This is a genomic window from Methylobacterium sp. EM32 (assembly GCF_040593685.1).
Classification (GTDB): Bacteria; Pseudomonadota; Alphaproteobacteria; order Rhizobiales; family Beijerinckiaceae; genus Methylobacterium.
Map to the genome: position 1 here is coordinate 1 of NZ_JBEXZS010000078.1, position 42,842 is coordinate 42,842.

General features: G+C 71.4%; 40 protein-coding genes. 25 read left to right on the forward strand and 15 right to left on the reverse strand.

Annotated elements, in window-relative coordinates:
• Positions 1–299: 299 nt before the first annotated feature.
• The 3 genes from ABZT49_RS11400 to ABZT49_RS11410 form a co-directional block, all read right to left on the reverse strand.
• Entirely contained in the window at positions 300–1,490 is a 1,191-nt protein-coding gene (locus ABZT49_RS11400; RefSeq protein WP_355286185.1) for an MFS transporter, read from the reverse strand.
• 329 nt (positions 1,491–1,819) lie between these two features.
• A complete protein-coding gene (locus tag ABZT49_RS11405; RefSeq protein WP_355286186.1) occupies positions 1,820–3,985 on the reverse strand; it encodes a protein-disulfide reductase DsbD domain-containing protein in 2,166 nt (721 codons plus the stop codon).
• A gap of 68 nt (positions 3,986–4,053) precedes the next feature.
• Complete coding sequence (locus ABZT49_RS11410) at positions 4,054–4,965, reverse strand: LysR family transcriptional regulator (RefSeq protein WP_355286187.1); 912 nt, start codon at positions 4,963–4,965, stop codon at positions 4,054–4,056.
• A 104-nt stretch (positions 4,966–5,069) separates the two neighbouring features.
• Here ABZT49_RS11410 and ABZT49_RS11415 point away from each other — a divergent pair, with 104 nt between their 5' ends.
• Complete coding sequence (locus ABZT49_RS11415) at positions 5,070–6,221, forward strand: DSD1 family PLP-dependent enzyme (RefSeq protein WP_355286188.1); 1,152 nt, start codon at positions 5,070–5,072, stop codon at positions 6,219–6,221.
• A gap of 9 nt (positions 6,222–6,230) precedes the next feature.
• Positions 6,231–6,623, forward strand: a complete 393-nt coding sequence (locus ABZT49_RS11420) for a RidA family protein (protein ID WP_355286189.1) — start codon at positions 6,231–6,233, stop codon at positions 6,621–6,623.
• A 243-nt stretch (positions 6,624–6,866) separates the two neighbouring features.
• On the opposite strand, the gene ABZT49_RS11425 is transcribed toward ABZT49_RS11420, so the two are convergent.
• Entirely contained in the window at positions 6,867–8,225 is a 1,359-nt protein-coding gene (locus ABZT49_RS11425; protein WP_355286190.1) for a Gfo/Idh/MocA family oxidoreductase, read from the reverse strand.
• A gap of 184 nt (positions 8,226–8,409) precedes the next feature.
• Positions 8,410–8,619 (reverse strand): hypothetical protein, encoded by a 210-nt coding sequence (locus ABZT49_RS11430; RefSeq protein WP_109972454.1) that lies wholly within the window; start codon positions 8,617–8,619, stop codon positions 8,410–8,412.
• Positions 8,620–8,771: 152 nt separating this feature from the next.
• On the opposite strand from ABZT49_RS11430, the gene ABZT49_RS11435 reads away from it, so the two are divergent.
• The 6 genes from ABZT49_RS11435 (at position 8,772) to ABZT49_RS11460 (ending at position 14,035) form a co-directional block, all read left to right on the forward strand.
• The gene (locus tag ABZT49_RS11435; protein ID WP_355286191.1) at positions 8,772–9,983 is read left to right on the forward strand and encodes a putative DNA modification/repair radical SAM protein; all 1,212 of its coding nucleotides are present in this window, start codon (positions 8,772–8,774) and stop codon (positions 9,981–9,983) included.
• On the forward strand, positions 9,984–11,429 hold the full coding sequence (locus ABZT49_RS11440; RefSeq protein ID WP_355286192.1) for a UdgX family uracil-DNA binding protein: 1,446 nt from the start codon (positions 9,984–9,986) through the stop codon (positions 11,427–11,429).
• A gap of 92 nt (positions 11,430–11,521) precedes the next feature.
• Complete coding sequence (locus tag ABZT49_RS11445; protein ID WP_109972452.1) at positions 11,522–11,908, forward strand: hypothetical protein; 387 nt, start codon at positions 11,522–11,524, stop codon at positions 11,906–11,908.
• A 207-nt stretch (positions 11,909–12,115) separates the two neighbouring features.
• Entirely contained in the window at positions 12,116–12,562 is a 447-nt protein-coding gene (locus ABZT49_RS11450; protein WP_407943489.1) for a hypothetical protein, read from the forward strand.
• Positions 12,563–13,113: 551 nt separating this feature from the next.
• Positions 13,114–13,509, forward strand: a complete 396-nt coding sequence (locus ABZT49_RS11455; protein ID WP_355286193.1) for a hypothetical protein — start codon at positions 13,114–13,116, stop codon at positions 13,507–13,509.
• A gap of 190 nt (positions 13,510–13,699) precedes the next feature.
• Positions 13,700–14,035, forward strand: a complete 336-nt coding sequence (locus tag ABZT49_RS11460) for a hypothetical protein (RefSeq protein WP_355286194.1) — start codon at positions 13,700–13,702, stop codon at positions 14,033–14,035.
• 4 nt (positions 14,036–14,039) lie between these two features.
• Here ABZT49_RS11460 and ABZT49_RS11465 read toward each other — a convergent pair whose 3' ends face one another.
• The 4 genes from ABZT49_RS11465 to ABZT49_RS11480 all read right to left on the reverse strand — a co-directional run bounded on the left by ABZT49_RS11465 (position 14,040) and on the right by ABZT49_RS11480 (position 18,807).
• Positions 14,040–15,695, reverse strand: coding sequence for a DEAD/DEAH box helicase (locus tag ABZT49_RS11465; protein WP_355286195.1), 1,656 nt, complete (start codon positions 15,693–15,695; stop codon positions 14,040–14,042).
• A gap of 190 nt (positions 15,696–15,885) precedes the next feature.
• A complete protein-coding gene (locus ABZT49_RS11470) occupies positions 15,886–16,734 on the reverse strand; it encodes a transglutaminase family protein (protein WP_355286196.1) in 849 nt (282 codons plus the stop codon).
• 150 nt (positions 16,735–16,884) lie between these two features.
• Positions 16,885–18,219, reverse strand: coding sequence for an Nramp family divalent metal transporter (locus ABZT49_RS11475; protein ID WP_355286197.1), 1,335 nt, complete (start codon positions 18,217–18,219; stop codon positions 16,885–16,887).
• A gap of 99 nt (positions 18,220–18,318) precedes the next feature.
• A complete protein-coding gene (locus ABZT49_RS11480) occupies positions 18,319–18,807 on the reverse strand; it encodes a nucleoside deaminase (RefSeq protein WP_355286198.1) in 489 nt (162 codons plus the stop codon).
• Positions 18,808–18,851: 44 nt separating this feature from the next.
• On the opposite strand from ABZT49_RS11480, the gene ABZT49_RS11485 reads away from it, so the two are divergent.
• The gene (locus ABZT49_RS11485; RefSeq protein ID WP_355286199.1) at positions 18,852–20,927 is read left to right on the forward strand and encodes a pseudouridine synthase; all 2,076 of its coding nucleotides are present in this window, start codon (positions 18,852–18,854) and stop codon (positions 20,925–20,927) included.
• A 9-nt stretch (positions 20,928–20,936) separates the two neighbouring features.
• The gene (gene rsmD / locus ABZT49_RS11490; RefSeq protein ID WP_355286200.1) at positions 20,937–21,494 is read left to right on the forward strand and encodes a 16S rRNA (guanine(966)-N(2))-methyltransferase RsmD; all 558 of its coding nucleotides are present in this window, start codon (positions 20,937–20,939) and stop codon (positions 21,492–21,494) included.
• On the opposite strand, the gene ABZT49_RS11495 is transcribed toward rsmD, so the two are convergent.
• On the reverse strand, positions 21,484–22,329 hold the full coding sequence (locus ABZT49_RS11495) for a trypsin-like serine protease (protein ID WP_355286201.1): 846 nt from the start codon (positions 22,327–22,329) through the stop codon (positions 21,484–21,486). The genes rsmD and ABZT49_RS11495 overlap by 11 nt on opposite strands.
• A 276-nt stretch (positions 22,330–22,605) precedes the next feature.
• On the opposite strand from ABZT49_RS11495, the gene ABZT49_RS11500 reads away from it, so the two are divergent.
• The 3 genes from ABZT49_RS11500 (at position 22,606) to ABZT49_RS11510 (ending at position 24,464) form a co-directional block, all read left to right on the forward strand.
• Positions 22,606–23,280 (forward strand): hypothetical protein, encoded by a 675-nt coding sequence (locus ABZT49_RS11500; RefSeq protein WP_355286202.1) that lies wholly within the window; start codon positions 22,606–22,608, stop codon positions 23,278–23,280.
• A gap of 210 nt (positions 23,281–23,490) precedes the next feature.
• Positions 23,491–23,895: a Rap1a/Tai family immunity protein gene (locus ABZT49_RS11505; protein ID WP_355286203.1), complete on the forward strand. Its 405-nt coding sequence runs from the start codon at positions 23,491–23,493 to the stop codon at positions 23,893–23,895.
• Between the two features lie 248 nt (positions 23,896–24,143).
• Complete coding sequence (locus tag ABZT49_RS11510; RefSeq protein ID WP_355286204.1) at positions 24,144–24,464, forward strand: hypothetical protein; 321 nt, start codon at positions 24,144–24,146, stop codon at positions 24,462–24,464.
• Positions 24,465–24,702: 238 nt separating this feature from the next.
• On the opposite strand, the gene flaF is transcribed toward ABZT49_RS11510, so the two are convergent.
• Complete coding sequence (flaF, locus tag ABZT49_RS11515) at positions 24,703–25,068, reverse strand: flagellar biosynthesis regulator FlaF (protein ID WP_109972441.1); 366 nt, start codon at positions 25,066–25,068, stop codon at positions 24,703–24,705.
• 166 nt (positions 25,069–25,234) lie between these two features.
• On the opposite strand from flaF, the gene ABZT49_RS11520 reads away from it, so the two are divergent.
• Positions 25,235–25,489: a hypothetical protein gene (locus ABZT49_RS11520; protein ID WP_355286205.1), complete on the forward strand. Its 255-nt coding sequence runs from the start codon at positions 25,235–25,237 to the stop codon at positions 25,487–25,489.
• A gap of 81 nt (positions 25,490–25,570) precedes the next feature.
• Here ABZT49_RS11520 and ABZT49_RS11525 read toward each other — a convergent pair whose 3' ends face one another.
• From ABZT49_RS11525 to ABZT49_RS11535, 3 genes are all read right to left on the reverse strand, one after another.
• Complete coding sequence (locus ABZT49_RS11525; RefSeq protein WP_177303226.1) at positions 25,571–25,714, reverse strand: hypothetical protein; 144 nt, start codon at positions 25,712–25,714, stop codon at positions 25,571–25,573.
• A gap of 96 nt (positions 25,715–25,810) precedes the next feature.
• On the reverse strand, positions 25,811–26,131 hold the full coding sequence (locus ABZT49_RS11530; protein ID WP_109972439.1) for a hypothetical protein: 321 nt from the start codon (positions 26,129–26,131) through the stop codon (positions 25,811–25,813).
• Between the two features lie 190 nt (positions 26,132–26,321).
• Positions 26,322–26,834, reverse strand: coding sequence for a metallophosphoesterase family protein (locus tag ABZT49_RS11535; RefSeq protein WP_355286206.1), 513 nt, complete (start codon positions 26,832–26,834; stop codon positions 26,322–26,324).
• A 158-nt stretch (positions 26,835–26,992) separates the two neighbouring features.
• On the opposite strand from ABZT49_RS11535, the gene ABZT49_RS11540 reads away from it, so the two are divergent.
• The 6 genes from ABZT49_RS11540 to ABZT49_RS11565 all read left to right on the forward strand — a co-directional run bounded on the left by ABZT49_RS11540 (position 26,993) and on the right by ABZT49_RS11565 (position 34,570).
• Positions 26,993–28,225 (forward strand): FAD-binding oxidoreductase, encoded by a 1,233-nt coding sequence (locus ABZT49_RS11540; protein WP_355286207.1) that lies wholly within the window; start codon positions 26,993–26,995, stop codon positions 28,223–28,225.
• A gap of 216 nt (positions 28,226–28,441) precedes the next feature.
• The gene (locus ABZT49_RS11545; RefSeq protein WP_355286208.1) at positions 28,442–29,860 is read left to right on the forward strand and encodes a phosphatase PAP2 family protein; all 1,419 of its coding nucleotides are present in this window, start codon (positions 28,442–28,444) and stop codon (positions 29,858–29,860) included.
• A 35-nt stretch (positions 29,861–29,895) separates the two neighbouring features.
• On the forward strand, positions 29,896–30,972 hold the full coding sequence (locus tag ABZT49_RS11550; RefSeq protein WP_355286209.1) for an alkene reductase: 1,077 nt from the start codon (positions 29,896–29,898) through the stop codon (positions 30,970–30,972).
• A 630-nt stretch (positions 30,973–31,602) separates the two neighbouring features.
• Positions 31,603–32,922 (forward strand): betaine/proline/choline family ABC transporter ATP-binding protein, encoded by a 1,320-nt coding sequence (locus ABZT49_RS11555; RefSeq protein WP_355286210.1) that lies wholly within the window; start codon positions 31,603–31,605, stop codon positions 32,920–32,922.
• Entirely contained in the window at positions 32,838–33,692 is an 855-nt protein-coding gene (locus ABZT49_RS11560) for a proline/glycine betaine ABC transporter permease (RefSeq protein ID WP_355286211.1), read from the forward strand. The genes ABZT49_RS11555 and ABZT49_RS11560 overlap by 85 nt, the downstream gene beginning before the upstream one ends.
• 41 nt (positions 33,693–33,733) lie before the next feature.
• Entirely contained in the window at positions 33,734–34,570 is an 837-nt protein-coding gene (locus ABZT49_RS11565; protein WP_355286212.1) for a glycine betaine ABC transporter substrate-binding protein, read from the forward strand.
• A gap of 206 nt (positions 34,571–34,776) precedes the next feature.
• Here ABZT49_RS11565 and ABZT49_RS11570 read toward each other — a convergent pair whose 3' ends face one another.
• The gene (locus tag ABZT49_RS11570; protein ID WP_355286213.1) at positions 34,777–35,766 is read right to left on the reverse strand and encodes a GlxA family transcriptional regulator; all 990 of its coding nucleotides are present in this window, start codon (positions 35,764–35,766) and stop codon (positions 34,777–34,779) included.
• A gap of 199 nt (positions 35,767–35,965) precedes the next feature.
• Between ABZT49_RS11570 and ABZT49_RS11575 the strand changes: the two genes are divergently transcribed.
• The 5 genes from ABZT49_RS11575 to ABZT49_RS11595 all read left to right on the forward strand — a co-directional run bounded on the left by ABZT49_RS11575 (position 35,966) and on the right by ABZT49_RS11595 (position 42,679).
• On the forward strand, positions 35,966–37,219 hold the full coding sequence (locus tag ABZT49_RS11575; protein WP_355286214.1) for a sarcosine oxidase subunit beta family protein: 1,254 nt from the start codon (positions 35,966–35,968) through the stop codon (positions 37,217–37,219).
• Between the two features lie 20 nt (positions 37,220–37,239).
• Positions 37,240–37,530: a sarcosine oxidase subunit delta gene (locus tag ABZT49_RS11580; RefSeq protein ID WP_355286215.1), complete on the forward strand. Its 291-nt coding sequence runs from the start codon at positions 37,240–37,242 to the stop codon at positions 37,528–37,530.
• Positions 37,530–40,514 carry a sarcosine oxidase subunit alpha family protein gene (locus tag ABZT49_RS11585; protein ID WP_355286216.1) on the forward strand — a complete coding sequence of 995 codons (2,985 nt, stop codon included), beginning with the start codon at positions 37,530–37,532 and terminating at the stop codon, positions 40,512–40,514. Before ABZT49_RS11580 ends, ABZT49_RS11585 begins: the two co-directional genes overlap by 1 nt.
• The gene (locus ABZT49_RS11590; RefSeq protein ID WP_355286217.1) at positions 40,507–41,076 is read left to right on the forward strand and encodes a sarcosine oxidase subunit gamma family protein; all 570 of its coding nucleotides are present in this window, start codon (positions 40,507–40,509) and stop codon (positions 41,074–41,076) included. Before ABZT49_RS11585 ends, ABZT49_RS11590 begins: the two co-directional genes overlap by 8 nt.
• A gap of 250 nt (positions 41,077–41,326) precedes the next feature.
• Complete coding sequence (locus ABZT49_RS11595; RefSeq protein ID WP_355286218.1) at positions 41,327–42,679, forward strand: L-serine ammonia-lyase; 1,353 nt, start codon at positions 41,327–41,329, stop codon at positions 42,677–42,679.
• Positions 42,680–42,842 lie beyond the last annotated feature (163 nt).

Here is a 42,842-nt window from a genome sequence, read left to right on the forward strand (position 1 = left end):
CTCGACCATGATCGGACCCTCCTGGGGGGACGGTCCGATCAAACCCGTTCGAGCACATCATCGCAATCCGAGATCTACTCGTATGCAATCGCCCTGCTCTGCGGGGGAGGGCGCCCCGCGGAGCGGGGCGGGAGAGGGGGCGACGCTTCCGGAGAGGTCGCGCGCTTGATGAAGGGCGAACCCTGGATCAGCGTCGCGCTGCCCCTCTCCCGGCTCACTGCGTTCGCCACCCTCCCCCGCAGAGGGGGGAGGGTTCCCGCGCGAGCCCTCGAACGGCTGAGCCGGCTTGGAATGTCAGTTCACCGATCGAGCCGGTGCGCCACCACGCCCACTCCGGCCACCGCGAGCGCCAGCCCCGCCCCGATCACCGGCAGCTGGCCGTAAGGAACGCCGACCGTGATCGCGACCCCGCCGAGCCAGGCGCCGAGCGCGTTGCCGAGGTTGAACGCGCCCTGGTTGACCGTCGAGGCGAGGTTGCGCGCGCCGTCGGCGGCCGTGAGCACCCGCAGCTGCAACGGCGCCACCAGCGCGAAGGCGAGAATGCCCCACAGGCCGATGAGCGCGGTGGCGGGCATCAGGGCGGCGCTCGCCGGGACCAGCGCCAGGAGCACGAGGGCGAGCGCGATCCCTAAGCCGATCACCGAGGGCATCTGCCGCCAGTCGCCGAGGCGGCCGCCGAGCACGTTGCCCAGCGTCAGCCCGACGCCGAACAGCAGCAGCACGCCGGTGATCGCCGAGGGGGTCGCGCCGGCGGTGGCGGCGAGCAGCGGCGCGACGTAGGTGAAGACGCTGAACAGGCTGGCCGAGGCGAGCACGCTGAGCAGCATCGCCAGCACCACCTGCGTCCGGCGCAGGACCCGCATCTCGGACAGGAGGCTGCCGGATTCGTGGGCGAGGTGCCGCGGCAGCCAGGCGAGGAGGGCCGCCGCCGCCACGAAGCCGATGCCGACCACGGCCCAGAACGTCGCCCGCCAGCCGAGAGCGTGGCCGAGCGCGGTGCCGAACGGCACGCCGAGCACGTTGGCGAGGGTGAGCCCGGTGAACATGATCGCGATGGCGCTGGCCTTGCGGTGCGCCGGTACGAGGTCGGCCGCCACCACCGAGCCGAGGCCGAAGAAGGCGCCGTGGCAGAGCGCCGTGACGATGCGGGCGAGCATCAGGAGGCGGTAATCGGGAGCGAGCGCGCAGAGCGCGTTGCCGAGGATGAACAGGCCGACCAGCACCAGGAGCGCCCGCCGCCGGTCGAGGCGCGACAGCGCCACCGCCACGAGCGGCGAACCGAAGGTGACGCTGAGCGCGTAGCCGGAGACCAGCAGGCCCGCCTTCGGGATGCTCACGCCGAGATCGGTCGCCATCTCGGGCAGGAGCCCCATGATGACGAATTCGGTGGTGCCGATGCCGAAGGAGGCCGCGGCGAGCGCCAGGAGGGCCAGGGCCGCGGACCGCCCGGTCGCGGCGGCGCCGGCCGTGTCGTGGAGAGTGTGCTGCATCGCCGTCCTCGTTGTTGCGTTGCAGCATAGGCCGGAAGGTTGGAGCGGCTTAAGCCCACTCGCCGCATGGCAGGTTTGCGGTGCCTCGGTTTTGCCGACGGCTCTCGCTGCGGCCGGGTCCATGCACGCGACGGAGACATCACCCTCGATGTCATCCCGGCGCTCGACGTAGTCGAGAACCCGGGATCCATAACCGCCGACGGTGGAGAACGAGGCGGGACGCGATCCGCTTCATCCTGGACCGTCGGCGGCTATGGATCCCGGGTTCCGCTGCGCGGCCCCGGGATGACCAAGAGGGTTTCAGTCTCGCTGATGGATCGACCCGATTCCTACGGCAGCGCGGCCCGCGGCCCGGTCCCCGTCGGCAGGGCCGCGAGCGCGTCGCGCATCGTCGCCTCGGTGAGGATCTGCGGCAGCACCGCGACGCCGCCGCGGCCGTCGTAGAGCAGGTAGAGCGGCACGCCCGAGCGGCCGTTCGCCTCCAGCACCCGGGTGATCTCCGGGTTCTGGTTGGTCCAGTCGCCCTTGAGCTGGGCGACGTCGTGGGCCTTGAAGGCCTCGCGCACGGCCGCCGCCCGCAAGGTCGCGCGGTCGTTGACCTGGCAGGTGATGCACCAGGCCGCCGTCATGTTGACGAAGACCGGGCGGCGCTCGGCGAGCAAAGCATCGAGCCGGGCCTGGGTGAACGGCTCGATCCCGCCGGCGCTCGCGACCGCCACCGGGCCGGCGCGGTCCCGGTCGAGGGCCACCAGCAGGCCGGCGAGGCCGAGGAGGCCGAGCGCCAGGGCCGCGAGGCCCGCCCGCCGGGCGAGGCCGTCCGCCGTCGCGGTGCGGGCGGAAAGCCAGGCGCAGAACGCCACCAGCACGAGGCCCGTGAGCCCGGCCATCAGCCCGACCGGCCCGACCTGCTGGCTCAGCACCCAGACGAGCCACGCCACCGTGAGGTAGAGCGGGAAGGCCAGCAATCCTTTGAGGGTCTCCATCCAGGCGCCGGGCCGCGGCAGGCGGCGCAAGGCGGCCGGCCAAGCCGCCAGCAGCGCGAAGGGGAGGGCGAGGCCGAGGCCGAGCGCCGCGAAGACCGTGAGCGCTACCGCCGCTCCCTGCGTCAGGCCGTAGCCGACCGCCGCGCCCATGAACGGAGCGGTGCAGGGCGTGGCGACCACCGTCGCCAGCACGCCGGTGAAGAACGAGCCCTCGAGCCCGGCGCGCCGGGTCAGGCCGTCGCCCAGAGCCGCCGCCCGGCCACCGAGATGCCAGACCCCCGACAGGGAGAGGCCCATGGCGAACAGCCCGTAGGCGAGGCCGGCCACCACCAGGGGCGATTGCAGCTGGAAGCCCCAGCCGATCTGCGCCCCGCCGGCCCGGAGCGCGATCAGCAGCCCGGCGAGGCCCAGGAAGGTCGTGAGCACGCCTACCGCGTAGGCGAGGCCGTGCAGCCGCACCCGGCCCGGGCTCTCGCCCGAATGGCGCACCAGGCTCAGCACCTTGATCGACAGGACCGGGAAGACGCAGGGCATCAGGTTGAGCAGGAGCCCGCCCAGGAAGGCGAGGAGGGCCGCCTGCCACAGGCCCTCGGCCTCGGCCGGCGCGGTGGCGGCGACCGGCGCGGCGGGGGCAGCGCTCGCCGGCGCCGGCGCGGGCGCGGGCGTCGCATCGCCGAGAGCGTAGGCGCGGCGGACCGGGCCGGATCCGGTCTCCTCGGTGAAGGTCAGTACCCCGTCGGCCCGGGGCGCCGGCGCGTCGGCGGCGGCTTGGCTGCTGCGCTGGAGCCGCAGGTGCAGGCCCGTGGCGTCGCTCGTCGCGACCTGCTCCGCGGCGTGCTCCAGGGCGGTCTCGGAATAGGGGAAGAACGCGACGTCGCGGGCCTCGAGACCCGGCGCGTCGACGGTCAGGACCGGCGTCGCGCCGTCCTGGACCATCCGAACCGGCCAGGGCGCCGGGACCGGCAGCCGCTCGCGCCCTTGCGCGAACAGGGCGGCGTGGCGGGGATCGGGCCGCGGGCTGGTCCCGGCGGGCGCCACCGGCAGGCTCGTCGAGAGCGTGGCCTCGCCCGGCACGCATTCGCGCTCGCAGACGAGATAGGAGACCTTGGCCCGGAGCGGGACCGGTCCGGGGCCGAGGGTCTCGGGCGCCGTCACCGGCACCGTCAGCAGCACCTCGCCCTCGTAGCCGAAATTCATCAGGTCGCCGACCGGGATCCGCTCCGGCGCCGGCCACGCGATCGCGCCCGCGGAGAAACCCGCCGGCAGCGTCCAGGCGATCTCCGGCGGCAGGCCGGAATCGCCGGGATTGCGCCAGTAGACGTGCCAGCCCGGCTTCATCGTCAGCCGCAGGCCGGCGGTGAGCGTGGCGCCCGGCGCGACGGCGCTTTCCTGCGTCACCAACTCGGCCCGGACGAGGTCGGCGTATTTCGACGGCCGCTGCCCCTGCGCCCCGGCGGCGGCGACCGTGAGGCAGGAGAGGAGAAGGGCGAGGAGGGGCGCGAGGCGGGGCATGCACCCGGGTTACCCGGACTCTGGGGCGCTGGCGAGGCCGGGCGGATCGCGTTCGCGTGAGGCGGCGCTCAGGTCCGCCAGGGCGGGGGATCGAGGGCGGCGGCGAGCGCGTCGAGGAAGCGCCGGGTGCGGGCGGCGCGGGCGCGCCGGGGCGCGCCGAGGAGCGCCGTCACGGGAGCGTCGGGCAGGACGTGGGCGGGCAGCAGCCGGACGAGGCGCCCCGCCCGCAGGTCGTCGGCGACGTCCCATTCCGAGCGCAGGATGATCCCGCGCCCGGCGAGCGCCCAGCCGCGCACCACCTCGCCGTCGTTGCTGGACAGGCGCGGCTCGATCCGGACCCGCGCCTCCGCACCGTCGCGGCGGAAGCGCCACAGGGTGACGTCCTCGTCGTTCTCGCGCAGAGCGATGCAGGCATGGGCGCGCAGGTCGGCCGGGCCGGCCGGCGTGCCGCTTGCGGCGAGATAAGCGGGCGCGGCACAGACGACGCGGTCGTTGGGGGCGAGGCGCCGGGCGATCAGTCCGGGCGCGGCTTGCGCGATCCCGCCGACATGGATCGCGAGGTCGAAGGTGCCGGCCGGCACGCCGCCGAGGCGGTCGGAGAGCGTCAGGTCGAGGGCGACTTCCGGGTGCGCCGCCTGAAAGGCCGCGGCGACCGGGGCGACGTGGCGGCGGCCGAAGCCGAGCGGCGCCACGATCCGCAGGTGGCCGACCACCTGCCCGCGCCGGGCGGCCAGGGCCTCGTCGAGCTCGGCCAGTGAGGCAAGAATCTCGCGGCCGCGCTCGGCGAGCAATTCGCCCTCGTCGGTCAGCGCGAGGTGGCGCCCGGCCCGGTCGACGAGATGCACGCCGAGCCGCTCCTCGAGGGCGCGCAGGCGCTGCGTGACCGCCGGCGGCGACACGTCGAGGGCCCGCGACGCGGCGGCGAGGGAGGGCGCCTCGGCCACGGCGAGGAAGAAGCGGACGTCGTCGGTCGCGAGCATTAAGCCGTAGCTTAATGCAGTAGGCAGGCGGCGTTAATGGCGTTGCCCACCGTTCCATGGTCTTCACGGGGAAACGACGCGATCACGGCGAGCGCAGAAGACCCATGCCCGAGACGAGCCGGACCCCCCTGGACTACCTGGAGACCCCCTGCCTCCTCCTCGACGAGGCGCGGCTGCGTGCCAACGTCGCGCGGATGCGTGCCCACCTCGACGGCCTCGGCGTCGCGCTCCGGCCACACCTGAAGACCGCCAAGTCCCTCGACGTCGCCCGCATCGCGATGGTCTCGGGCTCCGGCCCGGCGACGGTCTCCACCTTGCGCGAGGCGGAGTACTTCGCGGCCGGCGGCGTGCGCGACATGATCTACGCCGTCGGCATCACCCCGGCGAAGCTGCCGCGGGTCGCCGCGATCCGGGCCGGCGGCGCCGACCTCGCGATCATCCTCGACAGCGTCGAGCAGGCGCAAGCCGTGGCCGAGCACGCCCGCGCCAGCGGCGACGCCGTGCCGGCGCTGATCGAGGTCGATGCCGACGGCCACCGCTCCGGCGTCGCGCCGGGCGATTCTGACACCCTGGCGGCGATCGGCCGGCGGCTGACCGCCGGCGGCGCGGCCCTGCGCGGCGTCCTGCTGCATGCCGGCGACAGCTACGCCCTGAGCGATCCCGCCGCGCTCGCGGCGGCGGCGGAGGCCGAGCGGGTCGCGGCGGTGACGGCGGCCGGGGCGCTCCGGGCGGCCGGGCTGCCCTGCCCGGTGGTCAGCGTCGGCTCGACCCCGACCGCGCGCTTCGCCCGCGACCTCACCGGTATCACCGAGGTTCGCGCCGGCGTATTCATGCTCGGCGACCTGTTTCAGGCCGGCGTCGGCTCGGTCGCGGTCGAGGACATCGCCCTCTCGGTGCTCGCCACGGTGATCGGCCACCAGCGGGCGAAGGGCTGGATCGTCGTCGATGCCGGCTGGATGGCGCTTTCGCGCGATCGCGGCACGGCGCGTCAGGCGGTCGATCAGGGCTACGGCGTGGTCTGCGACGCGGCCGGGCGGCCCTATCCCGACCTGATCGTCCGCGACGCCAACCAGGAGCACGGCATCCTGGCGCTGCGGCCGGGCTCGGGCGCGGCGCTGCCGGATCTTCCGATCGGCGCGCAGGTCCGCATCCTGCCGAACCACGCCTGCGCGACGGGGGCGCAGCACGACCGCTACCACGTCCTCGACGGGGCGGGCCGCGTCGCGGCGGAATGGCCCCGCATCAACGGCTGGTAGGAGACACCCATGACCGAGTCGATCACCCGCATCGCCACCGCCGCCGCGCCGGCGCCGGCCGGGCATTACGCGCAAGGCACCGCCTGGCGCGACCTCGTCTTCGTCTCAGGGCAACTCGCCGCCCGGCCCGACGGCAGCCACACCGCCGACCAGCCGTTCGACGTGCAGGTGCGCCAGGCGCTGGCGAGCCTGCTCGCCATCCTGGCGGAGGCGGGCAGCGGGCCGGAGCATATCCTGCGGGTGACCGCCTACATCGTCGGCGTCGAGCACTGGCCGGACTTCAACCGGGTCTATGCCGAGATGCTGGGGGAGGCGCGGCCGGCCCGCACGGTGGTGCCGGTGCCGGAGCTGCACCACGGATATTTGGTAGAGGTCGAGGCGATCGCGGTCAGGGGCGGGTGAAACACCGGCTTCTCGGCTCACGCGTTCGGCTTCCCACCTCACAGGGTCATCCCGGGGCTCGGCGAAGCCGAGAACCCGGGATCCATAAACGCTGACGATGCCGGACAGGGTGACCGGCCTTCCGCCTCTTCTTGAGACGTCAGCGGTTATGGATCCCGGGTTCCGCTTCGCGGCCCCGGGATGACCCGGAGAGTGAAAGGACCGTAGCGGGAGCCGAACACTCCCGCGGGTCAGGCTGCCGCCTCAGCCGGCATCCTCCGGCTCCGGGCCGCGGGTCAGGTCGAGGGCCTTGCCCGATGAGTCCTTGGCCTGCCCTTCGCCCTTGCCGTCACCCTTGCCCACGATCCGCTCCGGCGGCTTCAGCGCCACGGTGGCGCCGGTGCGGGCGGCCTCGTAGATCGCCTCCATCAGGATCTGGTCCTGCAGGCCTTCCTCGCCGGGCGTGCGCGGCGTGCGGTTCTCGAGGAGGCAGGTCGCGAAATGATCGATCTCGAGGGCGAACTGGTTCTTCTCGCTCAGCACCCGCTCCTCCTTCGCCTCGGCCTTGCCCTCGCGGTGATTCAGGAACAGCCGCTGGCCCTGATACGCGAAGGCGTTCTGGAGCTGGATCGCGCCGCCCTCGGCCTGGACGGTGAGCGAGCGGGTCTCGTGCGCCCCGTAGCTGGTGGAGCAGAGCGCCAGCGCGCCGGAGGGGAAGCGCAGGGTGAAGGCCACCGTCTCCTCGACCTCGCGATAGAGCGGATCGTCCGAGGAGTGCACCTGCGCCTGGACCGAGACCGGCTCCTCGCCCATCAGCGCCCGCACGCCGTTGAGGCAGTAGAGCCCGATATCCGGCAGCGCGCCGCCGCCGGCGAGCGCCTTCTTCATCCGCCACTGCTCGGGCAGGCTCATGGTCTGCGTGTTGGTTGCCTCGATCAGCTTGACCTTGCCGTATTTGGCGCTCCGCACCAGCCGCACGACCTCGCGGTTGTAGGGCTCGTACTGGCAGCGATAGGCGATCATCAGCTTCACGTTAGCCTGGGCGCAGGCATCGATCATCGCCCGCGCCTCCGCGGCGGACGACGCCATCGGCTTCTCGCACAGCACGTGCTTGCCGGCGCCGGCCGCAGCGATGACCTGGTCGCGGTGGAGCGCGTTCGGGGTGACGATATAGACCGCCTTCACCTCCGGGTTGCGGGCGAGCGCGTCCCAGCCATCGTAGCCGTAGACCGCCTCGGGCCTGATCCCGTGCTGCGCCGCCACCGCCTTCGCCTTCTCGGGCGAGCCCGACATCAGGGCGACGAGCTTCGCCTTCCGACACTCGGCGAGCGCGGGAAGAATCTCCTCCAGCGACAGCCGGCCGAGGCCGACGACCGCGAAGCCGATCCGCTCGCCCGGCGGCAGCGGGGCCGGCGGCGGCGCCGAGGGCCGGTCGGACGGACCGCGCCAATTCGGGAACGTCACCTTGCCGTTCTCGACCTTGCCGGTATCAACCGGCCGCTCGGGACCGGGCACCCCCGACCCCGATGCCGCTTGCGCCGCCGCGCCGCCGAGCCCGACCAGGGTGGCGCCGCCGGCCATCATCAGGCTCCGGCGCGAGAGGGCGGTGACATCGTCCGGCATCGGGCAACCATCCGTTGAGGGCAGAGAGCCTGCGCAACGTGTCGGGGGTGGCGGGGTTCCGCTGCCGCTACGCCCGGCTGGACCGCGCGACAACGGCTCTGGCGATGCCTCTCGAGACCTCTGCCATGCAGAAAGGCCGGCCCTCCCGGACCGGCCTTCCCAAAAACTCAGATCGTCGAAGCGCTCACTCGCCCGCCATCATCTCCGGCGAAAAGTGCCCGCACCAATCCTGGGCCGAGACCACCGGCCACAGGCCGTGCCCTTGCGGCTCCGGCTGGCTCACCGGCGGGTTGAAGCGGCACAGGCCTTCCTCGCCCTGGGCGGCGGCGCCGTTCAGCTTGTGGTCGTCGAAGTAGCGGCAGCTGCGGCAGTTCGCGGACGGGTTCGTCGCCATGCGGCATCTCCTTGCGAATTAGAAAACTTCCAATCGAGCAGTCAACGACCGGTCCGGCGGCGGGTTCCCGGGCTAGCCGATGCGGCTTTCGACCACGGGGCATCCGCCGCTTCGGTCTTGAACAAATCAGGAACGAGAGCCAGGTTGCGGGCATGGACGATGCCCTGAAGAAGAAGCTCACAGTGCTCGCCGACGCGGCGAAGTACGATGCCTCCTGCGCCTCGTCGGGAGCGCGGAAGCGCAAGGCGGAGGCCGGCGGCCTCGGCTCCACCACGGGGGCCGGCATCTGCCACGCCTACACGCCGGACGGGCGCTGCGTCTCGCTCCTGAAGATCCTGCTCACCAATTACTGCCTCTTCGACTGCGCCTATTGCGTCAACCGCCGCTCCTCGAACGTCCGGCGGGCGAAGTTCTCGGTCGACGAGGTGGTGACGCTGACGGTCGAGTTCTACAAGCGCAACTACATCGAGGGGCTGTTTCTCTCCTCCGGGATCATCCGCTCGCCCGACCACACGATGGAGCAGCTGATCCGGGTGGCGAAGAGCTTACGCCAGCGGCACGGCTTTCGCGGCTACATCCACCTGAAGACCATTCCCGAGGCGAGCCCGTGGCTGATCGAGCAGGCCGGCCTCTACGCCGACCGGCTCTCGATCAACCTGGAGCTGCCGACCGAGGCGAGCCTGGAGCGGCTGGCGCCGGAGAAGGACGGCGCCGCGATCCAGACCGCGATGGGCCAGATGGGCGAGCGCATCCTGCAGGCGAAGGAGGAGAAGCGCCGCTTCGCCCCCGCCGGCCAGTCGACGCAGGTGATCGTCGGGGCCGATGCCAGCACCGACGAATCGCTGATCCGCACCAGCGCCCGCCTCTACGACCATTACGGCCTGAAGCGGATCTACTACTCGGCCTTCAGCCCGATCCCCGACGCCGCCTCGATCCTGCCGAGCAAATCCCCGCCGCTCCAGCGCGAGCACCGGCTCTACCAGGCCGACTGGCTGATGCGGTACTACGCCTTCTCGCCCGACGACGTGGCGGGGGCGACCGAGTCCGGCATGCTCGCCCTCGACGTCGATCCCAAGCTCGCCTGGGCCCTGAAGAACCGCGAGCGCTTCCCCGTCGACGTCAACCGGGCCGACCGGGAGATGCTCCTGCGGGTGCCGGGCCTCGGCGTGCGGGCGGTCGACAAGATCGTGGCGGCGCGCCGGCACGCGACCTTGCGCCTCGACGACGTCGCCCGCCTGACCTCCGGCCTGAAGCGCGCCCGGCCGTTCCTGGTCGCGGCCGATTACGCGCCGACCCGCCTCACCGACCGGCTCGACCTGCGCGCCCGTCTCGCCGAGCCCCCGCGCCAGCTGAGCCTGTTCTAGATGCGGCCCCGCACGATCCGCCTGGCGCCCGGCGCCGACCTCGACGGGTTTCGCGCGGCGATCCGGCACCTCGTCCCGGCGGGGGTGGCGCCGGAGGCGGTGACCTGGGTCGAGGGCGAAGCGGCCTCGCTGTTTCCCGAGGACGAGGCGGGCGCGCCCGGCCCGGCCCTCGCCCTGCCCCGGGCGGTGGCGGCCCTGGTGGCGCCGGTCGTCATGCACCGCGATCCCGAGCGCTACGGCCTGCTCCACCGGCTGATCTGGCGGGTGGCGGAAGGAGAGCGGCATCTCGCCGAGGTGGCGAGCGACCCGCTGGTCCATCGCCTGGCTCTCATGCGCAAGGCGGTGGCGCGCGACCTGCACAAGATGCACGCCTTCCTGCGCTTCCGCCGCGCCGGATCGGGGGAGGGCGGGCGCGAGCGCTTCGCCGCCTGGTTCGAGCCCGAGCACCACATCCTGGCGGAGGCAGCACCCTTCTTCTCCGCGCGCTTCCCCTCTTTCGACTGGTCGATCCTGACACCGGACGGCTCGGCCCACTGGGACGGCCGCGCCTTGCGCTTCGGGCCGCCGGGGCGGCGCGAGGACGTGCCGGATGAGGACGCGTTCGAAGCCGGCTGGACCGACTATTATTCCAGTACCTTCAACCCCGCCCGTACCAACCTGGCGGCGATGCGGGCCGAGATGCCGAAGAAGTACTGGCACAACATGCCCGAGACGGCGGCGATCCCCGGCCTGGTGCGGGAGGCCGGCCGGCGGGTCGGGGAGATGATCGCCCGGGCGCCCGAGGCGCCGGTCAAGCGCGTGCCGGCCCGGGCGCTCGCCGCGATGGCGGCGCAGGAACCCGCCTCCCTCGACGCGCTGAACGCGGTGATCCGCGCCTCGGCGCCGCTGGTGCCGGGCGCGACGCAGGCCGTGCTCGGCGAGGGACCGCTCGGGGCGGCGATCGCCTTCGTGGGCGAGCAGCCGGGCGACCAGGAGGACCTCCAGGGGCGGCCCTTCGTCGGACCGGCGGGCCAGCTCCTGGCGCGGGCGCTGATTGAAGCGGGGATCGACCGCGACCGGGCCTATCTCACCAATGCGGTCAAGCATTTCAAGTTCGAGCAGCGGGGCAAGCGGCGCATCCACCAGAAGCCGAGTGCCGGCGAAGTCGCGCATTACCGCTGGTGGCTCGACCGCGAGCTCGCCTTCGTGGCGCCGCGGCTGGTGGTGGCGCTCGGCGCCACCGCCGTGCTGGCGCTCACCGGCCGGCCGGTGCCGGTCACCCGCGCCCGCGGGCCCGCGACGTTCGGGGAAAAGCCCTATGCGGGCTTCGTCACCGTGCATCCCTCCTACCTGCTGCGGCTGCCCGACGAGGCGCGGGGGGAGGCCTATGCGGGCTTCGTCGCGGACCTGCGGCGGGCCTCCGCCCTCTCCGTAGACCCGGCGCCCTGCCTCGGTTTGCTCGGCTGACGCGCCGGGAACGATGCCGGGAAACGTTGCAGTGCGGCAACCAACCGCTTGCTGCCGAGTTTGTCGCCAGACCAAACCGGGAAACGAGGACCATGAGGCTGATCGTGTCCGCCCTCGCGGCGGGAGCTTGTCTGGCAGGCGCCGTGGCGCCGGCCATCGCCCGAACCAGCGCCAAGGCGCCGGACCGCTTCGACGGCACCTGGAGCGTCGAGGTCATCACCGAGAGCGGGGCTTGCGACCGGGCCTACCGCTACGGCGTCATCATCCAGAACGGCCAGGCCCGCTACGCCGGCGGCGGCGACTTCACCGTCTCGGGCCGCGTGCAGCCGAGCGGTGCCGTGCGGGCGACGATCAGCCGGGGCGACGCCGCCGCCCAGGTGGTCGGCCGGCTGGGCGGCGAAGGCGCCGGCAACGGCACCTGGACCACGTCCGGTTCCACCTCTTGCAAGGGCCGCTGGAACGCCGAGCGCCGGGGCTGATTGGGGAAGCGCCGCGGCTGATGAGAATATGCCGCGGCTGACCGAGAGGACGCCGCGGACGGGTGGGCAAGAACTGCCGCTCAGCTTCGCGGCAGCGAACGGCTTAGTCCGAAAACCTGCATTTCCTCCGGGTTCTGCCCAAGATCCGCCCATGATCGGCACGAGGCTTGCCGGGTGAGTGGCGGTTGATTCGGCCGAGGCCCGGATATGAGAGTTCTGTTGTACGGCGCGATCTGCACCCTGGCGGCGATGGAGATCGCCGCCGCGGCCCATCCGGCCGTGGCGGCCCCGAGCTCCCGCGCCGAACACCGGCGCGCGATGCTCGCCCCCCTCGAACAAGCCGCGACGGAGTGCTTCGCCGAGACCATCGGCAACAACCCGGCAGCTCTGGCCCATGCCCGGGCCGGGCGCTGGTACGAGGCGGCCGGCGTGATCGGCTTCCTGTGCCGGCCCGAGGTCGATGCGATGACCAAGGCCCGCGACCACCTCGAGGGCCGCGGTGCCGGCGGGCGCTACTTCACCGGGCAATATACCCGCCATCTCGGCCAGGAACTGGCGCGGCGCCTCGAGCCGCTGCTCACCACCAAGGCAGTCGCCACCGCCGAGCCGAGGGCCGACAGCGAGGCGCCGGCGGCGCCGGCCGAGGAGCCGTGAGGACGGCTGCCAAGCCTGTGAGCAGCGGCTAGGTACCCTCGGAGCACCGGTCACGAATGGGTCGTCGTCGCTTCATCGCTGAAGCCCAGGAGGGGCATCCGAATCCTCGTCTCACGTGAGCCGACGATCAGAGATGGTCAGTGCTCGTCACCGTGAGAGTCTGTTTGAGTCGTGAGGACGGATCTACCACAAATTTTCCATCCCACGTGCGCCCTCATCCTGAGGTGCGAGTGAAACGAGCCTCGAAGGAGGCCTCCAGAGATTTCGAGACTGCTGGAAGCTTCCTTCGAGGTCAGTCGATCTTCGATCGACTGACACCTCAGGATGAGGTTGTGGGTGGGATAAGGCCTACCAATCAGTCAAACAGGCTCTCAGAGAGTCATGGGGTTCCAGCGCGGTCTCCACTGACGCCGCACGAAACTCGCTACAATTGTCGAGACCGCCGAAACCGCACCTTAAGACAAGATTGACAGGCCCGGCCGGCGTTAAGATTGAGGTAGGGCCCATGACGGCTAGCTGATCGGGAACGGATCGCCCGAAAGGATTTCGCCGTGACCGAGACCAGCACCATCGCCGCGGCGCTTCCGCCGGCCGCGATCGAACCCGTCGTCCGGACCAGTCCCGCGCGTGCCCCCCAGCCCAGCCTCGATCCGCCGCTCGATCCCCCCCTCGACCCGGCGGTGACCCTCGACCTGAGCCCGGATGCCCGGCGGACCATCGCGCGCGACGCCGCATCGACCGACGATGCCCCCGAGAGCAAGCCCGAGCGGGCCCATTACCGGCGCGACCCCGACAGCAAGCAGATCGTGTTCCAGGTCGTCGGCTCGGACGGGTCGGTCGTCGAGCAGCTGCCCTCGGAAGCCGTGATGCGGGCGCGGACCTATGCGCGCGAGGCGGAGGCCGCCCGGTCGGCGGAGATCGGGACCTCGGTGGCGCGGTCGGCCTGAGGGCCGCGAGAACGGCTTCGATCCGCGCCGGGTCGGCTCCGGTCCGGCCCGGGCCCGATCCAGGATGGATCGGCACCGATCCGCGACAGATCGGCCCGATGGCCGAGCATCGCGACCGCTCCATATGGTGTAGCCTCGCGGCCCGAGAGCCGACGCGCCGGACGACGAGGCGCATTTGGAGCCGGACGCCATGGCGACGACGCCCCCCTCCCTCGACGCCGCGACCTATGCCGACCTGCGCCAGGCGGTCGGCGACCAGGCGATGCCGGTGCTGCTCGGGCGCTTCCAGGCCCAGCTGCGGGACTGGTCGGTGCGGGGCGAGCCGGCGGCGCTCGGCGCCGCGGCGCACGGGGTGATCGCCTCCTCGGGCCTGATCGGCTTCACCCGGCTGTCGCGGCTCTGTGCCGCGCTCGAGATCGCCTGCCAGGGCGACGATTTCGAGGCGATCCGCGCGCTCGCCGCCGACGTCGCCGCCGAGAAGGCCTTTGCCGAGGCCGAGGTCGCTCGGCTGATCGCGGCCGGCTGACGGATCACGCCACCCGCCGCGTATCGGTCCAGGTCGCCCCGTCGGCGAGGCGGTAATCGACGCTCTCCGAGAGCCGGCCGGTCGGCACCACCCGGACCGCCTCCGGCCGGGACAGCTCGTCGCACCGCGCCAATGCCTCGTCGATGTCGAGGGGAGGGGGCATCTCGCCGCCGAGGCGGCGCCACCACTGCACCGCCTTCTCGCGGGCGAACCCGGTGGCTTCGAGGTCGAGGCGCACGGTCATCGCGTCCTCGTCGCCCTCCAGCGCCACCGCCAGCACGTCGGGACCGCGGTGGCGCGCCTCGCGCCGGAAGCGCCAGCCGGCCACCGGCCACCAGTGCGCCTGGGCCTCGCGCACCACCGCGACGGTGCCGGCGGAGAGGATTGCGGTCTCGTCGTCGGCCACCGCCTCGTGCGGCATCTCGGCCTCGTCCTCTTCCTCGGGCTCGACCCAGCAGCCCTCGCAGGTGCTGGCATTGAGCGCGATCAGCGCGCCGCAGCCCGGGCAGGGCTTGGCCCGGGGCGCGCCGGTCTCGCCCATGAGCCGCGCCCGGGCGACGGCATTGGCCGAGAGCACGTCGATCGGCCCGTGGCGGCGCACCAGGCCGGCATAGTCGAGGACCAGGGCGTCGGTCTTGCCGGGCGCCCGGCGCAAGGCCCGGCCGACCTGCTGCACGTAGAGGCCGGTGCTCTGGGTCGGGCGCAGAAGGGCGATCAGGTCGACCTCCGGCACGTTGAAGCCGGTCGCCAGCACGCCGACCGAGGTGAGGCAGCGCAGGCGCCCGGCCCGGAAGTCGCGCACGATGCGGTCGCGTTCGCGCTTCGGGGTCTCCCCCGAGATCGATTCGCACGAGAACCCCTCGGCCCGGATCGCGTCGCGCACCGCGTCGGCGTGCTTCACCCCGGCGCAGAAGGCGAGCCAGGCCCGGCGCTCGGCGCCGTACGCGACCATCTCGGCGACGGCCGCCTTGGTGATGACGTCGCGGTTCACCGCCGCCTCCAGCGCGCCGGGCACGTAGTCGCCGGCGCGCAGTGGTACGCCGCTGACGTCGAGGATCGTGGCGGTGGCCTTCGAGACCAGGAGCGCGAGGTAGCCCTCTCGGATCAGGTCGCCGACCTGCGCTTCGTAGACGATCGCATCGAAGACGCGGCCCTGGCCCTCGTCGAGGCGGCCGCTGTCGAGGCGGTAGGGGGTGGCGGTGAGGCCGACGAGGCGCATCTCGGGCGAGCGCGCCCGCACCGCGTCGAGGAAGCGGCCGTAGCGGGTCTCGGCATCGCGGGGAATCAGGTGGGCCTCGTCGACGATCACCAGGTCGAAGCCGCCGGTCGCCTCGACCCGGTTCCACACCGACTGGATGCCGCAGAACAGGATCGCCTTCGTCTCCTCGCGCCGCCCGAGCCCGGCCGAGACGATGCCGGCCGGCGCCTCGGGCCAGAGGGCGAGGAGCTCGGCGTGGTTCTGGGCGATCAGCTCGCGGGTATGGGTGACGACGGCGATGCGGGCGCCCGGATCCCGGGCCATGGTCTCGCGCACCAGGGTGGCGATGACGAGGCTCTTGCCGGCCCCGGTCGGCAGCACGATCAGGCCGTTGCGGCCACCGCGCGCCCAATCGGCCTGGAGCGCGTCGAGGCTCGCGCGCTGGTAGGGACGAAGCAGCATCGCGCCGCCATAGCCGGAGAATGGCGGCGCATCCAGGCTTGACAGCGGGGGGAGGTGGGTGGGCCGGTTCTCAGGGCTGCCGGCGAATCAAAGAGCTATAGAGTAGACTGAATGGCGCGGGATCCCCTCTCCCACTCGGGAGAGGGAGACGCGCTCGATCTTTGACCAATCGAGCCAAGCGGACGGCGTCTTACTCCGCGGCCTGCAACCACTCCGCCTGCCGCGGCTCCTCGCCCACCACCTCGTCGGTATGGACCTCGAACTTGGCGAGCCAGGCCGGACCGAAGCTCGTCGAGATCGCCACGTCGGTGGCGTCGCGGCCGCGCGCCATCACGATGCGGCCGATCCGCGGCGTGTTGTGGCGTGCGTCGAACGTGTACCAGCGCCCGCCCAAGTAGACCTCGAACCAGGCGGAAAAGTCCATCGGGTCCGGCACCGCCGGCACGCCGATGTCGCCGAGATAGCCGGTGCAGTAGCGCGCCGGAATGTTCATGCAGCGGCAGAAGGTGACGGCGAGGTGCGCGAAGTCGCGGCAGACGCCCTCGCGCTGGTTGAAGCCGTCCAGCGCCGAGCGGGTCGAATCGGCGCGCTGGTAGTCGAAGCGGATGTGGTTGTGGACGTAAGTCACGATGGCCTGGACGCGAGCCCATCCCTCGGGCGTGTTCCCGAACAGCTGCCAGGCGGTATTCGACAATTTGTCGGTGTCGCAGTAGCGGCTGGCGAGCAGGAAGGGCAGCACGTCGTCGGGCAGATCCTGCACCGGGTGCTGCACCGCGTCCGGCGCGTAATCGTCGACCTCACCGCTGTCCTGGACCAGGAAATCGGCCGAGAACGTGATGCGGCCGCCCGGTGCGGTGACGCGGGTGCAGAGATTGCCGAAGGAATCGACGAACTGATGCGCGGGGACCGGCGGGTCGATGGTCATGGTGTCGGGCGTGATCAGGTCGCCGGCCCGGTCGGGATGCACGTTGAGCATCAGGACCATCGGGGTCGGGCCGGGCGTGTCGAAGGCGATCGAGTAGCCGGTGCGGATCTTCATCGTGGGTCCACGCAAGTCGAAAAACGTGGTGCATAAAGTCCGAATCCGCGCCGTTGTTCCGAGTTCTCGCCCAGTTCGCCCCGCAGGTTTCGCCCAAATGTTGTGCAGGCGTCACAGCTCTGCGCTTGCGTCTGCTTCTCGACTCTCGCGTCAACCGCCCGTGAGAGTGCTGGCGAGGAGCTTCAGGTTCAGGACCACGATCACGGCGGCGATGGTCCAGGACAGGATTTTGAGCCAGGCCGGGATGACGAAGACCCCCATCTTGTTCTTGTCGGAGACGAAGCGGACCAGCGGGATCACCGCGAAGGGCAGCTGCATCGACAGGACGACCTGGCTCAAGACCAGCAACCGGGCGGTGCCCTCGTCGCCGTAGAGCCCGGTGACGATCACCACCGGCACGATGGCGATGCCGCGGGTGATGAGGCGGCGCGCCCAGTCGGGCAGGCGCAGCCGCAGGAAACCCTCCATCACGATCTGGCCGGCGAGGGTCGCGGTGACGGTGGAATTGAGGCCGGAGGCCAGGAGGGCGAGGGCGAACAGGGTCGAGGCGAGGCCGACGCCGAGGAGCGGCGAGAGCAGGGCGTGCGCCTCCTCGATCTCCTGCACGCCGGTATGGCCGGAGCCGTGGAAGACCTTGGCCGCCATGATCAGGATCGCCGCGTTGACGAAGAGCGCGAGGGTGAGCGCGATCGTCGAATCGGCGACCGCGAAGCGCAGCGCGCTGCGCCGGCCGGCCTCGTCGCGCGGATAGGCGCGGGTCTGCACGATCGAGGAGTGCAGGTAGAGGTTGTGCGGCATCACCGTGGCGCCGAGGATGCCGATGGCGAGGTAGAGCGCCGCCGGATCGGTGACGATCGTGGTGGACGGTACGAAGCCGCCGAGCACCTCGCGCACGGGCGGCGCCGCCATGGCGATCTGGATCGCGAAACAGGCGAAGATGATCGTCAAGAGCGCGATCACGAAGGCTTCGAGCGCGCGGAAGCCCCGGCGCATCAGGAGCAGGATCAGGAGGACGTCGAGGCCGGTCAGGATCGCGCCGGCGAGGAGCGGCAGGCCGAACAGCAGTTTCAGGGCGATGGCGGTGCCGATCACCTCGGCGAGGTCGCAGGCGATGATCGCCGCCTCGCAGGCGAGCCAGAGCGCGATGCCGACGGGACGCGAATAGGCATCGCGGCAGGCCTGCGCCAGGTCGCGGCCGGTGGCGATGCCGAGCCGCGCGGCGAGCGCCTGGAGCACCACCGCCATCAGGTTCGAGAGCAGGATGACGGCGAGCAGCGTGTAGCCGAACTGCGCCCCGCCGGCGATGTCGGTGGCCCAGTTGCCCGGGTCCATGTAACCGACCGACACCATGTAGCCGGGGCCGAGGAAGGCGAGCAGCCGCCGCGGCCAGGAGCCGGTGGTCCGCACCGGCACGCTCGCATTCATCGCCCCGAGGCTCGGCTCCGCCGCCTCAGCTCCGGCGCGCCACGCCCATCCGTCCCGCATCGACCCAGCTCTCCATCGCTCCAGCCACGCTCATATAGCCACTGCTATATTGATTTGAGAAGGCTGAATTCGAGGGGGCGATCGGGTCCGATCGCCGCGTCAGGGCCTCCGATCGCGAAAGAAGTCGCGCAGGAGCGCGGCGGCCTCGGTCTCGCGCAAGCCGCCATAGACCTCCGGGGCGTGATGGCAGGTCGGCTGATTGAAGAAGCGCGGGCCGTTCTCGACGGCGCCGCCCTTCGGGTCGGCGGCGGCGAAGTAGAGCCGGCGGATGCGCGCGAAGCTGATGGCGCCGGCGCACATCGCGCAGGGCTCCAGCGTGACGTAGAGGTCGCAGCCGGTCAGCCGCTCGTCGTCGAGCGCGGCGCAGGCGGCGCGGATCGCCAGGATCTCCGCATGCGCGGTCGGGTCGCGGTCGGCCCGGGGGCAGTTGCCGGCGACCGACAGGACGATGCCGTCCCGCATCACGACGGCGCCCACCGGCACCTCGCCGCGAGAGGCCGCCTCGCGGGCGGCGTCGAAGGCGAGGCCGAGGGGATCGGTGCGTGAAGCCCCGCTTGCGGACAGGTCCCCCCTTGCAAAATCGCGCATCGGTTCCACTCGCGTCGACAGACCCCGTCTGGTATCAGGCGCGCATGAACGACATCAACGACGACGAGACCGGGGCGCCGCAGCGGCGTCGCGGACGGGACGAGGCATCCGCGGGCTCCCCGGAGGGGCAGGCTTCCAACAAGCGTGGGACGGCCAAGGATGCGGCCCAAGGGGCTGCCAAGGCCGCGGCGCCGGCCGAGCCGGAGCCGGAGCGCATCGCCAAGGCGATCGCCCGGGCCGGCGTGGCCTCGCGCCGCGACGCGGAGGCGATGATCGCCGAGGGCCGCGTGACGCTGAACGGCGTCCGCCTCGACTCGCCGGCCGTGAACGTGACCCCGAGCGACCGCATCACGGTCGACGGCGAGCCGCTGCCGACCCGCGAGCGCACCCGGCTGTGGCTGTTCCACAAGCCCCGCGGCGTCGTCACCACCGCCCGCGACCCGGAAGGGCGCCAGACGGTGTTCGACGCGCTGCCCGAGGACATGCCCCGGGTGGTCGCCATCGGCCGGCTCGACATCAACACCGAGGGGCTCCTGCTCCTCACCAACGACGGCGGGCTCGCCAAGGTCATCGCCCATCCGGAGACCGGCTGGCTGCGCCGCTACCGCGTGCGCGCCTTCGGCGACGTCGATCAGGCGATGCTGGACGGCCTGCGTAAGGGCGTGACCATCGACGGGATGGAGTACGGCCCGGTCGAGGCGACCATCGACCGCGCGCAGGGCGACAACGTCTGGCTGACGCTCGGCCTGCGCGAGGGCAAGAACCGCGAGGTCAAGCGCATCCTCGAGCATCTCGGCCTGTCGGTGAACCGGCTGATCCGGCTCTCCTTCGGGCCGTTCCAGCTCGGCGAGCTCGAGGTCGGGCTGGTGGAGGAGATCCGCACCCGGGTGCTGAAGGACCAGCTCGGCACCACGCTCGCCGAGCAGGCCGGCGTCGACTTCACGAGTCCGGTGCGCGAGCCGATCGCGCCGTTCGGCTCGCCGAAGGCCGCCGCCCGGGCGGCGCAGGAGGGCGCGTCCCGCGGGCGCGACCCGGCCCGGCCGCAATTCGGCAAGCCCCCGGCCGCGCCGGCCGGCCGCCGGGCGCCGGTGCGGACAGTCTGGCGCGACCAGGAGGCCGAGGCCGCCGGCGACCTGCCGAATCGCGGCCGGGTGCACCGGCGCGGCGACAGCCCGCAGGAGATCCGCGCCGCCACCGCGGACGCGCCGCGCAAGCGCGTCGGCGCCATCGCCTCCGGCGACCGCCGGGTGCTGGTCGAGCGCCTGGTGGCCCAGCCGCAGGAGGAGGCGGCGCCGCATCGCCGCACCCGGTTCCGCGACGACGCCCCCAACCGCGGCCCGGGCGGCGACGACCGTCCGATGCGCCGCGACCGCGACGGCGGTTTTTCGCGAGGCGGCGCCAAGGCCGGCCTCGCCGATGACGGCGGCCGCGGGCGCGGCTTCGGCCGATCCGGCGGACGCCCGGACGGGGCCGAGGGCCGCGGCTTCGGAGCGAAGAGCTTCGGGGGCCGTGGCGGCGAAGGCCGGTCGTTCGAGGGCCGCTCCGGCGGCGAGGGCCGCGGCCACGGTGGCGGCGGGCGCTCGTTCGAGGGGCGTTCGGGCGAAGGTCGTCCTGGCGAAGGTCGTCCTGGCGGTGAAGGCCGGTCGTTCGGCGGCGGGAATCGCGGCTTCGGCGGCAAGGGCGAGGGCCGTCCCGGTGGCGGTGGCCGGTCCTTCGAGGGTCGTTCGGGCGGTGGCGAAGGCCGCGGCTTCGGCGGTGGCGGCCGGTCGTTCGATGGTCGTGCCGGTGGCGAGGGCCGCGGCCCCGGCGGCGGGCGCTCGTTCGAAGGGCGTTCCGGCGGCGAGGGGCGTTCCTTCGGCGGAAAGCCCGGCGGCGGCAAATCCTTCGGGGCTAAGCCGGGCGGAGGGAAGTCGTTCGGGGCTAAGCCCGGAGCCGGCAAGTCCTTCGGGGGCAAGTCCTTCGCCGGCAAGGGCGAGGGCCGTCCCGGCGGCGGCGGCCGGCCGGGGGGTAAGCCGTTCGGGGCCAAGCCCGGCGGCGGCTTCCGTTCCGGCGGCGGCGGCGGTGGCGGAAAGCCCGGCGGGCGCGGCGCGCGTCCCGGCGGCCGGCCGCCGCGCGGCTGAGCCTGACCGATGCGGATCGTCGGAGGAGACCTGCGCGGCCGCGGCCTCGCCGGGCCGCGCAGCGACGCGATCCGGCCGACCTCGGACCGCTTGCGCGAGGCGGTGTTCAACGTGCTCGCCCACGCCTACGACGATCCGGTCCCGGGCGCCCGCGTCCTCGACCTGTTCGCCGGGACCGGGGCGCTCGCCTGCGAGGCGATCTCCCGCGGCGCGGCCTTCGCGCTCCTCGTCGATGACGGGGCGGAGGCCCGCGGCGTGATCCGCCACAACCTCGACACCCTCGGACTCGGCGGCAGGACGCGGCTGTTTCGCCGCGACGCCACCCGCCTCGGCGCGGCCCCGCCCGGCGAGCCGTTCGGCCTCGTCTTCTGCGACCCGCCCTACGGGCGCGACCTTGCCCCGAAGGCCTTGGGCGCGGCCCGCGAGGGCGGCTGGCTCGGCAGCGACGCCCTCGCGGTGGTGGAGGAGGCGGCCTCTGCCGCCCTCGCCGTCCCTGAGGGTTTTTCGGAGCTGGAACGGCGGACCTACGGCGACACGCAGGTGGCGTTCTGGCGCCTCACGGCTTGACCATCTCGTCGAGCGCGGCCGCGAAGCTGCCGGCAGCGACACCGACGCCGCTCGCCGAGCGGTAGGCGCTCCCGACGCGGGTTCCTCCCGTCACCGCGGTGTGGATCCCGACCAGGGCCGCGCCGCCATCCGCGTCGAGCAGCAGCACCGGCGCGCCGGATTCCCCTGACATCGACTCGCACAGGTCGCTCAACAGGCCGGCGGCCGGGGCGTCGATCCGGACCGCGCAGCCGCGATGGATCACCGGCAGGAAGGGCCGGTCGGCGGCGTAGCCGGCGAGCGCCACCACCGCGCCGGGCCGGCTTCCCGGCAGGTCGGCATTCGGCAGCACGCGCCACGGCACGGGCTTCACGCCGAGGGGCTGGCACAGGGTGAGGATCACCCAGTCCCGCCCGATCATCTCCGGAGCGATCGATCCGTGAGCCGGCCGCGCCGCCGCCCGCAGGTCGATGCCAGGCGCGAGCCGGAACGCCTCGACCTCGGCGGTGCCGGCATTCAGGTCGCGGGCTTGGCCCGCGACGAAGTGGACCTGGTGCGGCTTGACCCAGCCGTCGAGGCGGACGTCGAACAAGCAATGGGCGGCGGTCAGCACGTGGCGCGGCCCGACGAGGGTGCCGGTGCAGTGACTGCGATGGGCCGGCCCCTGTACCACGTTCACCCGCCCGATCGCCGTGAACGGCCAGGCCGTGGGCTCCATCGGCACGCGCTTGTCCGGGGGAGGGGCGGGGACCTGCGCGGCGGCCGGGGCGGCGCATCCGAGCGCCAGGGCGAGGACGAGAGCCGGACGCACCCGACGTCCATGCGCCGGCCTCATCGTCGATGTCCAGAGCGTCATCGATTCTCCGTGCCTCGCACCGGTTCGAAGTCAGTGTTCGAGAGTCGCCATCCAAGATGAGAGCCGGAGATGGCGACGTGTAGAGCGTCCGCCCGGCCGCGGCCCCCGCTCGCGCGGCCCCCGCCTCATCCGATCGGGGAGGGGACCGGGCGATGCGATCATAAATTGTTCATCTTTGGCTGAAAGCCCGGAACTGTCAGGCTGCCGTCGAGGTTAATCCGCCGGGTACCAGTACAGATTTCTCAAGTCCGCCGCCACACTCACTGGAGGGGCTCGATGCCGCTGCACCAGACCATGCCGGCTGCCCGGCTGCGCGCCCTGCTCCTGGCGATGACGTCGGGTTGCCTGCTGATCGCCTCGAGCGCCGGGGCCCGGGCCGAGAATGACGGCATGGATTTCCTCCGTCAGATCTTCGGTGGCCCGTCCGCCGCCCCGGCGCCGGTGGCACAGCCCTACGTGGTCCAGCCCTACGACGCGCCGATCCGCCAGCGGGCGAGCCGGCGCAACCGCCTCGCGGTTCAGGCCAAGGCGTTGCGCGGCCGCACCCGCTACGTCGCCCTGCCGAAGGCCGAGGTGAAGCCGCAGAAAGAGGTGAAGCCGCTGCAGATCGCGGTGTCGCCGCTCAAGTCGCTCGATGCCCGCACTGCACTGATGCGCGACCCGACCCTGCGCCCGGGCGACATCGTCATCATGCCCGAGGGCCCGCGGGTGTTCCACGGCGATCCCGATTCCGACAAGCACAAGATGAGCGACTTCCAGGACGTGAACCGTCCCGGCGTGGTGGCGGCCAAGACCCGCAAGGAGTTGCTGGCGATGACGGCGCCGATCGGCGCGCTGCCGGCCGACGCCGCCCGCAGGATGATGGCGCAGTACCAGAAGGCCTCCGCCCCTGCTGTATCGACACCGCGCGTCGAGGCCGCGCTCGCCCGGGTGGTCTACCCGGCGCGCTGACCCTCCTGGCTTGCTCCCGCAGGGCCTGCGGCAACGAGGGTGTGACTCGGCGCGCGCGGCGCGGGGCGGAAGCCGGCCGCGCTTGCTAGGATGCGGCTGGCCGCAGGCAGGCGGCCTCCCGCGTCGAGTTGTGTCCGCATGTCGATTCCGAGCAGGGTTCCGAGCCGTCCGGCCAGGTTCCCGAACCGCGCGCCGTCTTCCGGTAAGATCTTGCGGCTTCCCGACCTCCTTCGTTCCCTGGCTCTGGCGGCTTCGCTGGCGGCCGGGGCGTTCTCCGTGCCGGCGCACGCCGCCGAGGGTTCGGTGCTGGTGGCGCAGTGCAAGAGCCTGCTGCGCGGCGCCAAGGTGCGGGGGGGCGAGGTCGAGTTCCGCCAGGATCCGGAGACCGTCGGCTGCTGGGCCTTCATGGGCGCGGTGCAGGATCTCGCCGGCGTCGCCGACACCGCCAACCAGCCGCCGATCCTCGGCGCCTGCCTGCCGCCCGACGGCAACCGGCTCCAGCTCGTCCGCGCAGTGGTGGCCTACGGCGCCGCCCATCCGCCGGCCCTGCGCGAGAATGCCGGCGTCCTGGCGCTGCTCGCCCTGCGCGACGCGTTCCCGTGCCGGAAAGACTAGGATCGTCCGGCGTTCAACGTCCGGCGCAGGTTCCGCCTCAGCGCGCAGGATTGCACCGTCGCCGAAGACGACCAGCCGGTAACGATCGATCCGGCGATATTGCATTTCGCGCCGAAAGGTTCCCGGCGATATTTGCTGCGGCTCCGCTTGCTCCCGTCGATGCGCTTCATACTCTTATTGGGGAGACGGGACGAGGCGCGGCCGTTGGCCGTTTCCTCTCCCGCGACCCGCTCGATCGGAGGATGAACATGGCCAACGCCGACAGGCACAACATGGGTCCCGGGGCGCAGGGCAAGGGCTCCGGCACCGGCGCCATGACCGAGCTGCCCGAGGGCATCCTCGAGGAGAACATGGTGCTGAGCAACCGCGACAAGGCCCAGCACGGGACGGCGCGCGGCCTCGACAGCAAGCACGTCCAGACCGAGCAGTACCACGACCACGCGTCCAATCGGCGCAACTTCGACCAGACGATGCCCGACGGGGGAGCGCAGAACACCAGCGGCCTGGAAGCCCCGATGACGACGACGTCCGGCGACGACAGCGCGTCGGTGCGGCGTCAGCAGAAGTAGGGCGGCGGGGTCGTCCGTGTCCGAGGAGCCCCCATCCCCCAGAGGGGCGGGGGCTTCCTCGTGAGCCGACGCAGGACCTATCCCATCCACGACCTCAGGACGAGGATGTCAGTGGGATGAGGTCAAACAGGTTATGACATCTTCCAAATCAGTCCGCGGCCGCGAAATGGGTCCGGAATGACCTGGAGGATCGAAGGATCCTTGGAAATTCTATCTACCAGCCTCGCCCGGCCGGCGATCAGGGATTGCCCCGCAAACCGCTCGCCAGCTCGCGATTGATGTTGATCAGGGCGGTCAGCTTGTCCGCGCTGGGGTCGATCATCGCGTCGAGGGTGCGGGTGAACACGAAGGCACCGAGGCGGGCCATCGCGGATTTCAACTCCTCCGGCAGGGGCGCGTCCGGCTCCGTCGCGGCGGAGGAGAGCAGCGTCCAGACCTTGCGGTTGAAGCCGAGAGCGTCGTTCAGCGTCGTCTGCTGGACGTCCCAATTGTCCTGGATCATCTGCAGGCGGGCCGCCGCCTTGATCAGGACCGCGGCCTCTGCCTCGCGGGGTGTCAGCGCCACCTGGGCCGTTCGCGCGTAGGCGTTCGCCGCGTAGCTCATCGTCTGCCTCTCCGGCTGGCCGCTGAAGCGGGCCCGGAGGCAGGTCTGCCATCGATTTGTTAAGCTAGGGTTGTGAAACAGGGCCGACGTTGCGGCACCCGGAATGCTCCACAGGCCGGTGATTCGCCCTCAAACCGCTACGATGTCGGCGCAAGGACCGGCCGCTATGCTGAATTTCCTCCTCGGCGCCGTCGCGGGCGCATTGATGGCCGCCGTCGCGACGGTGGCGGCCCTGCGCAATCCGGAGACTCAGGTGAGGATGGGCCTCGTGCGGGCCGAGCCGGTGACGATCCAGACGCGGCGTCCGGATCCCGTCTGCCCGCCGCCTCCGGTGCAGACCCATGTCCAGGCTGGAAGCCCGCAGATCGGCCATCCGGACATGCTGTTCGCCCGGCGCCGGTTCTGGTCGGTGGCGCCGTGAGGGCCGGCGCCACGACGATTTCGACCGCCTGAAGGCGAACGCCGTCGAAAAAGGCCTCCGAAAAAGGCCTCTCAGCGCGCCTCAGACGCTGCTGAGCAGCAGCATCACCACCGTCGTGGCCGCGGTCGAGCCGAGAAAGCCGCAGAGCGCCGCGGTGAAGGAGTGGGCACCGGCGGTCGGGGCGGAGAGGCGGGACTCGGACGAGGTCTGGCTGGCGCTGGTCATGGCGAGGATTCCGATCCGGCGCGCCGACATCGCGGCAACGCCCGGTGAGAGTGATGGGTTAATCGCGGGTGAAACGGTGTGCGCTACGGCACGCGCTCAATCGCAGCGGAAGAACCGCTTCTCCTGGCGTACCGAGCGCAGGGCGCTCTTGAGATCGACCGAGGCGACGCCGAGGCCGCACTCGTCGAGACGGTCGCGGGCGTCCTCGTAGCGGTCCTCGGCATCGCCGAGGTTGTCGCAGACCCGGTCGCGATCGCCGATGCGGGCATCCTGCCGGGCCTGGAACCGCAGGGCACCGGCCTCGTCGATCTTGCGCTGGGCACCGATGCAGGCCGGCTGGGCGAGCGCCGGGCCGGCGAGCAGGAGGAGAGCGGCGGCGAGCGGCCAGCCGAGCGGGAGACGACGCGGTGTGGTCATCGCTGAACTCACGAACTGGTTTGGGATCACAGCTGCGGCGATCTGCCTCAAGGATGAAGCGTGATGCCAAGCTTGCTTATTGTGACCGAGGAACGTCGGGGGCGCCCGCGGGGTTCCGCGCAAAACTGCTCAGATGGTCGGCAGGGGACGCGCGCTTAAGGTGAGCGCAGCGAGGTGAGACCGCGCGGTGTCAGGTCGCGGTGCGTCGCCGCCGCGTCGCGCGGATCGTCTCCAGCGTCACCGGCCGGAACTCCCAGGCATCGACGCCGACGTCGTATTGCCGGGTCGCGGGTTTCAGCTTGCCATGCGAGTGGCCGTGCAGGTTCACGACGCCCCGACCCATCCGGTTCCAGGTTCGGAAGGCATAGTGGCACAGGACGAGGTGCTGCCCGTCGACGTCGATCTCCGCGTAATGCGCGGTGCTGAGCCACCCGCGCGCCGCAAGGGTCGACGGGCCGTCGTTGTTGCCGACGATCAGGTGCTTCTGTCCGTTGAGGCCTGAGAGCAGGGCCTGGACCCGCTCCGGCGGCGGTCCCAGCGCGAAGTCGCCGAGATGCCAGACCGTGTCGTCCGGCTCCACCACGGCGTTCCAGTTCTCGACCAGAGCCGCGTCATGGGTCGCGAGATCGGGAAAAGGCCGCCGGTCGATGCGCAGCACCCGCGGGTCGCCGAAATGGGTGTCGCTGGTGAAGTAGGTCGTCATGGGATCGGGTCATCGTACGGAGCTGCCCTCCGCAAAGCGCGGCGGGCGGCGGGGTTCCGGTTCGGCCTGCCCGTTGCACAGCACCGTGTCCCGCGTATCGTGCCGTGTCCTGCCCAGCCATGGGCCTTCGAATCCTTCCCACTTCCGAGGCGGTGAGCTTGCGCAGCGCGATCGTTCTGGGCGCCGGCATGGTCGGCATCGGCACCGCCCTCCACCTGCAGCAGCGCGGCTGGTCGGTCGCCCTCGTCGATCGCGGGGAGCCGGGGCGGGAGACCAGTTTCGGCAATGCCGGGATCATCCAGAGCGAGGCGGTGGAGCCCTACGCCATGCCGCGCGATCTGGCGACGCTGTGGGCGATCGCCACCGGGCGCAGCAACGACGTCCATTACGAGATCCGCTCCCTTCACCGGCATGCGGGGCCGCTCCTGCGCTACTGGTGGCATTCGAGCCCCCGCCGCCACGCCGCCGCGGCGCAGGCTTATGCGCGCCTCATCGCGCACGCCGTCCCCGAGCACGCGGCGCTGATCGAGGCGGCGGGAGCCGCCGACCTCGTCCGCCGGGGCGGCTTTCGCGCGCTCCACCGCGAGACACGGGCGATGGACGAGGCCGTGGCGGAGGCCGAGCGCCTGCGGGCGCGCTACGGAATCCGCGCGCGGGCACTGTCGCCGACCGACCTCGCGGCGGCCGAGCCGGTCTTGAAACAGACGGGGGCGGGGGCGATCCACTGGGAGGATCCGTGGTCGGTCCGGGACCCGGGCGCGCTCGTCTCGGCCTACGCCGCCCTGTTCGCCCGGCGCGGCGGGACGCTGCTCAAGGCCGAGGCGGACAGCCTCGCGCCGGCCGGGCGGGGCTGGAGCGTGCGGAATGCGGACGGTGTGCACAAGGCCGAGGCCGCGGTGGTGGCGCTCGGACCGTGGTCGCCGGTTCTCCTGCGCCGCTTCGGCTACCGGATCGCGATGGTGCGCAAGCGCGGCTACCACCGCCACTGGCGCCCCGCCCGCACTCTGGAGCTGCCGCTCCTCGACGCGCAGAACGGCTACGTTCTCGCCCCGATGGCCGCGGGCCTGCGCCTCACCACCGGGGCCGAGCTGGCAGGGCCGGACGCCTCGACCGGCCCGGTCCAGCTCGCCCGGGCCGAGGCCGAAGCGGGCGGCCTCCTCGATCTCGGCGCGCCGCGGGAGAACGCCCCCTGGTCCGGCATCCGCCCCTGCATGCCCGACATGCTGCCGGTCGTCGGGGCGGCGCCGCGCCACCCGGGCCTGTGGTTCCATTTCGGCCACGGCCACCAGGGCTTCACCCTCGGCCCGGCCTCCGGCCGCCTCCTGGCCGAGGCGATGTCGGGCGAGACGCCGATGGTCGAGGCGGCGCCGTTCAGGCCGGGGCGTCGGTGACGGGCAAGGCACGGACGGCTCTGACCCATCGTCCATAGTATGGGTTTTCGGCGAAAAGCTTATCAAGGCTGGTCCGATCGGCATCGTACAAAGGCTTTTCGGCGGCGAGGCCGGGCCTCCGGCCGCGATCCCCGCCCGGAACCGGCAGCGCCCGGGCTGGACAGGACGCGGCTGTCGTCGTTTCCTGGCATCCGAAAAAACCATCGGGGGGATGTCATGCGCAGGGCTACGATCCAGGGTGCGGCGGTTCTCTGCCTGTTGCTGCCCGCAGCCGCGACGGCGCAGACCGCCACGAACCTCGTCGCCCTCCAGGGGCTCGCCCCGGTGAGCGCCTTGCCACAGACGCCGGAGGGGAAGGCCGCGCTCGCTGCCAACCTGCAGGTGACGGGCGCGATCCAGTTCGGCAGCCACCCGCAGCCGCACCTCCTGCCGCTCGACCAGCAGCGCCAGCTCGCGCTCCGCGACTGCTTCATCACCGACGGCAACGCGACCGAGCTCGCCGACGGGCTCGGCAGCCGGCTCGGGGCGATCTACCAGGACAAGGCGCGCTACGCCGACTACAAGACGTTCAGCAACGTGACGCAATCGGTCGCCGACCTGCTCGGCTACACCAACAACATCACGAAATCGGATTCGAATTCCGGAAAATACTTCTTCGCCAACGGCACGACCGACGGCAAGAAAGCCGTCTCGGAGGCGGCCGCCGGCATCTTCGCGGGCCGGGGCGGCGTGCCGGACGTGTTCGGCAAGGCCTATGACCGCCCGGCCGGCAGCACGGGGGCCGACGCCTACGGCAATTCCCGGCCGTTCCAGACCCTGCCGCAGCTCTACGCCTATCGCGGCGACGACTACTTCACGCGCACCTCGCACAGCCTCGACTGGCTGCACGGGCCGAGCCAGAACCTGACCGACAGCCCGTCCTATCCGAGCGGCCACACCACCTACGGCTACACCGAGTCGCTCGTCCTCGCGCTGCTGGTGCCGGAGCGTTACCAGCAGATGATCGTGCGGGCGGCCGAGTACGGCAACAACCGCATCGTCGTCGGCGCGCATTACGCCATGGACGTGCTCGGCGGGCGCACGGTGGCCCTGCACGCGGTCGCCCACCTGCTCGCCAACGATCCGGCCTATGTCGGCCAGATCCGCAAGAACCCCGCGGTCATCAACGAGATGAGCCGGCAGACCAACGACGCGGTCGCGATCACCGATTACCGCGCGGCCCTGGAGGCGGCACGCAACGACCTCGCATCCGTGCTGAAGGATGCGTGCGGCGACGCGGTGGCGGCTTGTGCTGCCACCGATACGAGCCGGTTCAAGGATGCGGCGGCCAACGAGGCCTTCTACAACACCACGCAGACCTACGGCCTGCCGGTGGTCCACGCCAAGACCGCGAACACCGTCGAGGACGTGGGCAAGCTCGCCCCCGAAGCCGGCCACCTGCTGACCGCGGCCTTCCCGTCCTTGAGCCTCGCGGAGGCGAACACGATCCTCACCGAGACGCAGGGGCCGGGCGGCGGCTTCCTCGACGACGGCTCGGCCTTCGGGGTCTATTCGCGCCTGAACCTCTACGCCGCCGCCGGCAAGGCGGCGGCCCTCGCCGCGTCGAAGCGCCCGCAGCAGCAGACGACCCGCTGACCTCCTCATCCTCGACCTGCGCAGCGGAGTGAACGATGCCCAGCCTCCTCGACCCGATCCGCCTCGGCGCGCTCCCCGCGCGCAACCGGGTGCTCATGGCGCCGCTCACCCGGGCGCGCTCGACCCGCGACCACGTGCCGACCGCCTTGATGGTCGATTACTACGCCCAGCGCGCCTCGGCGGGCCTCATCCTCTCCGAGGCGACCGGGATCAGCGCGCAAGGCCTCGGCTGGCCCTACGCGCCCGGGATCTGGAATTCCGAGCAGGTCGAGGCCTGGCGGCCAATCACCGCCGCCGTGCATGCGGGCGGCGGATTGATCGCGTGCCAGCTCTGGCACATGGGGCGGGTGGTTCATCCGAGCCTGCCCGGGCGCGGCCAGCCGGTCTCGTCCTCGGCCACCACGATGCCGGGCCTCGCACGCACCTACGAGGGCAAGGCGCCCCATGTCGAGGCGCGCGCGATGACCGAGGACGACATCCGGGCGGTCCTCGACGATTACCGCCAGGCGGCCCGCAACGCGCTGGAGGCCGGCTTCGACGGCGTGCAGATCCACGCCGCGAACGGCTACCTGATCGACCAGTTCCTGCGCGACAACGCCAATTTCCGCACCGACCGCTACGGCGGTTCGATCGAGAACCGGATCCGGCTCCTGCGCGAGGTCGTGGCGGCGGTGGCCGAGATCGTCGGCCCCGAGCGCACCGGCGTGCGCCTGTCGCCGAACGAGGAGCGCCAGGGGGTGAACGACAGCAACCCCGAGCCGCTGTTCGAGGCGGCGTCCGCGGCGCTCTCCGAACTCGGAATCGCCTTCCTGGAGGTGCGCGAGCCCGATTACGACGGCACCAACGGCAAGGCCGAGCGCCCGCCGGTGGCGCCGCGGATGCGGGCGGCGTTCCGGGGCGCCTTCGTGCTCAATTCCGACTATGACGGCGCCCGCGGCCAAGCCGCCCTCGATGCCGGCGCGGCCGACGCGATCGCGTTCGGCCGCCCCTTCATCGCCAATCCCGACCTGCCGCGGCGGATCGCCGAGGGGTTGCCGCTGTCGGCCGATGATATCGAGACCTGGTACACCGGCGGGGCCAAGGGCTACGTCGATTATCCGCCGGCGGCGTGATGGAAAATACGTCTCCACGGCTGTCCGGCAAAAGGAAGAGGCGCGATTCCTCCTCTCCCCGCGGGCGGGGAGAGGGCCGAGCTGCCGTATAGGCGGCTCGGCGAGCAGCGAACCGCAGGTTCGCCGCGAGGGTGAGGGGGTGTTTCCGGGGGAGCCTCATCCGTCGAGACCCCCTCACCCTCGGCTGACGCCTTGCTTCGATGACGACAAGGTCATCGAAGCCCTCTCCCCGCCCGCGGGGAGAGGAGAGCCCCGCGCCTTATCCTGTGTCGCGTCGTGCCGCCGCCCGCACCCAATGCCGCCCGCACGTTGTCAATGGCATTGTCAACCGGTCCCGCACCGCCCGTAAGGATAACGACCGCCGCGACCACCGCGACATCAGCCCGAATCGACGTCATCGCCTGCATCGAAGACCCGCAACATTGCCGAAAACACGGGCAATGCTGCGCCGCAGCAAGGGCGTGGATCAAGTCTGTTCACCTGTGTCGTCTTCCCGCCAGAAAGTGTCGCCCCCGGGCAAGCCGCGACCCTTGGGGCAGATAGCTTTTCATCAGTATCCGTAAAGACTGCACGGTCGCCGTGTCGCGGGTGACTCGCCGAGTGGCCCTGGTCCGGAAAAGGTGTGGGCACATGCGCAACATGACCTTGACGGGCATCAGCAAGATCTTCGGCCGGAATCACGCGGCGGCCCTCGATCAGATCGCGCAAGGCAAGCGCAAGGCCGAGATCGCCGCCTCCTGCGGGGCCGTCGTCGGCCTGCGCGACATCTCGTTCGACGTGCGCGAGGGCGAGATCCTGATCCTGATGGGCCTGTCGGGCTCGGGGAAGTCGACGCTCCTGCGCTGCATGAACCGGCTCGTCGAGCCGAGCTGCGGGCGGATCCGCGTCGGCGACGTCGACGTGACCGGGCTCGGGCGCAAGGACCTGCTGGCCTTCCGCCAGCAGACCTTCGGCATGGTCTTCCAGCACTTCGCCCTGCTGCCGAACCGCACGATCCTGTCGAATGTCGGCTTCGGGCTGGAGATCAAGAACGTGCCGGCGCAAGCGCGGAACGCCCGCGCCATGGAGGCGATCGGCCTCGTGGGCCTCGGCGGCTGGGAGCACAAGTACCCGCACGAACTCTCCGGCGGCATGCAGCAGCGGGCCGGCCTCGCCCGGGCGCTGGCGGCGGATGCCGCGATCCTGCTGATGGACGAGGCGTTCAGCGCCCTCGACCCGCTGATCCGCCGCGACATGCAGGCGGAGCTGCGCGAGTTGCAGGCCAAGCTCGGCAAGACCGTGGTGTTCGTCTCGCACGACCTCGACGAGGCGGTGGCGCTCGGTGGCCGCATCGTCCTGATGAAGGACGGCGAGGTGGTGCAGATCGGCGCGCCCGAGGAGATCGTGGCCCGGCCGGCCACCGACTACGTCGAGCGCTTCGTGGCGCATATCGACCTCTCGGCGGTGATGCGGGTCGAGCACGTCGCCGACCGCGCGGCGATCCTGCCCCACGGCCAGACTGTCGCGCAGGTGCGGGCGCTGGGAGCAAGCGACGAGGCCTGGTTCGTCGCCGGCCCGGACGGTCGCCTCGCCGGGCGCCTGGCGCGGGATCGCCTCGCGGCGGCCGGGGCCGACGAGCCGGTTTCCGCCCTCCTCGACCGCGAGGTGGGTGCCATCGCGGAGGGCACCCGCCTCGACGCGGCCCTCGCCCGGGTCGCGGCGGAGGGCGCCCTCGCGGTCGTCGCCGAAGACGGGCGCCTGATCGGCGCGCTCACCCCCCGGGACGTCGTGCGGGCGCTCGCGTCGCGCGCGACAGCCCAGATCCCGCAACAGGACCCGCATCACGGCACCCCCGCGATGCAGCCTCAGCCGGTAGGAGCGGAAAGATGGAGTGGAGCGTCCCCAAATTTCCCCTCGACACGCTCAGCGACGACGGTCTCGACTGGCTCACCGAGCATGGCAGCTGGCTGACCCGCGCCGTCAGCCGCACGGTCTCGGACGGGATCGACGCGCTGACGGGCGCCCTCGTCGCGGTGCCGCCCTGGGCGGCGATCGCGGTGGCCTCGCTCGTCACGTGGAAGATCGGCGGCCGCCGGGTCGGCCTGCTGACGCTGGCCGGGCTCCTGTTCCTGTGGAACCTGCGCCTGTGGCAGGCGACGGTGGAGACCCTGGTCCTCGTCGTCCTGGCGACGGTCGCGGCGCTCGCCATCGGCATCCCGGTCGGGATCGCCTGCGCCCTCAACCGGCGCGCCTGGCAGGCGGTGTCGCCGGTGCTCGACATGATGCAGACGCTGCCGAGCTTCGTCTACCTGATCCCGGCCCTGCCGTTCTTCGGGCTCGGCGCGGTCTCGGCCTGCTTTGCCACCATCGTGTTCTCGGTGCCGCCGGTGATCCGCCTGACGGCGCTCGGCATCCGCAGCGTGCCGGCCGAGCTGGTCGAGGCCTGCGACGCCTTCGGCGGATCGGCGACGCAGAAGCTCCTCAAGGTCCAGCTGCCGCTGGCGCTGCCGACCATCATGGCGGGCGTCAACCAGACGATGATGCTCGCCCTCTCGATGGTGGTGATCGCCGCGATGATCGGGGCCGGCGGCCTCGGCCGAGCGGTCTGGCAGTCGATCCAGCGGCTGGAGGCCGGTGCCGGGTTCGAGGCCGGAATCGGCATCGTGATCGTGGCCGTCATCCTCGACCGCACCACGCAGGCGCTCGCCGCCCGCGCCCGCCCGCCCGGCACCCTCGCGTGAGCGGCGGCGCTTCCTTCCTCCCCGACCGGAAAGACCGACCGATGCGCGCACGACTCCTGGGTGTTCTCCTCTGCCTCGCCCTCACCCAGAGCCCGGCCGAGGCGGCGGACAAGCAGGTCCGGATCGCCTATGTCGAGTGGGCCGATGCCGTGGTCGCCACCAACATCCTCAAGCAGGTGCTGGAGGAGAAGGGCTACCAGGTGAAGGCGATTCCCCTCGCCGCGGCCGCGATGTGGCAGGCGGTGGCGACCGGCGACGCCGATGTCAGCGTCGCCGCCTGGCTGCCGCTGACCCAGGCCGCCTATTACGACAAGCTGAAGAACCGCCTCGAGCTCATCGGCCCGAACGTCACCGGCGCCAAGATCGGCTGGGCGGTGCCGGCCTACTCGTCCTTGAACTCGATCGAGGACCTGAAGACCAAGGCGGCGGCGGTCGAGGGCAAGGTGATCGGCATCGATCCCGGCGCCGGCGTGATGAAGACCTCGGAGGCGGCGATCAAGGCCTACGGCCTGCCGGTCAAGCTCGTCGACGGCAGCGACGCCACGATGACCGGCGCCCTCAAGGATGCGCTGCGCCAGAAGAAGGACATCGTCGTCACCGCCTGGACGCCGCACTGGATGTTCGCCCGCTACGAGCTGAAATACCTCGCCGACCCCAAGAAGTCCTTCGGCGACGACGAGAGCGTCAACACGCTGGCGCGCAAGGGGCTGAAGGACGACATGCCGGAGGTCTACGCCATCCTGAAGAAGTTCAAGCTCTCGATCAAGGACGAGGAGGCGGTGATGGCGGAGAACGAGGAGAAGGGTGCCAAGCCCACGGAGACCGCCGCCAAGTGGATCGCCGCGAACCGGGCGATTGTGGATGGGTGGGTGAAGTAGGGGTTCTCTCGGCTTGATCTCACCGATCTGACACGCTGGGCGTCATCCCGGGGCCGCGCAGCGGAACCCGGGATCCATGACCGCTGACGATGCCGGATGAACCGGGACGCTGGTCGCGCTATTCTGACATCTCAGCGGTTATGGATCCCGGGTTCTCGCCTTCGGCGAGCCCCGGGATGACGTCGAGACATTGGTCCAACTCGTCCTCACCCCTTCCGCTCGCTGCTCGGCGGCCGGCCGAAATGATCCACATACGCCTTCGAGAAATGCGACGCCGAGGTGAAGCCGCACTCGATCGCGATGGTGAGGAGCGGCATCGCCGTCTGGCGGATCAGGTGGCGGGCGTGCTCCAGGCGGATGCGCAGGTAGTGCTTGGCCGGTGAGCGGCCGAGATACTTCAGGAACAGCCGTTCGAGCTGGCGCTTCGAGAGCTGGACCGACTCCGCCAAGTCCTGGCTGCCGACGGGCTCGGCGAAGGTCTTTTCCATCAGCCCGACGACGTGCAGGAGCTTCGGGTGCGCGATGCCGAGCCGCATGCGCAGGTCCATGCGCTGGCGCTCGCCGGCCTCGCGGATGCGGTGGTGGATGAGCTGGTCGGCCACTTCCGCGGCGATGTCGGGCCCGTGGTCGCGCACGATCAGGGACAGCATCATGTCCGCCGCCGCCGTGCCGCCGGCGCAGGTGAATCGGTTGCGGTCGATCTCGAACAGGTCGGAGCCGATCTCCAGCCCGTCATGCTCGGAGGCGAGGCTCGCCTGGTTCTCCCAGTGGATCGTCGCCCGGTAGCCGTCGAGGAGCCCTGCCTTGGCGAGCACGTAGGTGCCGGTGCAGACCGCCCCGATCGCCGCGCCGCGGATCGCGCTGCGACGCAGGGCCGCCTGGAGCGCCCGGTGGTCGCGCCGGTGGATGTCGATGCCGCCGCAGACGATCGCCATGGCAAGCGGTGGCGTCTCGCTGAAAGCGCCGGCGACCCGGACCTCGACGCCGTTCGAGGCGGTGCAGCCCTGCCCGGTCTCCGACCACAGCGAGTAACGGTAGAGCTCGCGCCGCGCCGCCCGGTTGGCGAGGCGCAAAGACTCGATCGCCGACGAGAAGGCGATCATCGAGAATTGCTCGACCAGCATGAAGCCGACGGTCGTCACGTCCTCGCAGGCGACGCCGTCCTTCGCCATCATGTCGGCTTGCCCGACCGCCATCGTGCCCGTCCATCGAAGGCTTGCAGTGCCGCCTTGAGAATGGCTCCAGGCTGGCGCGCAGGGCAAGCAGGAACAAGGCTCGGGAGGGATGGACAATTGCCGGGCCGGTGAAGTCGCAAATCCCAAACTCGCGGTCGCCGTCGCGCAAGCCGCTCAGCCCCGCCGCTCCGATGATCCGGCAACACAGGAAGGCCGATCGATGCGCCGATTCTCCCTCTCGTCGCTGCTCTCCGAATCCCTCAAGGGGCACCGGGGCTGGGGCCGCCAGTGGCGGGACCCGCAGCCGAAGCCGGCCTACGACGTCGTCATCGTCGGCGGCGGCGGCCATGGGCTGGCCACCGCCTACTACCTCGCGACCGTGCACGGCATCACCAACGTGGCGGTGGTGGAGAAGGGCTGGATCGGCGGCGGCAATACCGGCCGCAACACCACGATCATCCGCTCGAACTACCTCTACGACGAGAGCGCCGCACTCTACGAGCACGCCTTGAGGCTCTGGGAGGGCCTGTCCCAGGAGCTGAACTACAACGTCATGTTCTCGCAGCGCGGCGTGCTGATGCTCGCGCACAATCTGCACGACGTGCAGTCCTTCAAGCGCCACATCTACGCCAACCGCCTCAACGGCATCGACAACGAGTGGCTGTCGAAGGAGCAGTGCAAAGAGTTCTGTCCGCCGCTCGATATTGCTGAGAGCCTGCGCTACCCCGTCCTCGGCGGCGCGCTCCAGCGCCGGGCCGGCACGGCGCGCCACGATGCCGTCGCCTGGGGCTATGCCCGCGGGGCGGATGCCCGCGGAGTCGACATCATCCAGAACTGCGCCGTCACCGGCATCCGCCGCGACGCGTCGGGGGCGGCGATCGGCGTCGAGACGACGCGCGGCTTCATCAAGGCCGGGCGGATCGGGGTGGTGGCCGCCGGCCACACCTCGACCGTGATGGCGATGGCCGACGTGCGCATGCCGCTTGAGAGCTACCCGCTCCAGGCGCTGGTGTCGGAGCCGGTGAAGCCCGTCTTCCCCTGCGTGGTGATGTCGAACGCGGTGCACGCCTACATCTCGCAATCCGACAAGGGCGAGCTGGTGATCGGGGCGGGCACCGACCAGTACACGTCCTACAGCCAGCAGGGCGGCCTGCACATCACGACGCACACCCTCGACGCGATCTGCGAGCTGTTTCCGCAATTCACCCGGATGCGGATGCTGCGCTCCTGGGGCGGCATCGTCGACGTGACGCCCGACCGCTCGCCGATCATCGGCAGGACCCCGGTCGACAACCTGTTCGTCAATTGCGGCTGGGGCACCGGCGGCTTCAAGGCGACGCCGGGCTCGGGCCACGTCTTCGCCCATACCCTCGCCACCGGCGAGCCGCATCCGATCAACGCGCCCTTCACCCTCGACCGCTTCCGCACCGGGCGCCTCATCGACGAGGCCGCGGCGGCGGCCGTCGCGCACTGATTCTCACAACGAGGCGCCCGATGCTGCTGATCGCCTGCCCCCATTGCGGCAACCGACCCGAGACCGAGTTCCGCTGCGGCGGACAGGCCCACATCGCCCGGCCCGCCGACCCGGCGGCGCTGACCGACGCGCAATGGGCCGAGCATCTGTTCGTCCGCGCCAACCCGCGGGGCGTCCATGCCGAGCGCTGGTGCCACGCCCATGGCTGCGGGCGCTGGTTCAACGCGCTACGCGACACGGTGAGCGACCGCTTCCTCGAGACCTACCCGGCGGGGGCGCAGCCCACCCACACCAGCGAGGCGAGGGCGTGATGGCACAGCCGTTCAGATTGTCCCGGGGCGGCCGCATCGACCGCGCGCGCCCGGTCCGCTTCACCTTCAACGGCCGCAAAGTCGCGGGCTTCCACGGCGACAGCGTCGCCTCGGCGCTGCTCGCCAATGGCATCCACCTCGTCGGGCGCTCGTTCAAGTATCACCGCCCGCGCGGTATCCTGAGCCACGGCTCGGACGAGCCGAGCGCGCTGCTCTCGGTCGATCGCGGGCCCGGCCGGATCGACCCGAACAACCGCGCCTCGGTGGTCGAGGCCCGCGACGGTTTGAAGACCTTGTCGCAGAACCACTGGCCCTCGCTCGAACACGATATCGGGGCGGTCAACGACCTGCTCTCGCCGGTCTTCGTCGCGGGTTTCTACTACAAGACCTTCATGTGGCCCCAAAAATTCTGGGACAAGGTCTACGAGCCGGTGATCCGCGCGGCGGCCGGCCTCGGCAAGGCGCCGACGGCTCCCGACCCGGATCGCTACGCCAACCGCCACGCCCATTGCGACGTGCTGGTGATCGGCGCAGGGCCGGCCGGCCTCGCGGCTTCGCTCGCCGCCGCCCGCACGGGGAAGCGCGTGATCCTCGCCGATGAGGGGCCGGAGCCCGGCGGCGCGCTGCTCCACGACGTGAATGCGGAGATCGACGGGCGCCCGGCGGCGGAGTGGCTGGAAGCGGCTCTGGCCGAGCTCGACTCGCGCGAGAATGTCATCCTGCTCTCCCGCACCACCGCCTTCGGCTACTACAACCACAACCACGTCGCGCTCGCCGAGCGAATCACCGACCACCTGCCCAACCCCGGCAGCGCCCCGCGCGAGCGGCTGTGGCAGGTGCGGGCCGGCGAGGTGGTGCTGGCGACCGGCGCCCACGAGCGCCCGCTGGTCTTCGCCGACAACGACCGCCCCGGCATCCTGCTCGCCGAGAGCGTGCGGGTGTTCCTCAACCGCTACGGGGTGGCGCCCGGTCGGCGGCTCGTCGTCGCGACGAGCGGCGCCTCGGCCTACGCGACCGCCGTTGAGGCCAAGGCGGCGGGCCTCGCCGTCACCCTGGTCGATCTGCGCAGCGAGGAGGAATGCGGCCCGGAACTGGCGCGTGCGCGCGGCGCCGGCATCGAGGTCCTGATCGGCCACACGGTGATCGGCGCCAAGGGATCTAAGCGCGTCACCGGCCTCGTCGTCGCGCCGGCCGACCGGGCTGGCCGCTGCGGGGCGCATCGCCTGCTGCCGTGCGACTGCGTCGGCATGTCGGGCGGCTGGACGCCGGCGGTGCACCTGTTCTCGCAATCCCGCGGCAAGCTCGAATTCAAGGCCGCCATCGACGCCTTCGTGCCCGGCACCTCCGTGCAGGCCGAGCGCTCGGCCGGCGCCGCCAACGGCGTGTACGACCTCGCCGGATGCCTCGCCCAGGGTGACGCCGCCGGCGCCGCGGCGGCCGGATCGGAGGAGCGCCGCCGCTTCACCGCGAGCCCGACCCTCACCGGCTTCCGGCCGGTCCGCGCGATGCCGACCGATGCCGATCCGGCCAAGGTCCGGGCCTTCGTCGATTTCCAGAACGACGTCGCCGCCAAGGATATCGGCCTCGCGGTCCGTGAGGGTTTTCGGTCGATCGAGCACGTCAAGCGCTACACCACGACCGGCATGGCGACCGACCAGGGCAAGACGTCCAACATGAACGCCCTCGGCCTCGTCGCCGGGACGCTCGACACGTCCCTGCCGAGCGTCGGCACCACGACCTTCCGGCCGCCCTACACGCCGGTCACCTTCGGCACCCTCGTGGGACCTGCGCGCCACGCCCTGTTCGATCCCATCCGCACCACGCCGATCCACGACTGGGCGGAGGCGCGGGGCGCCAAGTTCGAGAACGTCGCCCTGTGGCGCCGCGCCTGGTACTTCCCGAAGCCCGGTGAGGATAGGCACCAAGCGGTCGCCCGCGAGTGCCGGGCGGTGCGCGAGGGCGTGGGGATCTTCGACGCCTCGACGCTCGGCAAGATCGAGGTGGTCGGGCCCGACGCCGCCGAGTTCATGAATCGGCTCTACGTCAATCCGTGGCTGAAGCTCGAGGTCGGGCGCTGCCGCTACGGGCTGATGCTGAAGGAGGACGGCTACATCCTCGACGACGGCGTGGTCGCCCGCGTCGCGCCCGATTGCTTCCACGTCACGACGACGACCGGGGGGGCCGCGCGGGTGCTCGCCCATATGGAGGATTACCTCCAGACCGAGTGGCCGGACCTCGAGGTCTTCCTCACCTCGACCACCGAGCAATGGGCGGTGATCGCCCTCCAGGGGCCGAAGGCGCGGGCGGTGATCGCGCCCCTCGTCGAGGGGATCGACCTGTCGCCGGAGGCCTTCCCCCACATGGCGATGCGCTCGGGCACGATCTGCGGCGTGCCGACCCGGCTGTTCCGCGTCTCGTTCACCGGCGAGCTCGGCTTCGAGATCAACGTGCCGTCCGACCACGCCCTGGCGGTCTGGGAGGCGGTCCACGCCGCCGGCGAGGCCCACGGGATCACTCCCTACGGCACCGAGACGATGCACGTGCTGCGGGCCGAGAAGGGCTACATCATCGTCGGCCAGGAGACCGACGGCACGGTGACGCCGGACGATGTCGGGCTGTCGGGCGTGATCGCCAAGGCGAAGAAGGACTTCGTCGGCAAGCGCTCGCTCGCCCGGCCCGACGTGGTGGCGAGCGGCCGCAAGCAGCTCGTCGGCCTCGTCACCGACGATCCGGCGCTGGTGCTCGACGAGGGCGCCCAGCTCGTCGCCGATCCGGGCCAGCCGATCCCGATGCGGATGCTCGGCCACGTCACGTCGAGCTATGCCAGCCCGAGTTGCGGGCGCTCGATAGCGCTCGCCCTCGTGGCGGACGGGCGGGCGCGGCTGGGCGGCCACCTCCACGCCACGACGCCGGAGGGCTTTGCCCGCGTCACGGTCGTCGATCCGGTCTTCCTCGATCCCACTGGCGAGCGCATCCATGCTTGAGGCCCTCTACCGCACTGCCCGCGCGCTCCCCCTCGGCCGTTTCCCCGCCGCCGACCCGGCCGGGTCCGGCCTCGTGATCCGGCCCGCCGGCCCTGAGGCCCGGTTCTCGCTGCGGGTGCGCGGCCCCGCCGCGGCGGCGGCGGGCCTTCCCCTCGACCGGCCGATCAACACCGTGAGCGGCGACGCGCGGCGCTGGATCGCCCGGCTCGGCCCCGACGAGTGGCTGATCGGCACCGACGAGTCCGAGGCCGACACCCTGCCGGGTTTGATCAGTGCCGATCTCGGCGAGCGCTTCCACGCGATCGTCGACATCTCCCACCGCAATGTCGGCATCGATGTCGGTGGCGCGCGGGCCGCCGTGGCGCTCAATGCCGGCTGCCCGCTCGATCTCGGCGAGGCCGCCTTCCCGGCGGGCTCCGCGACCCGCACGCTGCTCGGCAAGGCGGAGATCGTGCTGATCCGCCATCCCGGCGCGGCATCGCAGTATCGCGTCGAATGCTGGCGCTCGTTCTCGGCTTATGTCCACGGCTTCCTGGTCGAGGCCGCGCAGTCGGCGGGTTGAGCGCTTGTTTGGTCGATTGATTCTGTCAATCTGACGCACGGATCGACCCATGCTCCACGTCATCCCGGGGCTCGACGCAGTCGAGAACCCGGGATCCATAACCGCTGAGGATGCCGAACCAGGCGGATTGCGTTCCGCTTCGTCCTGAGATCCCGGCGGTTATGGATCCCGGGTTCCGCTTTCGCGGCCCCGGGATGACGCGGAAGGTTTCAATTCCATCGGTCAACGCAAGCAGGCCCTGAGGCGACCCATGATCAGTGCCTTCGACCTGTTCAAGATCGGCATCGGCCCGTCGAGCTCGCACACGATCGGCCCGATGGTCGCCGCGCGTCGCTTCCGCGCGCGGATCGCCTTCAGGACCGACGTGGCGCGGGTGAGCGTCGAGCTGTTCGGGTCCCTCGCCTGGACCGGCCGGGGCCACGCCACCGACACGGCGATCGGCCTCGGCCTGCGTGGGCACGACCCGGCGACGATCAATCCCGACTGCATCGAGGCCGAGATGCGGGCGCTGGCCGAGACCAAGGAGACCGGGCTGCCCGGCATCGCCTTCGACCCCGCCCGCGACCTCGCCTTCAACCTCACCGAGGTTCTGCCGCGCCACACCAACGGCATGCGCTTCCGCGCCCTCGACGACGCCGGCGCGGTGCGCGACGAGGTGGTCTGCTACTCGGTCGGCGGCGGCTTCGTGGAGACCGAGGGCGACGAGGCCGAGGCCGGTCTCGCCGGTCTCGCGGTGCTGCATCCCTTCGCCAGCGGTGCCGAACTCCTGGCGCTCTGCGCCGCGACCGGGCTCTCCATCGCGCAGGTGCAGCGGGAGAACGAGCGGGCGCTCCGCCCCGAACCCGAGATCGATGCCGGGCTCGACGCGATCCGCGACGCGATGCTCGCCTGCATCAGTCGAGGCCTGCGGATGGACGGGGTGCTGCCCGGCGGCCTCGCGGTGCGCCGCCGCGCCCGGCGCCTGCACGCGACGCTGGAGGCGGGCAAGCTCTCGAACAGCCGGCCGCCCCACGCAGTGATGGACTGGATCAGCTTGTTCGCCCTCGCGGTCAACGAGGAGAACGCCGCGGGCGGCCGGGTCGTCACCGCGCCGACCAACGGGGCGGCGGGCATCGTGCCGGCGGTCCTGCGTTACGCGGCCGAGTTCTGCCCCGGCTGGGACGAGGCGCGGGGCCGCGACTACCTGCTCACCGCGGCGGCGATCGGCGGCCTCATCAAGAGCCGCGCCTCGATCTCCGGCGCCGAGGTCGGCTGCCAGGGGGAGGTGGGCTCGGCGGCCGCGATGGCGGCGGCGGGCCTCGCCTCCGTCCTCGGCGGCTGCCCGCGCCAAGTGGCGAACGCCGCCGAGATCGCCATGGAGCACCATCTCGGCATGACCTGCGACCCCGTCGGCGGGCTGGTCCAGATTCCGTGCATCGAGCGCAACGCCTTCGGCGCCAACAAGGCGGTCGCCGCGGCGTCCCTGGCGCTCCACGGCGACGGCGTGCATTGCGTCAGCCTCGACCAGGTCATCGAGACGATGCGCCAGACCGGGCACGACATGCAGGCGAAGTACAAGGAGACGTCGCTGGGCGGGCTGGCGGTCAACGTGGCGGCGTGTTGAGGCGGCAGCCTCGCGGCGGGGTGGAGTTCTCGTCTGAAAACAGTCGACAACGAGACCGGTGCTGGTCCCTCCCCCCTCTGCGGGGCAGGGCTATCGCACATGAGTAAAGAGATTGAAGAGGGCATCCTTGCTCCAGGACGCTCTCTTCATCTTTTTGCGGATT

Bases quoted from the DNA above. Each gene is read 5' to 3' on its own strand.
- ABZT49_RS11400 (WP_355286185.1), bottom strand. From the start codon at position 1,490: ATGCAGCACACTCTCCACGACACGGCCGGCGCCGCCGCGACCGGGCGG.
- ABZT49_RS11405 (WP_355286186.1), bottom strand. From the start codon at position 3,985: ATGCCCCGCCTCGCGCCCCTCCTCGCCCTTCTCCTCTCCTGCCTCACG.
- ABZT49_RS11410 (WP_355286187.1), bottom strand. From the start codon at position 4,965: ATGCTCGCGACCGACGACGTCCGCTTCTTCCTCGCCGTGGCCGAGGCG.
- ABZT49_RS11415 (WP_355286188.1), top strand. From the start codon at position 5,070: ATGCCCGAGACGAGCCGGACCCCCCTGGACTACCTGGAGACCCCCTGC.
- ABZT49_RS11420 (WP_355286189.1), top strand. From the start codon at position 6,231: ATGACCGAGTCGATCACCCGCATCGCCACCGCCGCCGCGCCGGCGCCG.
- ABZT49_RS11425 (WP_355286190.1), bottom strand. From the start codon at position 8,225: ATGCCGGACGATGTCACCGCCCTCTCGCGCCGGAGCCTGATGATGGCC.
- ABZT49_RS11430 (WP_109972454.1), bottom strand. From the start codon at position 8,619: ATGGCGACGAACCCGTCCGCGAACTGCCGCAGCTGCCGCTACTTCGAC.
- ABZT49_RS11435 (WP_355286191.1), top strand. From the start codon at position 8,772: ATGGACGATGCCCTGAAGAAGAAGCTCACAGTGCTCGCCGACGCGGCG.
- ABZT49_RS11440 (WP_355286192.1), top strand. From the start codon at position 9,984: ATGCGGCCCCGCACGATCCGCCTGGCGCCCGGCGCCGACCTCGACGGG.
- ABZT49_RS11445 (WP_109972452.1), top strand. From the start codon at position 11,522: ATGAGGCTGATCGTGTCCGCCCTCGCGGCGGGAGCTTGTCTGGCAGGC.
- ABZT49_RS11450 (WP_407943489.1), top strand. From the start codon at position 12,116: ATGAGAGTTCTGTTGTACGGCGCGATCTGCACCCTGGCGGCGATGGAG.
- ABZT49_RS11460 (WP_355286194.1), top strand. From the start codon at position 13,700: ATGGCGACGACGCCCCCCTCCCTCGACGCCGCGACCTATGCCGACCTG.
- ABZT49_RS11465 (WP_355286195.1), bottom strand. From the start codon at position 15,695: ATGCTGCTTCGTCCCTACCAGCGCGCGAGCCTCGACGCGCTCCAGGCC.
- ABZT49_RS11470 (WP_355286196.1), bottom strand. From the start codon at position 16,734: ATGAAGATCCGCACCGGCTACTCGATCGCCTTCGACACGCCCGGCCCG.
- ABZT49_RS11475 (WP_355286197.1), bottom strand. From the start codon at position 18,219: ATGCGGGACGGATGGGCGTGGCGCGCCGGAGCTGAGGCGGCGGAGCCG.
- ABZT49_RS11480 (WP_355286198.1), bottom strand. From the start codon at position 18,807: ATGCGCGATTTTGCAAGGGGGGACCTGTCCGCAAGCGGGGCTTCACGC.
- ABZT49_RS11485 (WP_355286199.1), top strand. From the start codon at position 18,852: ATGAACGACATCAACGACGACGAGACCGGGGCGCCGCAGCGGCGTCGC.
- rsmD (WP_355286200.1), top strand. From the start codon at position 20,937: ATGCGGATCGTCGGAGGAGACCTGCGCGGCCGCGGCCTCGCCGGGCCG.
- ABZT49_RS11495 (WP_355286201.1), bottom strand. From the start codon at position 22,329: ATGACGCTCTGGACATCGACGATGAGGCCGGCGCATGGACGTCGGGTG.
- ABZT49_RS11500 (WP_355286202.1), top strand. From the start codon at position 22,606: ATGCCGCTGCACCAGACCATGCCGGCTGCCCGGCTGCGCGCCCTGCTC.
- ABZT49_RS11510 (WP_355286204.1), top strand. From the start codon at position 24,144: ATGGCCAACGCCGACAGGCACAACATGGGTCCCGGGGCGCAGGGCAAG.
- flaF (WP_109972441.1), bottom strand. From the start codon at position 25,068: ATGAGCTACGCGGCGAACGCCTACGCGCGAACGGCCCAGGTGGCGCTG.
- ABZT49_RS11520 (WP_355286205.1), top strand. From the start codon at position 25,235: ATGCTGAATTTCCTCCTCGGCGCCGTCGCGGGCGCATTGATGGCCGCC.
- ABZT49_RS11525 (WP_177303226.1), bottom strand. From the start codon at position 25,714: ATGACCAGCGCCAGCCAGACCTCGTCCGAGTCCCGCCTCTCCGCCCCG.
- ABZT49_RS11530 (WP_109972439.1), bottom strand. From the start codon at position 26,131: ATGACCACACCGCGTCGTCTCCCGCTCGGCTGGCCGCTCGCCGCCGCT.
- ABZT49_RS11535 (WP_355286206.1), bottom strand. From the start codon at position 26,834: ATGACGACCTACTTCACCAGCGACACCCATTTCGGCGACCCGCGGGTG.
- ABZT49_RS11545 (WP_355286208.1), top strand. From the start codon at position 28,442: ATGCGCAGGGCTACGATCCAGGGTGCGGCGGTTCTCTGCCTGTTGCTG.
- ABZT49_RS11550 (WP_355286209.1), top strand. From the start codon at position 29,896: ATGCCCAGCCTCCTCGACCCGATCCGCCTCGGCGCGCTCCCCGCGCGC.
- ABZT49_RS11555 (WP_355286210.1), top strand. From the start codon at position 31,603: ATGCGCAACATGACCTTGACGGGCATCAGCAAGATCTTCGGCCGGAAT.
- ABZT49_RS11560 (WP_355286211.1), top strand. From the start codon at position 32,838: ATGGAGTGGAGCGTCCCCAAATTTCCCCTCGACACGCTCAGCGACGAC.
- ABZT49_RS11565 (WP_355286212.1), top strand. From the start codon at position 33,734: ATGCGCGCACGACTCCTGGGTGTTCTCCTCTGCCTCGCCCTCACCCAG.
- ABZT49_RS11570 (WP_355286213.1), bottom strand. From the start codon at position 35,766: ATGGCGGTCGGGCAAGCCGACATGATGGCGAAGGACGGCGTCGCCTGC.
- ABZT49_RS11575 (WP_355286214.1), top strand. From the start codon at position 35,966: ATGCGCCGATTCTCCCTCTCGTCGCTGCTCTCCGAATCCCTCAAGGGG.
- ABZT49_RS11580 (WP_355286215.1), top strand. From the start codon at position 37,240: ATGCTGCTGATCGCCTGCCCCCATTGCGGCAACCGACCCGAGACCGAG.
- ABZT49_RS11585 (WP_355286216.1), top strand. From the start codon at position 37,530: ATGGCACAGCCGTTCAGATTGTCCCGGGGCGGCCGCATCGACCGCGCG.
- ABZT49_RS11590 (WP_355286217.1), top strand. From the start codon at position 40,507: ATGCTTGAGGCCCTCTACCGCACTGCCCGCGCGCTCCCCCTCGGCCGT.
- ABZT49_RS11595 (WP_355286218.1), top strand. From the start codon at position 41,327: ATGATCAGTGCCTTCGACCTGTTCAAGATCGGCATCGGCCCGTCGAGC.